Genomic DNA, 52,621 nt, shown 5'->3' on the forward strand with positions numbered 1-52,621 from the left:
TCCCGGCTGATCGGCCGATCCCGCGACATCGGATGGGGCGGCGCATAGTCCCATTCCGGGACAATTCCCGCTGGCATTCATCTTGCACCGCGAGACACGCCGGTTGATCCCGGTCCCGATCGCGTTCCAGATCGGGTTGTAGGCTCGCCGGGCTTGAGGTTGTTGGGGACTCGCCCGGCGGGTTTACGGCCACTCGCTCATCGATTGGAAACGGGGACGGAAACTGGTCGGAGTGGCGTGATTCGAACACGCGACCCCCTGATCCCAAATCAGGTGCGCTACCAGGCTGCGCTACACTCCGACGCTCGCGGCGTATAGGGTTCCGTGGCCCGGAAGGCAACCCAAAAACGGCAGCATCGCACGCAGAAATCGTCCCTCAGCGTTTCAGCCTCGCCACCTTGCCGGCGATTGCCGCACCCTGGATGCGGGCGTTGGCGAAGCAGCCGCGAATACTCGGCCGCATGCCGGTGAACCAGAGGCCCGGCAGTTTCGGGTCGCTCGCCGCGCCGTTGAACAGCGGCACGCCCTTGGCATCGAGCACGCCGAGCTTACCCACCATCGTCTCCAGCCCCGTGCGGTAGCCGGTGGCGGCAATGACGATGTCGGGCGCGATCGTCTGGCCGTTTTCGAGGACGACGCTGTCATGCCCGAATTCCTTGACCTGCGGCACGACGATGATGCGGCCGGCCTTCATCGCCTCGACCGCGCCATCGTCGGCGGCGATCGCCGTATAGTCCGAGCCGAGGCGGCTGGCGCCGCCCGACGGGGCAGGGGGCAGGCCGAATTTCCTGAGGTCGCCGAAGACCAGCCGCTGCGTCGTCGCCATCACCGCGTCCGCCGCCCGGGCCGGCAGGCTCGCCATGAAGGGCGAGAAGCGATGCACGGCAATCTTGCCGATGCGCTTGGGTAAGAGCGACGGCCCGTTGCGCGCCGAGAGCCACATCTGCCCGGTCTCGACGCCGGAAAGGTGGTTGAGCGCGTCGAAGCCGGAATTGCCGGCGCCGACCACCAGCACCTTCTTTCCGGCATAGTCGCTCGCCCGGCCGAAATGCGCCGAATGGACGATCCGGCCCGCGAAATCCTTCATGCCCTTCCAGGTAGGGATGAACGGCTGGCGGTCGCGCCCGGTGGCGATCACCACGTGACGGGCGGCCCGAGGTCCCGTGCTGGTCTTCACCAGCCAGTGGCTTCCGCGGAACTCGATCTCCTCGACGGCGACGTCGAAAGCGATCGGCAGCCGGTGCGTCTGGGCAAAGTCGTTGAAGAGGCGGATCACCGCGCTGCGGTGCGGAAAGGCAGGGGTGCCTTTCGGAAAGGAAACGCCGGGCAGCGTCGACAGGTCGCGATGCGTGTTGAGATGCAGGTTCTCATGGCGGTGGTGCCACGGCTCGGCCAGCCGTCCCTCGCGCTCGAGGATCTCGGTGGCGACCCCGGCCTCGATAAGCGCGTACGCTACCGCCAACCCCGCTGCGCCGGCGCCGATCACGATCGCGCCGTCGAGGATCGCCGGCTCGCCGGTCCAATCCGGCGAGAGTTCCGCTTCCATGCCCATTCTTGTCTTTATCGTTGTCATGGCCCCGAAATGCCACGGTCATGTATCCGACATATGCCGCTGGCATGGCAATGGGAATAGGCTGCGGTTGCAGAGAGCCCCGGCATTGTGTCGCGGACAGGCAGGACCGCCTGCCGGCCCGCAGCCGCTTGCGGGCGGCGCCGTTGCACAGTATTGACGGGTTGGCGCGCGACCTCAGGCTCCAACCCGGGTTTGGACGGGCGCCGCGAACAGGGTGCCCGGTCTTCGGGCAGCAACGAGGTGTTCATGTCCGCGCGAATTTTCAGCCCAGCCAAAACCGCGATGCAGTCCGGCAAGGCCAAGACCGGCCACTGGGTGCTGGAGTTCGATCCTGCCCAGCGCAAGAAGATCGATCCGCTGATGGGCTACACCACATCGGGTGACATGCTGAGCCAGGTGCGGCTCACCTTCGACACGAAGGAGGAGGCGGTCGCCTATGCCGAGAAGCAGGGCATTGCCTTCCGCGTCGAGGAGCCGAAAGAGACGAAGCGGCGGCAGATTTCCTATTCGGACAATTTCCGCTATGACCGCAGGACGCCCTGGACGCACTGACCTTCAGGTCGAGCGTCCCTCGGCATGAGTGGCATCAGCCGGCTTCGGCCGGCCAGCGGTCCCGTAGCTCAGCTGGATAGAGCACCGGCCTTCTAAGCCGATGGTCGCAGGTTCGAATCCTGCCGGGATCGCCATTCATTCCATTGTCCGGCCCGGCGGCGACGCGCCGCAGAATCAAGCCCGCACCGATGACAGGTAGCCAAAACGGGCTCGGCCTGGGACAGGATTGGCTGCGGGCGACAAAGTCGCTTTGCTTACCGCGAGCCTGCATTATTGAGCCTCTTTGCAGCCAGGTACATCAATGCAGCAGCAGCACGGTTCCGGTTCCAACCGGCGGTTTCGGCTTGATCAAGCAGATCATCAAGATGCGCAGCCAAGGCATCCTGGCAATCGTTGTCGTAGCGGGCAGCGTTGACTTCATGTGCGGGTGACCGGATCAGTGGTTCCTTTGTCATCAATGGTACTCATCGAAGGTCGGCCGAATATGAGAAGATGGGGCGCCCGAACTGACCTGTGTCGAGCGCACCACTTTAGGCGTCAAACGTGAGTTGGCCTAGCTTTCCTCATGTCGGGAGGAATTGCTCCATCCTCAATGAGGATGTCCTTCTTGCGCGCAAAGGCGACGAAAACACCTCTCGCCGTTTCGGCCTCGATGTCTCCGATCAATGCGGCTTTGCAGGCGCGGATGGCGGCCTTTTGTTCGGGGCTGTTGCCGCACCAATCGATTGCAAATTGGTAGGCGTCGACAACCGTATTCAGTTGGCGCGGGAAGCCCAATCCGACCCAAACGCGGACGGGCTTTTCAAAGGGCTTGGAAAGCATCGCGAACTCCCTGCTCCGCGATGACTTTAGGCAGCCAATCCACCGCCATGGCCGTTCTTCCCGGTCATCCAAGGTGGCGGGGCGGTCACGTCCTCGAGGATTCTGGCCGATTTCGCAAAACCGCAAAAAGCACCCCGCGCCGCCATCAGCGGGTAGTCGCTGTCGAACGCTCTTTGGCAGGCCCGAAGGGCTGTTTCATAAATCGGACCGCGTTTGTGTTTCGGCCACTCGTAGAGAAATTCCAGGGCGTCCTCGATGCACGCGATTTCCTGGATGAGGCTGTTCCCGCTCTTCACGAAAACAGGGCTGTCGAAAATCCGATCGTTCATTGTTTCCTCCAAGCGAACGAACAATTGAGTTTCAGGACAGGCGGAGACCGACAGCGGTTCGCGCCCAGTGGCGATATGGGTTTGTCGATTTTGACAGTCAAGGTTCCGCGCGTGAGTTGGCGGGTCATTCCCTCGAATTTTGATCTGGATAAAACGCTTCGGGCGAGCCTTACAAAACGAAGCCCGCCAAGCCCGGTCGAGATGGTCGAAGCGACGGTGACCGAGGCGCGATCCCGAAGCTCGGCAACCGACGCACTGCAGAATCAAGCCCGCCCCGGCGATGGGTAGCCAGGACGGGCTCGGCTTGGGTCTGGAACCCTGTAGTCACGAGACTACACGGGAGAAACAGGTCGGCAGCGACAAATGTTCCGAAGTTTTTCTCGGGTTGCGGCATATAGGCCGACCGGACAACGGGGCGAACTGGTGCCGGTTTTTCTAACTGGGACTAAGGAGCACTCTAGGCCAGCAGGCCGGCGGCCTTCGCCGCCCTGCGCAGGGTCTTGCGGGCTTCGACTGGACTTCTCAAGCCGTCGAGCGCGTCGCGACAAGTGCGGCTTGCCGACCGCCAGGCGCGGTCACGCGCCCGTCTTGGCCAGCGCTGGTCGAGGCATTCGACCGCCTCGAAGCAGCTCAAGATCTTGTGTTGTCCGCTTGGCTCGAAATCGATCACGACCGGTTCGGAAAACCAGACGTCGTTCATCACATCCTCCGTTGGTATGGTGGTCTTTTGATCGCGGCGCCGGCAGGCGCCGCTTGGATGCGAGTCCAGGGTGATTGGCGGACCCGCGCGTTAACCGCCCACCGCCGATAATGTTCCGAAGAATTTTCGCGATCGGCGATGGTCCGCGCGGGATCGGTTCGCAGGCCGGATTCATTCCGCCGGGACTGCGTCGGGCGCGGCTCAAAACATATGACCAAAGTCACTGGCTGCGCCGCCGCCCGCGGCGATAATCAGGTCCGACACGCCGTTGAAACGCGGGAAGACCTCTCATGCTGATCGCCGTGCTTGCATCCACCATGACCGTCGCCACGTTGATGGCGACCGCTTTCGGGCTCTACGAGGAGGCTGAGCGCAGCCGTCTGCACACCGAAGCGGATCGCAGGCAACCGTTTCGGCCGGCGCGCCGGATCCAAGTCGATTCGCACGGCCGATAGGTGCCGGCGCCGCCGGGCATGTTCATTCCGCTCTACCTGGTCATGTGCTTCCTGCGCGCCGCAATCCTGCTCTCTCCAGCGGTCTTCGCGGTGCTGGTGCTTTTGTGGCTCTTCTACCGGTAGGCAGGGCGTCGAGCGCGCCTTGGGTCTACTCAACCAGCACATGCGCTTCGCGCGCGGCGCTTATGAAGGCTTCTCGGGCATTGTCGGCCGGAATGTCGCCGCTCATTGCCCGGCGGCAGGCGCGCAGCGCCGCGCCATGTTGCGCGCTGCCGGCATCCCGCCACTGGCCGGTCAGCAATTCGATGGCCTGCTGCGCGTTGGAAATGTGTCGGATCGAGCCTGCCACGCCGACGGCGACTTCGACTGGCCTGGAAAACCATCCCTGGATCATCGCGACCCCCTGATGCTTGTGCGCCCTGATGCGTTGTGAGCAGATGAGAAACGCGTAACTGCCCGGCAGGTTTCATCCCGATATTTCAACAGGATGTGAGCAAACGCGCCGGCAGCGGACATGGTCTTGGTCTATCTGCCGAGCGGCTTGCGCGACAGTTCGACGAGTTCCGCCTCGTCGGTGATGCCGGCCATGTAGTTGGCGATGATGCGCGAGGCGCGCGCCTCCTTCTGCTCTTCGGTTTCTCCGTTGACGCGCCCGCTCTCGAAGACGCGCCCAAACAGGGCCGTCTCGGCGGGTGTGAATGTGTTTCGCGAAATGTTGGACATGGGCTTCTTCCTTCAGCTCATGTCCCCCTTCTTCCCCGACCAATATTAGCACGGGTTCGGAAACGAGGGTGAGTCTTCACGCAGACGGCGACGATGCGCGTCGTTCCCGACGCGGGCTTTTCATCTCATGGTCTGGCCCGGAGGCATTGCCCGGATACTGGACCAGCTTCGCTATATCCTTGCTGAAACAACGAAGCGCTGATACTCATTAGCGGCGCGGAATTATTCCGAGTCTGCGCCAACTTGCGTCGTACAACAATGCGGCGCATGCTGTCGGAGACCAATATCTCGACGTGGTGGCAACCGGGTTACGACGGGATTTGGTCGAACAAAGAAGCAGGGCAGGCTCCGATTCCATGTCGAAGCGGGCCCACCAAATGCTCTGGAATTCTGAAGCCATTGCCCCCATGGCCTCGGAAGAGCATGAACATGGGGAAATCGATGGTGACGAAGAAACTTACCTCCAACGCAGAAAGCGCGGCAGCCTTTCTTGCGGTGATGGGCAACGAGAAGCGTTTGCTCATCATGAACTACCTGGCCGAGGGCGAACTGTCGGTCGGCACGCTCGCCGACAAGGTCGAACTCAGCCAGTCCGCACTCTCTCAGCATCTGGCCAAACTGCGCAGGTTTGGCTTGGTCGACACCCGCCGCGACCGCCAGATGGTCTACTACTCCTGCAAGTCGTCCGCAGCGCGTGAGCTCCTCGCTCTGCTTGACGGCCTGCTGACGATGGACAAGCCGCTCGCCGGTCCGGCCCGGCAGGCTCTTGTCGAAAGGATGCGGCGGCCGCAGGCCGCCTGATCGACTGCGACGAGGCGAGGCCGGGGGGCCTTCGCCTTGCGCGGCCCCGCTCTGCCGGGGCGGCGAACAGGTGAGCCGACCGTGCGTACGGCGCGGGGCATCTGTTTGCGCTCTCTTGTCAATTGGTCGAAGTCTTACCGATTCTTAATATAGCGGTCACAAGTCTGCCAGGAACACGCCCGAAACACGGGTAAGTGTCCAACGGAGCCGCGCGATGGCCGCCATCACCACCTATACGTCCATTCAGAAGTTCTTGCATTGGGCTCTCTTTGCCCTGGTCGTTCTGCTCTATGGTCTAACCTTTGGCGAAGAGTTCTATCCGCGTGGCGATCCGGCGGTCGACGCCATTTGGCGATTGCACATTTCCTTCGGCCTCCTGCTCGCTGCGTTTGTCTTGTGGCGGGTGCTGCTGCGCGGCGTGAAGGGGGCGCCTGAGCTTCCGGCCGAAATGTCGCCGCTCGAGCAGACCGCCGCGAAAGTCGGACATTTCGCCCTCTACGCGTTGCTCGTCGCGCTTCCCGTCCTCGGCATCCTGTTGACCTGGTTCAGGGGCGACTCGTTGAGCTTCTTCGGCCTGTTCACTGTGCCGGCTCCGTTTGCTGCGGACAGAGCGACCGCGCGCACCATCCGCGAACTTCACGAGCTCTGCGCGAACGGCATACTGATCGTGGCCGGCATACACGCCCTGGCCGCGCTCTATCATCACTTCATTCGCCGGGACACGATCCTGACCAGGATGCTTCCGGGGAGCCAGTAGTCGGCCGGTGCCGTTCTCACGGGTATTGGCCGTGGTCCACGCCGGTTCGGCTCGGTGCCTCGTTGGCGTCCCCATCACTTTTGATTGAAGCGACGCTGCGCCGGCGAGGCCCTGGATGCGCAAGGCGATGAAAACACGCGTCTTTTCGCCGGAGCTGATGGCTCTTGCCAGCTGGAAGATTACGGATTTGTAAATCGCCTGCCGGACCTCCGTTGGCTAAGCTTTCCCGCGATCCACACCCCCGGATCATCACGAGCCAGACTTCCACTTTGGCGCGGTTAAGAGGTCCGCCGCTCCCGGCGGGCCTCTTTCGCTGGTCGCCGATGTGGACTCCCGATTCCTGGTCACCTATCGTGCGGACGAGTTCATATCGTCGCGCAATGGTCGATGCCGGGCTCCCGATCCACGAAGCGGCGGGCAGCGGGGGCATCGTTTGATTTCCGGGGCTGAGGATGCTCGATCCAGAAAAGGCCAGGGCCGCTTCGCGCCTGCTGGTGAGCCATTGGGACAACGGCACCCGTCTCGATGCGATACCCGAGGCGTTGCGGCCACGGACGCGCGCCGAACGTTATGCCGTCCAGTCGCATGTGATGGATCGCTCGGCGGCGCCGCTTTTCGGCTGGAAGATCGCAGCGACCAGCCTGGCAGGGCAACGGCACATCAACGTCGACGGTCCGATGGCCGGGCGCCTGCTGGCCGAGAAGGCGGTCGAGGTCGGCGGCGCTGTTTCGCTGGCGACGAGCAGGATGCGCGTGGCAGAAATCGAATTCGCCTTTCGCTTCGGCCGCGAGATCAGGCCGCGCGCCGAGCCCTATGAGATCACCGAGGTGATGGATGCCGTGGCGACCGTGCATCCGGCGATCGAGATACCGGATTCGCGCTACGACGATTTCTGCGCGGTCGGGGCGCCGCAGCTCATAGCCGACAATGCCTGCGCCAATCTGTTTGTCATCGGCGAGGCCGTGGAGGACGATTGGCGCAATGTGGATCTCGCCAAGCACCCCGTGGCCGCCTTCGTTGCCGGAAAGTCGCGGCATGATGGAACGGGGGCCGCCGTGCTGGGCGATCCCCACATCGCGCTTCAATGGATCGTCAACGAATTGTCCGGCCTGGGCATCGCGCTCCAGCCGGGACAGGTGGTGATAACCGGCACCTGCGTCACGCCGATAAGCGTCGAGCCCGGCGATGAAGTCGCCGGGGATCTGGGCAGGTTTGGTCGCGTCTCGGTCAGGTTTGTCTAGGCTGGACGCTTCAGCGCCCGCTGCGCTGCCTTGTGATGACGCTGCGCACGGCAAGCACCAGCACGGTGATGATGATCAGGATCACCGACAATGCCGCGATCGCCGGGTCGATGTTGTCGCGCAGGCCCATCCACATCAGGCGGGGCAGCGTGATCGCGTTGACCGAGGTGATGAACAGCGTCACGCCGATCTCTTCCCAGGAAAGCACGAAGGAGAGGAGCGCCGCGGTGACGATGCCGAACTTGATGTTGGGCATGATGACGCGCGTCGCGCGCTCCCACACGCTTGCGCCAAGGCCGCGCGCGGCGAGGTCGATGCGGCGGTCGAGCTGGCTCAGCGAGACGAGGATCAGCACGGTGGCGAAAGGCACCGTCATCACCGAATGCGCCATGGCCACACCCAGCCAGGTGTCGTAGCCGAAGAAGGACGAGATGCCGGAGATCGAGGTGAGCAGGAAATAGAGCGTCACCGCCGAGACCACCGGCGGCACCACCATCGGCAACAGCACGAAGCCGACGAGTGCGGCCGTGAAGCGCGGCTGGAACATCCACACGCCCAGGCTGAAGGTGAGCGCCAGCACCGTGGAAAGCGCGCTGCTCACCACGCCGATCCGGATCGACAGCAGGATGGACTCCAGCCAGCGCGGGTCCTCGATCAGCGAGCGGTAGTGGCGCAGCGACAATTCCCCCGTCGGCATCGTCAGCATACGGCTCGGCGTCAGCGACACCGGGACGACCGCAAGCAGCGGCAAAAGCAGGAACAGCGCCACAAGCACGGCCAGAGCGAGCGAGACGGGACCGGGGCGGTATGTGGGCATCGCGCTACACCAATTGCTTCGGTTTGACGTAGCGGAAAAGCAGCGCCATCAGGGCGCCGACGAACACCACCAGCACGACGCTGATCGCAGCACCCAGCCCCCAGTCAGGGCTCTGGAAGATGCGCAGGTAGATCAGCTCGGCGATCATCACGCTGCGGCCGCCGCCGAGGATCGCCGGCGTGACAAAGAAGCCGAGCGAGAAGACGAAGGTGATCATCGCCGAGCCGATGATGCCGGAGCGCGTCATCGGCACGAACACCGTCCAGAAGGTGCGCATGCGGCTGGAGCCCAGGCCGCGCGCCGCGAGCAGCACGCGCTCGTCGAGGCTGCGCATGGCGGAGGCCAGCGGGAACACCGCGAAGGGGATGAGGAAATGCGACATGCCGACGATGACGCCGAACTCGTTGCGCACCAGCGTCAGCGGCTCGGAGATGAAGCCGATCGATTGCAGCCAGGTGTTGATCAGGCCGCGGTTGGACAAGAGCGCCACCCAGCCGAAGGCGCGCGTCAGCACCGAGATCCAGAACGGCACCAGGATGCAGAACTCGGCGAGCACGCGCTGCACCGGGCTGCCGCGTACCCAGACGACAGTAATGGCGTAGGCGGCGGTGACCGAGACGACCGTGACGATCGCCGCGATGCGCAGCGTGCGGATGAACACCGATTGCACCAGGTCGTCGGTGAGCAGGGCGTGATACTGGCCGAGGCCGGGTGTGGGGAGGGTGAAACTCCACTTCACCACGCCGAGGAAGGGCCAGGCATAGGCAAGGACAAGGAACAGGAGCAGCGGCGCCATCAACAGCGCCGCGCCCATCCTGTCGGAGAGGGTGCCTCTCATCAGTGCGAAAATCCCCGCCCGCTCAGGCGGAGATGATCTTGGTGTATTCGTCGAGCGCGGCGCCGTAGTTCTTGGCGTACCAGTCCATGTCGAGCGCGATCTGCTTCTTCATGTTTTCCGGATCGACCGGGTTGATGCGCTTCTTGTCGGCCGGGATCAGCGCATCCGCCGCCGGGTTTGCCGGGCCCTGGCCGAGCTTGTCGAACATCACCAGTTCCTTCTGCGGGTCCTGGGTGCTGGCGATGAACTTCATCGCCGCTTCCTTGCCGCCGGGATTGTTCTTCAGCACCGCCAGCGCGCCGGGCGAAATCAGGCCCTGGTCCCAGATGAACTTGATCTGGCCGCCGGAGTCCTGCTCGATCAGCGAGGCGCGCGTCGACCAGACGATCGCCATCGAAGCTTCTCCGTTGAGCAGCACGCTCTGGCTTTCGGCGCCGCCGCCCCAGTAGGAGACGACGTTTTCCTTGAAGGCGGCGATCTTGTCATGCGCGCGCTTGAGGTCGAGCGGATAGAGCGAGGCCGGCGCGACACCGTCGGCGAGAAGTGCTGCCTCCCAACTCGACACGCCCCATTTGTAGAGCGAACGCTTGCCCGGGAATTTCTTGACGTCGAAGAAATCGGCCATGCCGGTCGGCGCGTTGGAGCCGAATTTCTGCGAGTCGTAGGCGATCACATAGGAGAAGAAATAGGTCGAGGCGGCGTATTCCCAACCAAAACCCTCGCGCATCTTCTTCTTGTCGACGATCGTATAGTCGATCGGCTCGAGCATGCCCTGGCCGCCCAGCGTGATGGCCGAGAACGGATCGACGTCGACCAGGTCCCAGGTCGGAGCGCCGCTCTTGAACTGCGCGGCGATCGCGCCTTCAGTCGGGCCTGAGCCATCCATCTTGACCGGAATGCCGGTGTCCTTGGTGAAGGCCTGGCCGTAGGCCGCGTCGTAAGCCGTGATGGCGTCGCCGCCCCAGTTCACCAGCACCAGCCCCTTCGTCTCGGCGAAAGCGCCGGTCGAGCGCAGCAGCATCGGCGTGCCGGCAAGCACCAGGCCCGCAAGCTGCGCGAACTGGCGGCGCGAGATCTCGCCGCGCTTGGTCCTCTCGGAAAGAGACTCGATCGCCTGTTTCCGCGTGTTGTTCATATCGTCGTTCATGTCAGTTCCCCTTGTTTTCGTTGATCTGATCCGGAAGCCGGTGCGGCGATTTCAGGCCGCTTCGGTGCTCATTGTCCTCCGTCCGGAAGGAGGAAACCTTTTTCCGCCGGCCAGGTCAGCCAGACGGAATTGCCTTTGCTGAGAGCCGCCGCCGCGACCTCGTTCGGCACCGAGACTGTGACCTTCGCGCCCTGGCGCGTGGTGAGGTCGAGCTTGGTCGCGGCACCGAGATAGGTCGAGGCGACAGCCGTCGCGGCAATGCCGTTTTCGCCGGTCGTGGCCTCTCGTGCGATCGACATATGCTCGGGGCGGATGGCGAGGATAGCGTCGCCCTTGATCGCTTCGGCCTTGCAGCGCATGTTGACCGCCCGATCCTCGCAGACACCGATGGCGCCGTTGTCGGCGGGCTTGACGCCTTTCACCGGCAGCATGTTGATCTCGCCCAGGAACTCGGCGACGAAGCGGTTGGCCGGCCGGTCGTAGACCTCGTCCGGCCTGCCGACCTGCAAGAGCTTGCCGTGGTTGAAGATGGCGACGCGCGACGACAGTGCCAGCGCCTCGCTCTGGTCGTGGGTGACGAAGACGAAGGTGGTGCCGGTCTCCTGGTGCAGCCGCTTCATCTCGGCTTGCATCTGGCCGCGCAGGCTCTTGTCCAGCGCCGAGAACGGTTCGTCGAGGAGCAGCACGCCCGGTTCGAACACCAGCGCCCGGGCCAGCGCCACGCGCTGCTGCTGGCCGCCCGAGAGCTGCGCCGGCAGTTTCTTCTCGTGGCCCTTGAGGCCGACGCGCTCGATCATCTCGCCGACGCGCTGCTTGATTTCTGAAGCCGTTTTCTTGCGCACCTTGAGCGGGAAGGCGATGTTCTGTTCGACGCTCATATGCGGGAACAGCGCGTAGCCCTGGAACACCATGCCGGCGGCGCGCTGCTCGGCCGGGCGATCGGTGATGTCGGCGCCGTCGCTGAAAAGACGGCCCTCGCTCGGCTGCACGAAGCCGGCCAGGATCATCAGGAAGGTGGTCTTGCCGGAGCCGGACGGCCCGAGCAGCGTCAGGAACTCGCCGCGGCCGATATCGAGCGTCAGATTGTCCAGCGCCCGGAACGAGCCGAAGCTCTTGCCGATCCCGTTCGCCTTGATCTCTGCGGCCCGGCCGGGTTGCTGCATTCCTGCCTCTTCCTCAGTCTCGGATGAAATCGTAGGCACGGCGCGCGTTCACCGCAACCGAATAGTTTTCGCCTGATCGGCAAATTTGATTCACGGGTGGCGAGGGTTGGTGGGTGGCCGGAGCGTTTTCGGGCGTTCGGCGTGCTCACGAACGTTCGCGATTGCCAAAGCATTCGTGCCCTCGTCATTCCAAGGCGGAGCAAGGAGCGAAGCGACGCGCGCAGACCCTGGAATCCATGCCGTTACATACGAACGTTGCAACGGTCCAGAATTCTCGCCCGCCGCACCCTTGGGCCAAGGTCACGGCATGGATCCTCGGGTCAAGCCCGAGGATGACGACCGGAGAGGGCGACGGCCCTCAATCCGCCTAAAGCCTGTTCTCCGAGAGCTTCGCCCTCAGCCACTCGCCGAAGGCATTGAGCACCGGATGGCCGGCCTTGGCATGCTCGAAGACCAGATAATAGGAGCGCGGCGAAGGCACCGTCGCCTCGAACGGCTTGACCAGCCGGCCTTCGCTCAGCGCCCGGCGGCCGGTCAACTCGTCGCCCATGGCGATGCCCTGGCCGGCGATCGCCGCCGAGAAGACCAGGTTCATGTCGGAAAAGAAGATGCCCCCTTCTGTGTCGGGATTTTCCACCTTGGACAGCGCCAGCCAGCGCGCCCAGTCCTCGGTGTCGGAGAGATGCAGCAGATTGGCGCGCAGCACGTCGGCGGGCTTGGAAAAGCCGCCGACCTTGTTGAGCAGGGTCGGGCTGCAGAGCGGCGTGAAGGAAACCTCGCACAGCAGCTCCACCGCGCGGTTCGGCCAGTTGCCGACGCCGAAGGCGATGAAGGCGTCAGCCTCCGGATTGCTGACGTCGTCGAGGCGCCGCGGCGTCAGCACGGACAGCGCCACATCCGGATACATCCGCTGGAACTCGCCGATATGCGTGCACAGGAACATCGAGGCGAAGCCCGGCGGACAGGAGATGGCGAAGGACCCGCCGACGCCGGCGCCGCTGTTCTGCGTTCCCGCGTCGCCAAGCACGGTCAGCGCCTTCCTCACATCGGCCGCGTAGCGCTGGCCGCGCGGCGTCAGCGCCACCCCCTTGCCGATGCGCTGCAGGAGGTCGAAGCCGAGGTCGCGCTCGAGCAGGCGAAGCTGGTGCGAGACCGCACTGCGGGTGAGGTGGAGCTCGTCTGCGGCGCGCCACACGCTGCCGTGACGAGCGAAGCTGTCGAGGGCGCGCAGCGCCTGCGTGGAAGGTATGCGCAAGAGGCCTCAGGTGAACCGAATTTGCACGAGCCGGGAAAACATATCACTTTTTGATGAGCCGCTTCACTGCTTTCTTTGCGGCATGGAGAAACCGGTGACGACCTCCGCGCAGGAAACCGCGCTCGCCTGCATCGACGGCATCCAGCCGCTGTTGTCGACCTGGACGCGCACCATCTTCGACTTCGGCGAGACCGCCTGGCGCGAGTACCAGTCGGCCGCCTGGTATGTCGACCGGCTGAAGCGCGAGGGCTTTTCGGTCGAGGAAGGCTCGGGCGGCATGCCGACCGCCTTCTGCGCGCATTGGACGAATGGCGACGGCCCGACCATCGGCATGTATGGCGAGTATGACGCCGTGCCCGGCAACTGCCAGGATGCCGCGACGGTCAAGCGCCCGCGACCGGGCCTGGGTGTTGAGGCCGGCGGCCACACCGATCCGCATTCGGGCCTCGGCATCGGCAGTCTCGGCGGCCTGCTCGCTGCCAAGGCCGCGATGCAGCAGCACGGTATAAAGGGCACTTTGCGCTTCACCGGCGAGCCGGCCGAGAAGGTGAGGGGCTCCAAGCCTATCCACGCGGCCAAGGGCTATTATGACGGCCTCGCCGGCATGATCTCCTTCCATCCCTTCTACATGCTGCCGCTCTGCAACACGGCGCGCTGGGACACGCATTGCGGCGCGGCCTATGCGATGATCTACCGCTTTGTCTGCGACGAACCCGAGGATTGGGTTCGCGCAAGCGATGCGGCACCCATCCCGCAGGCGCATTCGGCGGTCCGCGCGCCCGGCGCCAATGACGCACTGATGATGATGTACATGGCCTGCAAGGCGCTGCGCGATTCCATGCTGCCGCACCAGGGCGGCTGGTCGATCAGCGAGGCGATCCTCACCGCGGGACAGGCGACCGCCGACAACCTGCCGGCGGGGCTCGCCGAGATCCAGTACATGATCCGCGTGCCGACCATTGCCATGGCCGAGCAGGTGACCGCCGTGCTCGACCGCAACGCTGAAGCCGCCGCCAGGATGAGCGGCTGCCGCTACGAGCGCCACTGGGTGTCGAAGTCGCGGCCAGGCCTCGCCAACCACGCCATGGCCGACATCACCTATGCGGCGCTTTCGACGGTCGGTGCGCCGCAGTGGGGCGAAGAGGCGAAAGCCATCGCGCGCGAGATCCAGGTGAATGCCGGCGGCGAGGCGACCGAGAATCCTTTTATCGACGAGCTGGAGCGGTTGATCTCACCGCAGGAGGCCGAGGCGATCCTGCGCCGCGATCTGCCGCCTTCCCAAACCAATTCGACATCCGACGATTACACCGACATCAGCTGGCACGCGCCGACATCGCGCTTCTACGTCGCCCGCCCGGCGCTGCGCGCGGCGGATGGCCACGCCTATCCCTCCTGGGTCATGAATGCGCTGGGCGGTATTTCGGCGACCATCGACCCGATGGTGACCTGCGCGGCGAAGGCGGTTGCGCTCACCACGCTGCGCCTGCTCGAGGACAAGACCGCGCGCGATGCCGCGATGGACGAGTTCGTCGCCCGCACCGGCGGCGGCGTTGGCGGCTTGAACTGGATCGCGCCGCTCTGTGACTATGACCCGCCGATCCATTTCCGCTGGCCGGAATATGTCACCACTGCGCGCGGGCGCGACTGGTGGATACCGGCCGCCTCCAGCGCATGACACGCAACAATGCCAATCGAGGAGAACCCCATGACCGTCCATGACCGCATCGTCGCCGAGCCTTTCTCGCTGCAGCGCCGCAATCCCAATGGCGGCACCAAGCCGCTGACCGCCTGGGGGTTCGCCAACGAGACCGATCCGCTGACCGACGTGCTGCTCGGCTCGCCCAATTTCCTTAGGCACCTGTCGACCAGCTCGCTGTCGAGAAAGCATTTGCGCGAGGCGCCCTGCAACATCCAGATCGCGCAGGCGCAGCACAAGGACCTCGTCGCCGCCTACGAGCATTTCGGCGTCAACATCCACTGGCACGAACCGACTCCGGAACTGCCGATGCAGGTCTATTCGCGCGACTCCAGCGTCATGACGCCCTACGGCGCCTTCATCACCGCCATGGCCAACTGGTGGCGGCGCGGCGAGAACTACGCCGCCATCCGCACCTATGAGAAGCTCGGCATCCCGATCTACGACATGGTGACGGCCGGCACCTTCGAGGGCGGCGACTTCAACGTCATCGAGGAGGGCGTGGTGCTGATCGGCTGCGGCGGCGCCCGCACCCAGGAAGAGGGTGCGCGTCAGGTGCAGGCCTGGTTCGACAAGGAAGGCTGGGAGACCCGCATCGCCTTCATCGACGAGTATTATGTCCACATCGACCTCATGGTGGTGCCGATCGCCGAAAAGCTCACCGCGGTGTGCCTCGCCTGCACCGAGCCCGGCATCGTCGACTGGCTGAAGGGCAAGGGCCACGAGATCATCGACGTGCCCTTCCAGGATACGATGGCGCTCGGCTGCAACTTCATGTCGCTCGGCAAGGACAGGGTGATCGCGCCGACGTCGAGCAAGAGCCTGATCGGTCAGCTCAAGGCGCGCGGCTTCGAGGTCGCGGCGGTCGACATGAGCGAGATCTCCAAGACCGGCGGCGGCATCCACTGCATGGCGCAGGCGCTGAAGCGCGTGAAGGCGTAAGGGCGCGCGACCGCAAAAAGGTCACGCAACCGGCAAAGCCGCGATCCTTCGCCCCTTCTGCCCTGCCGGACAGAGGGGCTTGGGGCTGAACTGTCCGGCTTCATCTAGCTCAGACGATCGCCGTTCCACGCGGGCCTCGTTGCCGGCGAAAACTTGCGCGGCGTCTAACATAAGAGCACACTAAAATTCAGGGAGGGGCTCACAAACAAGATCGGGAGGAAATCATGAATGCCATGAGTTTCACCACCCTTGAACGCGGCAAGACGACCGTCGATGCCGCGGCACTCGAAACACTTTCGGCGCAAATACGCGGCACGGTGCTGCGGGAAGGTGATGCCGCTTATGACGGGGTCCGCGGCATCTGGAATGCCATGATCGACCGGCGGCCCGCGCTGATCGTGTGCTGCGTCGGCGCTTCCGACGTCGTCACCGCGGTGAATTTCGCCAGGGAGAATAAGCTTCTCGTCTCAGTGCGCGGCGGCGGCCACAACATTGCCGGCAGTGCTGTCTGCGACGGCGGCCTGATGATCGACCTGTCGCTGATGAAATCGGTGCGGGTCGATGTCGGCGCGAAGCGGGCATGGGTCGGACCCGGCGCCACGCTTGCCGATGTCGACCGGGAAACGCAGGCTTTCGGACTGGCGCTGCCGACCGGCATCAACTCGACCACCGGCATTGCCGGCCTGACGCTGGGCGGCGGCTTCGGCTGGATCACCCGCAAATTCGGGCTGACCATCGACAATCTGGTTTCCGCCGACGTCGTCACCGCCGACGGCAAGCTGCTGCGCGCCAGCCAGAGCGAGAACCCCGACCTGTTCTGGGCTCTGCGCGGCGGCGGCGGCAATTTCGGCGTCGTCACCGCTTTCGAGTTCCAGCTCCACCGGTTCGGACCGCAAGTGCTGTCTGGGCTTGTCGTCCATCCCTTCGCCGAGGCCGGGAAGGTGCTGAAGGAATATCGCGAAGCGCTGGAAACCGCCCCAGACGAGCTGACGTGCTGGGTGGTCATGCGGCAGGCGCCGCCGCTGCCCTTCCTGCCGGCAGAATGGCACGGCAAGGAGGTGCTGGTGCTGGCCATGTGCTATTGCGGCGACATCCAGGCCGGCGAAGAGGCGACGCGGAAGCTTCGCGCCATCGGCACGCCGATCGCCGACGTCGTCGGTCTCAATCCGTTCACCGGCTGGCAGCAGGCCTTCGACCCGCTGCTTGCGCCCGGCGCCCGCAACTATTGGAAGAGCCACGACTTCACCGAGCTTTCCGACGGCGCGATCGAGGCCACCACGGCGGCGATTGCCAGGCTTCCGGGTCCCGAATGCGAAGTATTCTTCGGCCATGTCGGCGGCGTGGCGGGCCGCGTCAAGACGGATGCCACGGCGTTTCCGCAGCGCAGCTCGCATTTCGTCATGAACGTCCACGCCCGATGGCGCGAACCGGCCATGGACAAGGCCTGCATCGACTGGGCTCGCAGCATCTATGACGCCACAAGGCCCTATGCCGTGGGCACGGCCTATGTGAACTTCATGCCGGAGGACGAGACCGACCGGGTCGAAGCAGCCTATGGCGACAACTATCGCCGGCTGCTGGAGATCAAGCAGCGCTACGACCCGCAGAACCTGTTCCGCATGAACCAGAACCTGCGTCCGAAGCACGGTCTGCGTGCCGCCTGAAGCCAGGCGTCTGCCTGCGACAGCCGGTCGGCGTTCGTCAACTACCGGCGATGCGGAAGGGGCACCGCGCCAGAACTGCCAATCTCCCCCCAAGTGGGGGAGATGTCCGGCAGGACAGAGGGGGGGCGCCGTAGAGCGGAAACAGCGTTGGTAGATAGGATCAGCGCATCACCTTGCGTGGCGCCGTCAGCGCATCCAGGCGATCCTGCAGATGCCCGTTGAGCACGATCATCTCCTTCAGCGCCTTCACAGGATCGCCTTTGTGCGCAGCGATGAAGCGCTCGGCGATCACCTGAAGCGCCGCTTCCTGGCGACTGTCTAGCCTGACGATGTGATCCATGGCGAGGCTCCCTTTGGCTCACATTAGCATGTGAACAAAAAGTGAACAAAAATGTCAAGAGTGAATTGACTCGGCGAGGAATGGGTTCCTATTTTTGTAGGGATGGGGCGGTCGCTCGAGATATGGGAGAGCCGCGTTGGGCAAACGGAAGGGCCGCTATGACAGATTGTTCCAGTCGGACGCGGAGGCGATCATTCGCGATGCGCTGGCGCTACGCCAGACCGTGCTGGCGGCGCAGCTCAACCTCAAGACCAATGGCGAAATGTATTGGCGGATCAATGGGTTGGTGGAGCGGCTGCATGAGGTGATGGGCGCGGTCGCGGGCAGGGAGCCCGATTTCCGCGCCGCCTGGCTCGGCCTGCTGCCGCTGCCCGAGGATTGCTCAGACCGGACATGAGAGATGGCCGGACCCATGGACAGCGTCGGCCGGGCGGCCAAGGCCAACATGCTGCTCATCGTCGAATGCCGCCACTGCTACCATGTCGGCCGCTTCAAGGCGAACGACGTGGCCAAGGTGGCCGGCTGGAACAAGCCGCTCGAAGCCGTCCGCTTCCGCTGCAAGCGCTGCGGCCGCAAGGACACGGAGGTCAAGACCCAGTTCATCGACCAGGACCACCCGCCCAAGGGCTATATCTGGGTGCTGCAGAAGGCGAGGGGTTAAAACAACGATCCCTGCGCCGGCGGCTCAGCCGGAAACTTGATCTGAGTCGCCGGCTTCTCGACGATCACCAGCGCGTCGTCCGGGGCGGGGCGCTGCAGCTTCTTCGCTTCCGACCATGGCGCGGTGAGCCACAGCTCGGTCTCCTCCTCTGTAGTCAGGATGACCGGCATCGCCTTCTCGTGGATCGGCACGATCAGCGCGTTGGGCCTGGTCGTCAGGAAGCCGTAAAGCTCGTGGTCGCCCGGGCCTTCCTTCACCTTGCGCACGCCTTGCCAGGGCGTCCACAGACCGGCGAAGAAGAACAGCGGCCGCTCTTCGCTGAGAGCAAACCAGAAGTTCTTCTGCACGCCGGTTTCCGGATCCTTGTCACCGGGCTTGGGCGAGGGCTCGGCAAAGCTCGTCACAGGCACCAGGCAGCGGTTCTCGACGCCGAGATAGGGAAGCCAGTGGGCATATTGCGGGTTGCGGATGTTGGTCGTGCCGGAGTCGGCGTTGCCGCGCATGCGCTCGGGCGGCGTCGGCATGCCCCAGCGCAGCCTGGCGAGCTCGCGGCTGCCGTCGGCGGCATTGCGCACCACCGGCGCCGACTGGTTTGGGTAAATATCGACCGAAGGCTCGAGGTTGCCTGAAATGTCGCGCAGCGCGCGGGTCCACTGGCGGATCGCCTCCTGGCTGGTGGTGATATTGTAGAGATTGCACATCGGCAGCACTTCCTGTCCGCCGATTGTTCCCGCATTTTCGCGCCAAGCGCAAACCACCCGTCACGGAGGGGGGCCAATGTCAGCGCCCGCGGCCGCCGCGCCGCCTTGTCTCGATCGGCTCTTCGGTCGGCGGCTCGCCCGGCAGCCCCAGCCGATGGCGCTCCTCCTCGGCGAAGGCCTCGGCTTCCGCATGGATATCGAACAGGCGATGGGTCAGCTCGTCGCCTTCGACGACGCGCACCAGCCATTGGCCGTTGATGAATTTCACGCTGACACTTTCCGGTTCGCCTGCCACCATGAATGGCCCCAGCGCTTTGGCCCAAGAAATTGATCCCCGAACGGCAATACGATCTAGCGTGCGTTAAGTTGCTGCAAGGTTGTTCTCCTTGGCCTTTAGTAGGAGATTTGGTGCTCGATGCTCGCAAATTTCCGATTTTATAAAGAAATGTCGAGCAAACGCCGATCGGGTTGGTCAAAAGCCCCGCCTCAAAATTTGATCGGGTGCGCTCTTGGCGAAATTCGACTTCGATATGCCGTTCGGTCCGCGCAACGACAAGGCAGCGTGTCTCGATCGCGCCCACGCGGCTTGCAGGGCCGGACATGTCTGGCGCGCGATGGGGGCTGGTTCGAAACGGATGTTTTGACGCGGCCAAAGGCTCGCCGGCGGCCCGGCAGCCTGGGGGGGTGTATGGGTTCGGCGGCCGGGCCTGACCGGAGTTTGCGAGCCTGCCGGCTGCATCGAACATGCTCTTGTGCTCATGCAAGGGCAAGAACGACCTAGGCCCTAGGACCAAAGCAGTGGGAGCGCCGCAAACGGCCGAGCGGGCGGCCTTTCCCCCTTCTTCCGGCCTCGCCCGTCTCGAACTTGCGGCGCTCAGGCAGGCGCGTACCGCAGCAGCGTCACGCCCTGTGAAAGCCTCTCCCTGCCAAGCGGCGTCAGCGTCAGCGACGATCCATGCTGGAAATACGGCTTGCCGCCGCCGAGCACGACCGGATGCATGTAGAGCCGGTACTCGTCGATCAGGCCCGCGCGGGCGAGATGCGCGGCCAATCCGGCACCGCCGACGCTGATCTGGCCCTCCGTCTCCGCCTTGAGCGATCTTGCCGTCGCGACGGCGTCGCCATTGGCCAGGCGGGCATTGGCGCCGACCTCGCCGAGCGTCGTCGAAAACACGATCTTCGGCGTCTCACGCCAGGCGCGGGCAAAATCGCGCTCGACCTCGGTGGCGGCGGTTTCCCGCTCCGGACTGTCCCAGAAGCGCATCGTCTCGTACAGGCGTCGCCCGCAGAGCGCGATGGCGGTCCGCCGCATGTCCTCGTTGAAATGCCGGTGCAATTCTTCCCCGGGCACCGGCAGGTCGATATTGCCGCCCGGCCCGGCGATGTAGCCGTCAAGCGACATCAGCATCGAATAGACGATCCTCGCCATCGGCGCCTCCATTCTGGCGACGCCAAGGATGCATATCCGATTGCATTTTGCAATCGGTTTATGAAAATGAAGGCCGGCCGCTGATCAGAAGCCGAGGAACTGCTTGCCGACGAAATAGCCCAGCGCCACGACCACCAGCGGGAAAAGTGCCGGCGCGATTCTGCCGAGTGGCGAGGGTCTTAGCTCCTTCGCCGGAGCGTTGGGTTTGGCATTGCCGATGTTCTTGGTCATGGGTCCATGCCGGGTTCGTTGCCGGGGTGACCAATAATATTAGAAATCGCTGATTAATTTTCTCACAATCTGATCGGTGCAATTTGCAGCTATCGCCGGTGGTCGCTATTCCGCCTGCCGGGTTCGTTCGGCGAGCGCGAAGGCCTGCAGGTTTCTCGATTTGCCGAACCCTGTGATGCATGAGCCCGGCATATAGCCGGGCTAGCGCGTCTCTTTTGTGATGCAGGTCGAAATCGCGGCTAGTGTCTCTACAGAATCTTCGTCGCGAAGACATCCAGCCGTGAATTCTCGCGATAGGAAAGCCGCACCGCCAGAGCGGCCGCAAGCCCGGTAACGGCACCGCCGACGACGTCGCCGGCATAGTGGATGCCGATATGGAGCCGCGACCAGCAGATCAGCAGCGCCGCGGCGAACAAGACAAGCGTGCGGCGCTGCAGCGCTTGCATGGCGAAGGCGGCAACGATGGCCATGCTGGCGGTCGCGTGGTCAGACGGGAACGACCAGTCGGCGCTGGGCGCGATGAGCAGATGCGTGACACCGGCGTCGTAGGGCCTGATCCGGTGGACGAAAAGCAGGATGGCCTGGTTGATCGCGAGCCCGAGCAAGAAGGACAGCCCCGCCGACAGGCAGGCATGGCGCACATGGTAACGGTCTGCCTTCGACCACCACTGCACCGCCACCGCGAGCACCATCAGCGGCACGCCGATTTGTGAGATGGCGATCATTGTCGTATCAAGGAGCGGGCTGATGCCGGCAGCCGAGTTGATCCAGTGCGTGAGAGATGCGTCCATTCTTGTCTGGTTTCCCTTGTCTGCCGTGAGGTCGATCGTTGAAGCCCGCCGAAGAGCATCGCATTCATCAGCTCTTTGAGGTCAGCGTATGGCTGAAAGGTGCCCACGCGCTGATCGAGTGCGTCGGCGGCATCCTGCTTTACCTCGTCACCACCGATACCATCGCGTCCTGGGTCAATATGTTCACCCAGGAAGAGCTGATCGAAGATCCGAACGATTTCATAGCCAGCCATTTGTCGCGGATGGCCGGTGAGTTCTCCGTCGCCAGCAAGCAGTTCTATGCCTTCTATCTGCTGAGCCACGGGCTGATTAAGCTTTTGCTGGTAATCGGCCTGCTGCGCGGCAAGCTATGGGCCTATCCGGCTTCGCTCGCGGCGCTCGGCGCCTTCATGGTCTACCAGGTCTACCGCTACTCCTACACACATTCGCCCGGCCTGCTCGTGCTGACCGTCTTCGACGCGATCGTCTTATGGCTGATCTGGCAGGAGTGGCGCATCGTTCGAGAACACAAGCCCGCCTGACTGGCACGGTGTGTTTGCTGCGACAGTGGGGAATCTTCTGACGCTGACGGGACAGCGCCCCCTCCCGACAGGGCAGAGGGGACGCGAAGGATCGCTACGGAGATATCGAGAGCGGCCGGAGTCGCGCCGAGCGGTAGGCCGGCCGTTCCTTTCTCAATCAGGCAGGCACCAGGACGGCGATGCGATGCACGCCGACCTCCTTGCTCGTATTCGTCGCCTCGTCGGTCTTGCCCTTGGAGCAGGTATACATGTCACCCACCTTGAGCTTGAACTCCTTGTCCGCCTTCTTGATGGTGAATGCGCCTGACGTGATCGTGCACACCATGTCGTTGTCCATCACGGTTTGCGGCGCATGCGCTCCGGGCTGAAACACGACATCGACGATTGCGATGCTCTTGTAGGCGGGAATGTCGGAGTTGCCGGTGCCGACTTCCACAAGCCTGACGCCGGGCGCGATCTCCTTGCCTTCCTTCGGACCGTATTTCTTGGTTTTCGCAAACGTTGTCGTCGTGAACAGGGGCGCCACCGCGGCGGCCGTCACGCCGAGAGCAATTGCGGACCTGCGATTGATCGTTTTCATCGCATCCTCCCTAAACCTGTCATGCTCGGATGAGCATGGCCGCAATATATTAGCACAACCTGATTTTACTGTGCAGGACAAGTGTCTGCCGATAGCCGGGCTACTTAGGCGCGCCTCACTCCTGCTTTTGCCGGAACTTCGAATGGCAGCTCGAACAGTCCTGCAGGATGAGGTGCAAGAGGTGTTCGGCCGGCATCGTGGCCGGATTGGCCTCTGCCGCATTTGGGCGCTTGCCGAGCAGGCTGCCGCCATCCATCGGCAGTCCCGCTCCCATGCGCATGTCGTCGCCGATCGCGGCAGGCGCGTTCCCGGCTTTGGCGGCGAGCGCTCCGGCGAGGGCGCCGATATGGCGGGCAAGCGCTTCGAATTCCGGCCGGGCCTGGTCGATCTCCGGCTTGGCGCTGGACGGCGCGCCCAGCGTGCCCGCGGGGAACTCGGCGATCAGGGCAGGGCCAGTGCGGGCGCTGAGCGCGTTCGCAGCCGCCTTGAAGGCAGCGGGCTCATAGGCACGCTTGCCGTCGAACATTTCGGCGATCGCCTTCGCCGCGGCCGCCATTTCCTTCATCGAGGCCTGGCGCGCTGCCACCACAGGATCGCCTGCGGCTGCCGTTTGCGATGGAGTTGCGGTGAGCACGCCGGCGAGCGCCAGCATCATCGCCGCGTACCCGATGCCGGACTTCATGCCTGCACGTCGACGATACCCATCATGCCGAGCTGCTCATGCTCGAGGATGTGGCAGTGATACATGCGCGGCCCCGGCCGCTCCTGGCGCAAAAGCAGCCGCACCGTCTCGCCGCGCGCTACGTTGACCGTGTCCTTCCACGCCAGATAGGGCGGTTTCGAGACCTTGCCGTCGCGCTCGTGCTCGATCACCTGGAACTGCGTGCCGTGGACATGGAACGGGTGGTCCATGTCGGCCTGGTTGACGATCTCCCAGAGCTCGGTCTCGCCGGCCCGGGCGACGATGTCGACGCGCCCCATGTCGAAGGCCTTGCCGTTGATCAGGAAGCCCATCTCCATGCCGGTGGCGTTCATCGCCATGGTCTCGGTGAAGACGAGGCGGCGGCTGACCGCGGGCCGCCCAAGCGGCGCGATCGGCCTCAGTCGCTCGGGCAGCGGCGGCATCGCTTCTCCCGGCGTTTGCGACACATCGACGGTGAGCAGCGTCAGCCCGGCGTCCGCCGGCCGGCCGGCACCCATCCAGCCGCGGTCATAGTCGAGCGTGGTGAGCATTGCGGCGCCCGGCCTGTCGAAGGCGACGACCAGCTCGATGCGCTCGGCCGGGCTGAGCATGATCTCCTCGGCCGCGACCGGCTTCTCCAGCAGGCCGCCGTCCGTCCCGATGATCGTCATCGCCACGCCATCGAAGGCAAGCCTGAGGAAGCGCGCATTGGTGGCGTTGTAGAGCCGCAGGCGCCGCTTCGAGCCCATTGCCACGGCGAGCCGCGGGTTCTTCTGGCCGTTGACCAGCACATGGTCGCCGACGCGGCCGTTCATCTGGTCGATCATGGTGTTGTCGGGCATCGAGCCGTCGGCAGCAAGGCGAAGGTCGGTGAACATCAGCACCGTGTCGCCATAGGCGGCCGGCACCGGATCGGCCTTGGCCTTGACGACGAAGGCGCCGGCAAGGCCGCGATAGACCTGCTCGGCCGTCTTGCCGTGCGGATGCGGATGATACCAGTAGGAGCCGGCGCTGCCTTCCGGCAGCTCGAAGGCGTAGGCGCGCTCCGCGCCCGCCGCCACCGGGTCCATCGGATTGCCGTCCTGGTCGGCCGGCACCGGCATGCCGTGCCAGTGGATGGTGCTTTGCTCGCCCTCGATCCGGTTGGCGAAAGCGATCTCGACGCGGTCGCCCTCATGCGCCTCGATCATAGGCCCCGGGCTCATGCCGTTATAGGCGAGGATCGGCGTGTCCTGGTCGGCGGCAAAGCGCGCTGTCGCGGGCGCCGCTGTCAGCCTTGCCTTGAACAGGCCAGGCTGGCCGGCCTCGTTGGCGAGCATCGGCAATTCGCGCAGCGCCTCGCCCTCGGGCAGCGCGGCAGGGCCATTCGACATGGCGCCCATGTCATGGCCCGCATGGCCGCCCATTCCCGGCATGGAGTCCATGTCCGACATGCCGTCCATCTTCATCTGCGCTAGCGCGCGAGAGCCCGACAGAATCGTTGCCAGGCCTGCCGCCAGAAAACCGCGTCGATGCATCTTTTTCTCCTGATCGCAATTGGGAAGGCGCGCCGCCGGAAGACTTCGCGACCGAACCTAAGGGTTCCAGTAGCTGGAAGGTCAAGCCCGATCGGACCAGGCTCGTGGATTCGGGGCGAGCCTCACGATCCGGCGCGATTTCGCTAGCCGTGACGATCTCTGTCGCCGCAACACGCGGACTGTCGTCCCGCGCGGGCCTCCTGAATCGGCGGGCACGGAACGTCTCCATAGGAGCAGAACACGCAGCAATCTCCCGTCTTCGGTCGAAGCAACGTCCCGCACTCCCGGCATTCGTAGAAGAAGAGGCAAGCGTCGGCCGGCATCGTCTCGAGAGCCTGATGTCCGCAAAGGGGACAGGTGAGGGTGGAAGTGAGCAGTGTCATCAGCTCCGCTTTGCCAATCCGGTCAGGTCCTTAGATACTTGGCGGGCGCCGCGATCGCGAGCACGAGCGCAACAAACGCCAGGATCCAGATGACGGCCATGCCGCCCATCGTCCATATGCCGCCCATCATGGCAATCATCCTCCATCGCGAAAGCCTGACTTCGCCGGCGCATGTCGGCGACTGCAAGGTAACCTAGCTCATCGCGTCAGGACGACCAGGATGCAGGTGCAGGCCGAAGCCCCTGTCTGCTCCTACATACCTCCGCCACAGCCGTCCGAAAGGTCCCACACGTCAACGATCTGCTCCCCGGTGAAGCGGTGCTCGTGGATCAGGTATTTCGCCAGTCCGCCATATACCTTCCAGCGCCAGCAGGGACAGCAGCAGGGACCTTTCTCCTCGGAATTGGCCATCGCGTAGTCATAGGCCTTCTGCTCGTCTCCGGTGAGCTTGAGATCGTAATACGGCATCATCTGCTGCGCGGTCGCCACCGCAATGTCATACGGATCGCCGGGGATCATCGGGATGGCGCGGTACTTGGCGAGCCCTTGCACCTGCTCGCCATAGCGCTTCAGTTGCATCGGACTGCAGCATGAGCCCTTGATGCGAGCCGTCGCCGGCATGGTCGCGATCGAATCCGTGAATTTTGCCGAGCAGGTGCTGTTGCCGCTCTCGCTGAGCTCTTTGAAGCGCCTTGCCAGTTCCGAATCCTCGGCGGCGCCGGCCGCCTCCGGCAGCTCGAAAAGTCCTGCGGCCGCGGCGACGCCGAATACGCTTAGAACAATCGTGCGCCGGTTTGGGATGTCGGTCATTTGGCGGCCCTCGCTTGATTGACGAATGTCTTCAGTGTCGCAAGATCGGTCGCGCCGGGATAAATCTGGTCGCCGGCGACGAAGCCCGGCGTCCCCGTGATCCGCAGCGCCTGGGCCAGCTCCGTGTTGCGGTCGATCAATGCCTGGATGTCCGGCTGCCGCATGTCAGCCTTCATGCGTTCGACGTCCAGCCCGGCCTCGGCGGCGGTCTTGAGCACGACCGCCTCGGTCACTCTTGTCTTTGTCGCATAGAGCGCCTTGTGAAACGCAGCGTATTTGCCCTGCTTGTCGGCGGCGAGCGCGGCCTTGGCCGCGAACACGGAATCGGGGCCGAGGATGGGAAATTCCTTGTAGACGATTTTGAGCTGCGGATCGTCGGCTACGGCCTGTTCCATGATCGGCGCCATCATTCGGCAATAGGGGCAATTATAGTCGAAGAACTCGACCAGGGTGACATTGCCTTGCGCATTGCCGCCGACGGGGCTCTGTTTGTCGTGGAAGATGTCGGCCGCTCGCGCCTTGAGCGCCTTCCTGGCCTCGGCCGCCTCCGCTTGACGCTGGCGCTCGTCGAGGCTCTGCAGCGCCTGCATGAGAACCTCCGGGTGCGCCAGAATGTAGTCGTGTATCCGTTGGTCGAGCTGGTCCTGGGACATTTCGCCGGCTGCAAATGCCGGTCCCCGCGCGCCCAGAAGGACTGGATTGAGCAGGAACCATCCCGCCAGGCCGGCGAGCAGGATGGTGCGAAAGATACTTCCGAAGAATCGGCTCGTGTACGTCCTGGTGAACATGTGTTTCCCTTTCCTTTTCGAAAGCGGCTGCCTCACAGCAGGTTCTTCAGTTTCGCCAGCCAGCCTTCGTGCTGCTCATGGTGCTGGCGCTCGACATTGTTGGTAAGCGCGTTGACGAAGGTGACGAGGTTGATGGGCTGGAAGTTCAGGCCGTGGAAGTTCGCCCGCCAGCGACCCTCCTTGTCGATCACATGGGTGACGATGCCGTGCATCTGGTAGCCGTCGTCGGTGAGGGTGAACTTGTGGCCGAAGGCTTCCGCCATTTTGCGGGTCGTATCCTCCGGCTGGTCCGGGGCGGTGGTCAGGAACAGCCAGTTGGCCGGGTCCAGTCCGTGCGTCGGCCCGTATGCCTTGAGCGCATCGGGCGTGTCTTTCCGCGGGTCGGTGGTTATGCTGACGAAGACGACCCGATCCTTCATCGGTGTCGAGTTCACCATCTTCTGGACCTCGGCGACCGTTTCGGCATGCAGCGGGCAAACGTCCGGGCATGAGGTGTAGATGAAATGGAGCACGACGACCTTGCCGGCGAGATCGGCCGGCCGCACCACGCGCCCGTCGGCGGCGCGCAGCGTGAAGTCGGGCAGCGGCTTGTCGATCTGCTGGAAATACTTTTCGTCGCTCCGCAGCATCGCATCAACCTCATCCAGCGAATGCGCCCTTGCGCCATGCGCGAAGCCGACGGCCAGCGCCGTCAGAGCGAACAGGCCGCACAGCAGACGCATCCACTGGTCCCGAACCAACGAAACACACCGCGCCGCCGGCTGGCTTTGCACCGGGGAAAGCATCAACCACTGCCTTTCATGTCGGCGGATAGCGCTTTCGGATTGTCGGCGCCTTCCCTCGCGGAATCGTCCCCGGCCTGGGTCAACTCTCTCTTTGTCATGTCATTTCCTTCTCATTTGGCGGCGATGCGGCCGCGGATGAAGTCGACCATGTCGGGGGCATCCCATTCGGCCGGTCCGATCAGCCGGCCGATCTCCTTGCCTTGCCGGTCGATCAGCAGCGTCATCGGCAGGCCGACGGCGCCAAGCGTGAACATCGCCTGGGCAGAGGTGTCGATGTTGAGGGCTAGGTGCGTGACGCCGGTCTCGGCGAAGAATTTCTTCACGGCGTCGGGGCCTTTGCGGTCCATCGACAGGGCGACGACCTCGAAGTCCGGCCCGCCGAGCTCGGCCTGCAGGCGGTCGAGCGTCGGCATTTCCTGGCGGCAGGGCGCGCACCAGGTCGCCCAGATGTTGAGCAGCACCACCTTGCCGGAATAGGCGGCCAGTGTCTTCGGCTGGCCGGCAGCGTCCGCGAAGCCGATCTCCGGTCTGCGGCGGGTGTGTCGGGAACGGCGAAGTTCTGCGGCGCCTCTGCCGCCGCTGTGGGCAGCAAGGCCGCAAGCAGCATTGCCGAAAGGGCCACGGCCAGTTTGCCTGCGGTCATGGACGCTCACTCCTTCGCATAGACGGTCGGCGCCTTGCCGTCCTTGGTGAAGGCATAGACGGTCCAGGTTTCCGTCTTTTCGCCGCCCATGCCAGGGGCACCCGCCGGCATGCCGGCCAGTGTGATGCCCGTGATGGCAGGCCGTTCGGTCAAGAGCTTCTTGACGATATCGACAGGCACCAGGCCGTCGACGACATAGCCGTCGACCATGATCGTGTGGCAGCCTTCGAGGTCGGCGGGCACGCCGGCATCGCTGCTGATCTGGGAGAGATTGTTGACCGGCTTGATGTCGACCTTGAAGCCGTTCTGTTCGAGATACGCGGCATAGGCCTCGCAGCAACTGCATTGCGGGTTCTTGTACATCACCGCCTCGATCGTCGCGGCGAGTGCCGGCAGCGGCGTTGCGATTGCAAGGCCGAGGGCGGTCAGTGCGTAGGTCAGTTTCATTTTGCAGTTCTCCTTGGTTGATGGGTTGGATCGGATCAGGTCACCCGGAACACGGTCATCAAACCGGCCATCTGGTGGTCGGCGACATGGCAGTGCAGCATCCAGTCGCCGGGATTGTCGGCGACGAAGGCGCATTCGATCACGTCCCTGGGGGCTAGAAGCACCGTGTCTTGCCATTGCCGGTGCGGCACCGGCGAGCCGTTGCGCGAAAGTACGGAGAGGCTAAAGCCATGAACGTGCATGGGGTGCCACCAGGCGGTTTCGTTGCGCATGGTGAGATGGCAAGAGGCGCCCCGCTCAAGCGTGAACTGCGGCGCCATGCCGGCATGACCGTCGCCGGTCATCGACATGCCGTTGATCGCCCAGGCAGCGCCGCCGTTCATGCCGGGCATCCCCATGCCCGTCATGCCGCCGACTCCGGCAAGCTTGCCGCCGCCCATCATGCCGCCCTGCAGCACGATCTCCTGGCGCACGGCGTTCGCCAGGTCGGGCTCGGGCAGCGAATTGCGCGGCAGGGCCTGTGGCGCGTCAAGCGGATGCGCCCGCAGCGGAGGCGCCTTGTCGTAGGCGAGCGTGGTTAGCCGGTAGGCGAGGCCGTCGTAAAAGTCGTCGATCACGTCATGCCGGCTGCCGGGATCGCCCTGCATGTCGAGCGCGATGTCGATGCGCATGGCGGGCGCCAGCACCAGGCGGCCATCTTCAGGCTCGTGCGCGTCGCAGGGCTGGCCGTCGATCGCCAGGACGATCGGCCGGTGGCCTTCGAAGCGGAGCGCCATCATGCGGGCAAGCGAGGCATTGGCGAGCCGCAGCCTGAGGCGCTCGCCGGCCCGCACGGTTTGGCCGCCTTGCGCCTGCCCGTTGACGGTCACCAGATTGCCGACCCGCCCGGACATCGAGGCATCCATCATGCTGCCGAAGCCTCCGGCGATCCGGCCGTCTTTGGTGAGCCGCCAGTCCTGCAGCAACCACAAGAGATCGCGGTCGACTGCGACCGGCTCGGCCTCCTCGATGATCAGCGGGCCGGCCAACCCGCGGCCGATCTGCACCAGGCTGTCGGCATGCGGGTGATACCAGAAGGTGCCGGCATCCGGCGGCGTGAACTCGTAGACGAAGCTTTCGCCAGGTCTGATGGGCGGCTGCGTCAGGCCCGGCACGCCATCCATGGCGTTCGGCAAGCGGATTCCGTGCCAGTGGACGGTGGTGCCCTCATCCAGCCCGTTCTCGACGGTAATGCGAACCGGCTGACCTTGCCTGAGCCGCAACGCCGGGCCGGGGACAGTGCCATTGTAAGTCCAGACGGCGGTAGGCGGGCCGTCGGCGCCACTGAACCGGGTTTCGCCCGGCGCGACCTTGATTTGGCGTTCGTCGATGGCGGAGGCGACGGCTGTGCGCATCGACGCGGATATGGCGGCGCCCGCCACTGCGGCGAGAAATCCGCGGCGCGACGCGGTGTAACGGAAATCGTAATTCACCCTTCAAACCCTTTGCGACCTCGATCGATGGCGAGCGGCTCGACATCGACCCGGATTGCCATGCGCGCCCACGGCGCAACGGTGCGCGCGCAGGCGGTCAGGCGCCGGGCATCAGCCGTGTTGCGGCTGAAACGGCGTCAGGCGCTGGGTCTGGGAGGGTATGGATCGGGCAGAGAACTTCGCCCGTGCAGGAACGGGGTGGGCAAGGCCGATGGATGCTGCACCAAGGCGACCGGCGTCACCCCGAAATCCTGCGGCAGCACAGCGAGCGCTGGCGCGATGCAGACCGGCGGGCACTGCATCGGGCTGCCTTTGTCGCCCTTGTCCTTGAGGCAGGCGTTGCAATCGCCCTTCATGTCTGACTCGGCCATTTTGCCCATGCCCGTATCGGCGGGCATGGCCATGGCGCCCGTCATGCGGACCGACATGGTGCTGGCCTGTACGGCGGACAAACTGAACCCGGCGGTCAGGAAGACCGCGAACAGCATGACCAGAAGATGTTTTGGCGAAAGCCGAGCCATCATTGCGTCAGGCTGATCGCAAAGCGCGGCTTTTGCAAGCCCCCAAGCCGGTGATTGCCCACTGCTGCGACATCAAGACCGTCTCGCCATTGTCAGGCGGCAATTTGCCCTCGGCGAATGGATCACCAACAACGGCTTCATCCACCCGATGCACATCCATGGCGGCCCGTTCGAGGTCGTCGCGCGCGACGGCGAGACGATTTCCCCATCGGCCCGCTTCCTTGCGGACACGGTCAATGTCGGACCTGGCCAGCGCTATGATGTCGTCTGGAAGGGCACAGCGTCCCGGCAAATGGCTCATCCACTGCCACATCCCGCATCACACCACGAACACCAATGTCGAGGAGAAGGGCGGCGGCGGACTGATGGTGGTCATCGATGTCACATGATCGCGGCAGGACACTCGGCATTCCCCAATTGAGCAACGCGCCTTGAGTTCGGAACCCTTGCCGCTCTCGCAGGGTTTATAGGCGAGGCGAACTGCCATGGAAGACAAACCGCCTGCCGAAAACCCGGGAAGGACCCTAGCCATCGTGCTGGCGCTCTGTCTCATCCTCATCGCCTTGTTCTTCATCGGCTTCAGATATTCGGAGCGCGATCAGGGAGTCCTGATTGTGCCCGGAACGGCGCAGGGCAGCAAGTGATCGGCCCGAGGCCCTTGCCCGACAGGCCGAAGCTTCGAGCCAGCTCCCATGCCCTTTGCGGCACGGCGCGTCTTCCGCTTGCGGAAGGGACTGTAACACTTTGATTTTGCGCCTGATCCTTTGCGAAGTTCTTGATCTGGAATCATACGCTTGGAAGAAACGGGTTTTCTGAAACGTTTATTGAACAGGCAACGCTCAACGCCTGGCGCTGACATCGGCGTCTATGAGCAAGGAACCCCTCCGGCAGCCGCGCGCACCGTGCCCGACGCCCAGGGAGACAGAACATGCCCGCCAACGCCTATATCAACCGGATCGCGACAGCGGTTCCGGAGCACGAAGTCCATCAGTTCTTTCTGCGCTATGCCGCCTCCATGCTCGCCGCCGATCGCAGGAGGATATTCGAACGCATGGCCGGCCTCGCCGGCATCGAGCGTCGCTTCTCCTGCTTCGCGCCCGCCCTCGACCCCGAAGGGCCGTCGGTCGACCTTGCCGGAACCTTCAGGCGCGGCGCGTTCCCCGGAACGGCCGCCAGAATGGCGATGTTCGGCGAGGCCGCGCCCGTCCTGGCGCAAAACGGCGTCGACGGGCTTCACCTCGGCGACGAGGCGTCGCGCATCACCCATCTCATCGTCACCTCTTGCACCGGTTTCTCGGCGCCCGGCATCGACCTCGACCTGGTTCGGCGTTGCGGCCTGCCGGACGGCATCGAACGCACGATGATCGGCTTCATGGGCTGCTATGCGGCGGTCAACGGCCTCAAGCTTGCCCGCCACATCGTCCGCTCGGATCCGCGGGCGAGGGTGCTGCTGGTCAACATCGAGGTTTGCACCCTGCACATCAGGGAGACCAGCGAACTGGAAAAACTCTTGTCCTTCTGCCTCTGGGGTGATGGGTGCGCGGCAAGCCTCGTCACCGCCGAGCCGCCCGGCATCGAGCTCGACTCCTTCTGTTGCACCGTCGCTGACGAGCGACGGGAATTGATGACCTGGGATATCCGCGACCACGGCTTCGACATGTTTCTTTCCGGCCAGGTGCCGGCGGCGGTCCAGCAGGCGCTGCGCAACAACCAGGACGCCCTCCTCGGCGGACGGGCGCCGGAGGCGATCGACCTCTGGGTCGTGCATCCCGGCGGCCGCACCATTCTCGACGCCGTCGAGAGGGCGCTCGACCTCGAGCCCGCGGCGCTTGAAGCCTCGCGCGAGGTGCTGCGCCGATACGGCAACATGTCGTCGCCGACCGTCATGTTCGTGATGGAAAAGATGCTGAAGAAGCCCGGCGGGCTGCTCGGTTGCGGCATGTCGTTCGGACCGGGGCTGACGGCCGAGACCATGCTGTTCAGGACCGTCGCATGAGCGCGCTCGCCCAGCGCAGCCTCGTCCCGGAAATCCTGGACGGGCTCCCGGCCGACGATGCGCGGGCGCTTGCCTCGCGCCGCGACCTGCGGCGCATCAATGCGCTGATGTTCCAGGCGCCGATCATGGCCTCGCTCATGAGGAAATTTCTGCCGAAGCCGCCCGGCAGCATTCTGGAGATCGGCGCCGGCGACGGCACCTTCATGCTGAAAGTGGCCCGGCGCATGGCAAGCGACTGGCGCGAGGTGGACCTGACGATGCTCGATCGCGCCGCTCTTGTCACGCCAAGGCTCGCGGCGGATTTCGCCGGGCTCGGATGGACGCTTGAAACCATCACCGCCGACGTCTTCGATTGGGCAGAGGAGGCTCAGGGCAGGCGCTTCGATGCGATCGCGGTCAACCTTTTCCTGCATCATTTCGATGACGCCGGGCTGCTCCGCCTGTTTTCGCTTTTGCAGTGCATGGCTCCGCTTATCCTGGCGACGGAACCGCTGCGCGCGGGCCTGGCGCTGGCTGCGACCGGTCTTCTCGCCGTGATCGGCGCCAACGGCGTCACCAGGCATGACGCCGCCCAGAGCGTGCGCGCCGGCTTCCGCGACAGCGAGCTTTCCCACCTCTGGAGCGCCGCCGGCGGCAGCCCGCTGGAGGAGCGGCGCGCCGGGCCATTCTCTCATGTCTTCGCCGGCGCGGCGCCGGCCGCGGATGCGTCATGAGGCGGCCATCCACCCACGATGCCATCGTCATCGGCGCCGGCCCGGCGGGCGCGTCGACGGCGCTGGCGCTCGCGCGGCGCGGCTGGGTCGTCGCGATCGTGGAGAAGAGCGCGTTTCCGCGCCGCAAGGTGTGCGGCGAATACATCTCAGCAAGCAATCTGGCGCTTATCGACCGGCTGGGGATCGGCGATTCCTGGCGCGCCGAGGCCGGTCCCGAAATCCGCCGGGTCGGTCTCTTCTGCGGCGACAGCTCAATCGAAGCGCCGATGCCGGGCGTGCGATCCGAGCCTGCCGCAAGAGACGGCTTCGGCCGCGCGCTCGGCCGCGACATATTGGATAGCTTGCTGCTCGATGCGGCCCGCTCGGCCGGGGCAGAAGTCTTCCAACCCTGCCGCGCCGTCGCCATCGAACGCGATGGCAGCCGCCAGGTGGTGCGGATTGAAAATGAGAAGTCCCGCGACGAGGCGATGTTGCTGGCGCCGGTGATCGTTGCCGCGCACGGTTCGTGGGAGCCGGGGCCGCTGCCCAGCCAGCTTGAGAAGCAAAGCCGGCCCTCGGACCTGCTCGGCTTCAAGGCGCATTTCACCGGGTCGTCGCTGCCGCCGGACCTGATGCCGCTGCTGACGTTTCCTGGCGGCTATGGCGGCATGGTCATGGCTGACCATGGCCGCATGTCGATCTCGTGCTGCATAAGGCGCGACATGCTCGTCCGGCTGCGCGGCAGCCTTGCCCGCGAGCGCGGCGGCCATGTCTCGGCGGCCGAAGCCGTCGAGCATCATATCATGGCGACATGCAGGGGCGCGCGGGCGGCCCTGCAGCAGGCCTGCCTCGACGGTCCATGGCTTGCCGCCGGCCCGATCCGGCCAGGCATTCGCGCCGGCTACGAAAAGGACATCTTCCGAGTTGGCAATGCCGCCGGCGAGTCGCATCCGATCATCGCCGAGGGCATATCGATGGCGCTTCAGTCCGGCTGGCTCCTGGCGCTTGAACTCGGCGCCGCGACGGGCGGGCAGGGGCAACGCGAGGCGGCTGGCGGGCGCTATGGGGCGGCCTGGCGGGGACTGTTCTCGACGCGGGTCCTTGCCGCTGAAGCCATCGCCAGCATCGCCCTTGGCCCGGGTGGCGCCGCGCTTATGGAAACGGTTGTCCGCAATTTTCCGCCGGCGCTGACCTTGGGCGCGCGGCTCAGCGGCAAGACGAAGCCGGTCCCCGGTTTGGCCGATGCGCGCCTGGCGCGAAGCCGAACTGCCTAAAACCTGTCTCCCGAAAGTGGGAACCGGTTTCGGGACGAAGACATGCGCAAAATCAAAAACCTAAAGCGCACGGAGCGAAAGATCACGGCACGCCTTAGGCCACAGCCACGATGACATGCGCCTGAATCTTGGCGGCAACCTCGCCGCTGCCGTGCCTGTCCGCGATCGCCGAGGCGGCGTAGTCGGTCGCGGCTTGCAGTTTTCCTGCGTCCCTGGCCTCGATTTCGTTGCGAAGCAGCGTTCCCTGACAATAGGCGACGGCCGGAACGCGCGGCGAGGAAGCGCGGCTTTGCTCGGCTCGCGTTTCGATCGCCACGTCGGAGAAACCGGCGCGCTCCAAATCGCTGCGGATCAGGTCCTTGTCGTGGTAGCCGTGCGGCGTGCGCGCCAGGAAGCGCGGCGGATCGTTCGGGAAAGTCCTTGCCAGCGCATTCGTCACGTCATCAGCGAATATATTCTCCTCGATGCGATCCCATACGCTGAACAGGAACCGTCCTCCGGGCTTCAGCACGCGCCTCGCCTCGCGGTAGGCGGCCGGGCGGTCGGGAAAGAACATCGCGCCGAACTGGCAGCAAACGAGATCGAAGGCCGCGTCCCCGAACGGCAGCGCCAGGGCATCCGCCTGGCGCCATTGGATGCGGCTGTCGGGTCCTTGCCGCGAAGCGGCGTAGTCGAGCATCGGCTGGTTGAGGTCGGTAACGACATAGCTTGCGGCGGAAGACAGCTTTGGCGCCAAAGCGCGGGTGACGACGCCGGTGCCCGCGGCGGTCTCCAGGACGGCGCCGGGCGAGAACGCCGCCGCTCGCCGCGCAAGATCAGTGGCGTAGGGCGCGAAAATCAACGGCACCATATGGCGGTCGTAGTTTTCCGGAATCGAGCCGGCGAATACCTTGTCCGTTTCCAGCATCGCGATCACCCGCCGTTCGTTCGATGGTTCGCAAGACTAGCACATAAATGTTTGTTTTGGCTCGGTTTCGGCCGAGATCCGTGCAACAGCATATGGGGTTATGTCGGCCGTTGCTGTCGCGCGTTGAAGCGCCCGCACACCGGCCGAGCTTGTGGAACATTCCGGACGCATCCGAGTTCGATTGATATCCGGCTTTTTGCCGCCAGCCGGTGATTAGTTGTGATGTGGCCCGAGGCGGCGCTCGCCACGCCTGCGGGAGGCATTACGATGACGCACGACACGATCACCCACAATCCGCACAGCACCGCAAGCATTGCCGGCCATCCTGTCCATGCAATGCTGATACCGTTCCCGATCGCCTTCTTCGTCGCGACCTTTGTGTGCGACCTTGTCTTCTGGCGAACCGGCAATCCGGGCTGGGTCACCGCTTCGCTCTGGCTGCTGGGGGCCGGTCTGGTCATGGCTGCGCTGGCCGCTCTCGCCGGCCTGACCGATGTGTTGGGCGATACCCGGATCCGCAACCTTCGGGACGCGTGGCTTCACGCCGGCGGCAACCTCATTGTCGTCCTGATCGAGCTCTACAACTGGTACTCGCGCTATGCCCAGGGAGAGGCGGCGGTGGTGCCGGTCGGCCTGGTCCTGTCGCTGATCGTGGTCCTCATCCTTCTGTTCACCGGCTGGAAGGGCTGGGGCATGGTCTACCGGCATCATGTCGGCGTCGCCGACGGATCCGACGAAACGCGCTGAACACCGCGAGCATAGTCAGGGCCTGGCCACGAGCCGGTGAGTATCCGCCAGGCGACAGTACAAGTGTTTCGTCATCGCCTCCGCCCCGGCGCCGGTAACTTTTTTGGGGAAAATCCGTCCCGGCAATATCATTCGACCGCCTTGCCTGCTGGCCCACTATATCTTTGGCCGGCTTGTTCCAGCGCCTCGCCGCGCGGTCGCATTTTAACCCTAATCGCTCCCTACGCGGCCAAAGTTGCCGCGGTTCCAGTCATCACGGTTTCTTGACAGGGGCTGGAAAAACGGGCAGCAAAGCGGGTGAGGGAGAGCATTTTACCGTGGCGGAGACCGTGGAAGGCTCTTTTTTCGTATGGACCGTCGCCACAATGGCGATTGGTGGAGGGATTGGTTAACCATCTTTGTCCATCTTTTGAATCAATCGGCAACAGACGCGTGAAGGTGCAGGGGGCACCAGGCGAACTGTGATCGTGACGGGTGCCAGGTCCGCAAACCGGCATGCCGATTGAGAGTGGTCGTATGGCGTTTTTGCGTTTGAAGAACCGGGGTGACGCTCCTGAAGAGGGGGTAACTTCGAAGAAATCTGGTGGTCATCGTTGGGTTGTGGTGCCCGCTGTCGGCGCCGCGCTCGCCCTTTGGTCGGTGGCGACCATGGCCGGGCTCTATTCGGTCAGCACCTCGCTCACCGCCGCCTCCAACGGATTGCCGCAGAGCCTGGTCGCGCCGCGCAACATCGCGCTCGCCGACCAGCGCCGCCGGCTTGCCAACGCCTGGGCGCCGCGCCTTGCTGCGACCGGCGGCTACAAGACCGGATCGCTCACCGGCGGCTGCGATGCCGGCTGTGTCGGTCTTGCCACCAGCTTCGCGCCCTCGGCTGTAACCCATGACGGCAAGGCGGCGCGCCTGAAGCCGGCGACACCGGATAGCGTCGCTTTTGAAAAGATCAAGGTTGCGCGTGAGGAGGTCGTTCTGGAGGCTTCCGCCGCGGATGTCGCCGACCGCTTCGACAGCGTCGTCAAGCGCGCCGGGCTGTCGCCGCAGAAACTCGCCGATGCCTTCCATCGTGCGGAGAACGCGCCTTTCCTCCTTGCGAGCTTGCCGGCGGCGAGCCGCTTCGGCGGCGCCGCCAAGACCGATCCGAGCGGTCCGGCCGAGGCACGCTTCGGCTCAAGCCAGGTCGACGTCAAGCGTGCGTCCGAACTTGCGCTGGCGCTCGCCAATGTCATGCCCGAAGAGACGGTCGACGTGCCGACCGCTGTCGCGCTCGCCAACAGCGAGGCGCCCGATCTTTCGGCAGGTGCTCCCGACGACGGACAAGCCGAGGTGCAGGTCGCCTCGCTGCCGCCGCAGGATGGTTTGCCCGACAGCATCGTCGTCCCGGGCTTGAGGCCGCGCACCACGCTCGAGCGCGCGACTGAGGCACCCGACCAGAATGCCGAGCGCAAGCCCGAGCCTGCCAAGCCGCAGGCAAGCCAGGCGGCCAGGCCCCAGCCAGCCAGGCCGGAACCTGCCAAGCCGCAGCCGGCCGCCGTCGATACCGCGGAAGGCCAGCAGTCGCCGCGCTCGCTGAGAAGTTCCGACCAGACGCTCCCGGGCGTGCAGGGATCGAAGCCGATCAATGCCGCGCCGGCCAGGCGCGGCAAGGCGCAGCCTTCCGAGATGCTCGCCTACGCCAAGCCGGACACGCCTGAGCGCGGCGGCCTCGGCAGGGCTTTCGGGAGCTTGTTCAATTCGCCTTCGACGGGCAATGGCGTCGCCGTCTACGACATCTCGGCGGCGACGGTCTACATGCCCGACGGCTCGAAGCTCGAGGCGCATTCGGGGTACGGCTCGATGGTCGACCAGCCGCGCTTCGTCAACCGCAAGAATGTTGGCCCGACACCGCCCGACACCTACAATCTGTCGATGCGTGAATCGCGCTTCCACGGCGTCGAGGCGATCCGGCTGACGCCGACCAGCGGCAGCAACAAATATAACCGCAACGGCCTGCTCGCCCACACCTACATGCTGCGCGGCGGCCGCGCCGAATCCAACGGCTGCGTCGTCTTCAAGGACTACCAGCGCTTCCTGTCCGCCTATAAGAAAGGCAAGATCAAGCGCCTCGTCGTTGTGCCGCGCTTGACCAGATCGCCCACCCAGGTCGCCCAGGAAGGGCGCCAGGGCTGATCCAAGTCCATTGTGCCGGCAGCAGCTTTGCTGCCGGTAACCTGCCTTCGATCCCTGACGTTTACGACCCTTGCCGCCATCGGCGCGCAGGATGCGCGACGCGCACGCTCGATGCCCCTGCCACGTTGCTTGCAGGCGAGGCAGCGGCCGATTCCATTGCGTTGCGGACGAGGTAACGGAAAGCTCTCCCTCCCAGAAAGCATATATGGCGCACCCCGGACTTGCGGCAAGACCCCGGCCATGGCGTATGAACGCTGCCCTCGACCTGAACCTAGGAAAAGGGAAGCTTCCAGATGCGGATTTTGTTGTCGACTTACGGCTCGCGTGGCGATGTCGAACCGGTGGTGGCGCTTGGCGCGCGGCTGCAGGCACTCGGCGCCGAGGTGCGGGTGAGCGTCCCCGGCGATGAGGAGTTCGCCGCGCTCTGCGGTCGCGCCGGCGTGCCGCTGGTGCCGGCCTTCTCGCCGGTGCGTGAATGGGTGAAGGAGATGATCCGGCGCCGGACATCGTCGCCGCCCGAAGGCGTGGCCGCGCTCATTTCCGGCCAAGCGGCCGAGATCGTCGCCAGGCAATACGATGTGCTGGCCGCGGCTGCCGAAGGCTGCGATGCCGTGGTGGCGTGCGGACTGTTTCCGTCCTGCGCGGCCGCGCGGCTGGTCGCGGAGCAACACGGCATGCGCTACATCCTTGGCACCTTCTGCCCCATCTGGCTGCCATCGCAACATCAGCGGCCGCACGAATATCCGGGACATCCGCTTCCAGCCGGGGTGAGCGACAACCGGCTGCTGTGGCAGACGGATATCGCGACCAAGAATGCGCTGTTCGGCGAGGCGATCAACAGCCACCGCGCATCGCTCGGCTTGCCCGCGGTGGAGAATGTTCGCGACCATGTTTTCGGCGATCCTGTCCTGCTTGCCTGCGACCCGGTGCTGGGGCCGTGGCTGCCTTCGGACCTGACCGACGCCTTGCAGACCGGCGCCTGGATATTGGCCGACGAGCGGCCGCTCGCCGCCCGGCTGGAAGCGTTCCTCCAGGCCGGCCCCCCGCCGGTCTATGTCGGCTTCGGCTCCATTGCGGTCGCGAGCGAGGCCGGCCGCACGGCTATCGAGGCGATCCGCGCCTTGGGCCGGCGCACCGTCATCGCGCATGGCTGGGCCGAGCTCGGCCCGATCGACGATGGCGACGACTGCTTTGCTGTCGGCGATGTAAACCAGCAAGCGCTGTTCCGGCGTGTGTGCACCGTCATGCATCACGGCGGCGCCGGCACGATACTTGCCGCCGCGCGGGCAGGGGCGCCGCAGGTGGTGGTGCCGCAGATCGGGGATCAGCCCTATTGGGCGCGGCGCGTGGCCGAGCTCGGCATCGGTGCCGCGCATGACGGAGCGATGCCGAGCTCGCAGTCATTGTCGGCGGCGCTTGCGACGGCGCCGGCTCCCGAATCCCGCGTCCGGGCTGGCGCGGTCGCTCAGTTGATCCGCGCCGACGGCGCCGATGTGGCCGCCAGGCTGCTGGTCGAGGCGTTGAGCCGCCGGTGACTTTCACTGCGTCAGTTCCGCCAGCGCCCTTTTCAGGGGCGCCGGCGAGACCTGGATCGGGCCCGAGAAGGGCGAATCCATGTCCACGATCAGATAGATTGCCGCCGCCACCAGCGCGCCCGAGACGACGAACGTGCCGACGATGGTGGCATTGCGCGGCGCGCGGAAGCCGAAGCTGGCGAAGATCAGCATCAGCCATGCCACGAGCAGGGCGATCAGCGGCGAGGGGATGACGCCTTCGGATTGTTCGACCAGCACCCAGCGCTGCTCGATCACCTTCTGCAACTGCTGGGTGGCGCTTTGCAGCACCGCCGCATGCCTGGCCTCGGGCGGGGCCAGGGCCGCCAACTGGTCGCCGACCTGGTTGAGCAGCAGTTCCGAGAGCTGATTGGCGACCGCCGGCGACTTCTGGCTGGCCGAGGTGGCCTCGACGACGCGCTGCAGATAGGCCGCGAGCGAGGCGCGGGCACTGTCCGTCTCCGGCCCATACTGCCTGAGCGATCGGTCGAGGATGATCAATTGCGTCGCGAAATTGTGGACGTTGTGGTCGATGGTTTCGAATGTGTTCTTCGCTGAGTTGACCATCAGGCCGAGCACCAGGGACGACATCACCACGAAGAGGTTCGCGGCAAGCCTGACCACGGCGCTGGTGTCGTCCTGGCGGTGGTGGCTGGGAAATTGCTCATAGACCATCAGGCTGACCAGCGCGGCACCAGTCAGACAAGCAAAGATTGCTGCGCCTACAAGCACTTCGCCCATGGCCGGTATTGTAGCCGAGGCATGGCGATTGCCAATCGGTTGCGGCGGTTGAATCAACATGGGAGCATAAGGGCGTATGTTATTGTTCTGGAAGGAGACTTCGGGCTGGCGGGGTCTCTGGCGCTGTCCACCGCAGCTTCGTCATATCAGGGCGGAGCAACGCGAAGCGGAGCGCAGACTCTGGGATGGCGAAGACGCCGGCGTTTGCAACCGATCGTCGAAAACCGCTTCCAATACCAACCGAAGGCGCTATCTATGGCGCGGGGCGGCTCCACCCTCACAATCATTCACGAGGACACCATGACAATTCGCGCTGTCGTCTGGGGCGAGAACATCCATGAGCGGACCAACGAAGTGGTCGCCGGCATCTATCCGGAAGGGATGCATACGACCATCGCCAACGCGCTGAACGCCGACAAGGCGATCTCCGCCTCGACCGCGACGCTGGAGCAGCCCGAGCACGGCCTGCCGGAATCCCGCCTCGCCGAGACCGACGTGCTCGTCTGGTGGGGCCACAAGGACCACGGCGCGGTCGCCGACGAGGTGGTCGAGCGCGTCGCCCGCCGGGTCTGGGAAGGCATGGGGCTGATCATCCTTCATTCCGGCCATTTCTCGAAGATCTTCAAGCGGCTGATGGGCACGCCCTGCACGCTGAAATGGCGCGAGGCCGGCGAGCGCGAGCGGCTCTGGGTGACCAGCCCCAGCCATCCGATCGCCGAAGGCATCGGCGACTATTTCGAGCTCGAGAACGAGGAGATGTATGGCGAGCAGTTCGCCGTGCCGGAACCGCTGGAGACGGTGTTCATTTCCTGGTTCCAGGGTGGCGAGGTGTTCCGCTCGGGGCTGACCTACCGGCGCGGCGCCGGCAATGTCTTTTACTTCCGCCCCGGGCACGAAACCTATCCGACCTATCACGACGCCACCGTGCACAAGGTGCTGCGCAACGCGGTCAAGTGGGCGCATAACCCGCGGGGGTCGAAGCCGGCGATCCTCAACGCGCCGAACGTGCCCGTCGAGAAGGCGCTGGAGCCGATCGTCGAGCGCGGCGGCAAGCTGCACGCGGCCGGCGAGGCCGGCTTCCGCTAAAGCATTCGGGAATTGCGCGAAGACAACGCTTGGGCCAGATTGCGCCATATCACTTGAATCGAACCAATCCGCTTGGAGAAGCATAATGCGGCTTTTGATACTCGGTACCGGCTGGATGGCGCAGGAGCACGCCCGCCGCTTCAGCGCCATCGAGGGCGTCGACATCGTCGGCGCCGTAGATGTCGATCCGGCGCGCGTCGGCGAATATGCCGATGCCTACAAGATCCCGAAGCGCTTCACCTCGCTGGAGGCGGCGCTCGACTGGGGCGATTTCGATGCGGTCGCCAATGTCACGCCGGACCGCATCCATCATCCGACCACGATGGCGCTGATTGCCGCCGGCAAGCCGGTGCTATGCGAGAAGCCGCTGGCCGAGAATTTCGGCAAGGCGAACGAAATGGCCGATGCCGCGGAGGCCGCTGGCGTCGTCAACATGGTCAACCTGACCTATCGCAATGTCGCGCCGCTGCAGAAGGCACGCCAGATGGTGCAGGCCGGCGAGATCGGCACGGTACGCCATGTCGAGGCGTCCTATCTGCAGAGCTGGCTGGTGTCGAAATTCTGGGGCGACTGGCGCACCGACCCGAAATGGCTGTGGCGGCTGTCGCGCGGCCACGGCTCCAACGGCGTGCTCGGCGATGTCGGCATCCACATCCTCGATTTCGCGAGCTATGGCGCGGCCCTCGACATCGATCATGTCTTCTGCCGGCTGCGCGCTTTCGACAAGGCGCCGGAAAATCGCATCGGCGACTACGGCCTCGACGCCAATGACAGCTTCGCCATGACGCTGGACTTCGCCAACGGCGCCTTCGGCGTCGTGCATGCCAGCCGCTGGGCGACCGGCCATCTCAACGAGCTTCGCCTGCGCATCTATGGCGACAAGGGCGGCATCGAGGTGGTGCACAATCTCGAAGGCTCGCTGCTGAAGGCCTGCGTTGGCGAGAATGTCGAAAATGCGAAGTGGGAAGTGTTGGATGCCGGCACCGTGCTGACCAACTACCAGCGCTTCGTCGAGGCCGTCGGCAGCGGCGTCCAGACCGAGCCGAACTTCCGCCACGCCGCGGGCCTGCAGAAGGTGCTGGATCTGGCGGTGGTGTCGGACGAGAAGCGCGCCGAGTTGAGGGCCAACGCCGACACGCAGTGAGGACCAGTTCGACCTCCACAAAATTCTTTCAATCATTTCTTGAAGTGCCGACCGCGTCGCCCGTGGTTTAATTCGGCCACCAGATCGGGAGGCTTTATTGACCGACTATATCGGACTGCCGAAGGCCGAAGTGCACATCCATGTCGAGGGCTGCTTCGAAGCCGACGACGTGATCAGGAATTGCGAGGAGGCCGGCATTCCGTTGCGTGCCCCGCGCGACAGGCTCTTCGAGGCGCACGATCTGAAGAGCTTCCTCGAAATGCTCGACTGGCTGTGCGGCACGTTCCGCACGCGTGAGCAACTGGCGGTCACCGCCTATAAGTTTGCGCGGCGAATGGCCAAGAGCGGCGTGCGCTATGCCGACGTCATCGTCAACCCGACGCACTGGCCGCACTGGCACAGGAATATTCCCGGGATGATCGACGCGTTCGATGCGGGTTTTGCGGCCGCCGAGCAGGATGGATATCCGCCGGTCGGGCTTTGCGTCAGCCTCTTGCGTACCCAGTCCGCGGAGGAAGCGATCGAGCTGGTGGAGCTGCTGGGCAGGACCAGGCACCCGCGCGTCGTTGCGCTTTCGATCGACGGCAACGAAGCGGCCGCCGGCCGCACCGGCCCGCGCTTCGCCGAGGCATTCCGCCGCGCCGCGGCGGCCGGATTGCGGCGGACCGTCCATGCCGGCGAGTCGAGCGGTCCCGAGGGCGTCCGCGATGCCATCGAACTGCTGGGCGCCGACCGCATCGACCACGGGGTGCGGGTGATCGAGGAGCCTGCCCTGGTTGACCTGCTTGCGCAGAGACGGATTCCGCTCGGCATCTGCCCGATCTCCAACATCGCGCTCGGCGTCTATCCGTCGCTTGCCGAACATCCGATCGATGCGCTCCGCAGGGCCGGTGTCCCCGTCTCGATCAACACCGACGATCCGGCGCTGCTCGACACGACGCTCGAAGCCTCTTACGCCGCCTGCGCCGACACCTTCGGCTGGGATGGCGAAACGATCCGTCAGCTGGCCGCGACATCGGTGCATGCGAGCTACGCCGATTCCGCGGTGAAGGCGCGAATTCTGGCGGACCTGGCGACCTGGCGGGCCTGACGTCCTTCGCCGGGGCGACGAACCGTCCTAAGGTGCGCGATCCTGGGGAAGCATGAGCTGAAAGGAGCCAGCATGGTCACGCGTCGCGCCGAATGTTCGTGCGGTCAGCTGTCGGCCACTTGTGCCGGCGAGCCGGTGCGCATCTCGGTGTGTCATTGCCTGGATTGCAAGCGGCGCACCGGCAGCGCCTTCAGCTACAATGTCCGGTTTGCCGAAGCTGACGTGGCGATAGAGGGGCGCGCCTTGCAGTTCACGCGCATCGGCGAGCAGGGCGGCCGCGTCACCTACAGCTTCTGCCCGGACTGCGGTACCACCGTCCACTATCGCATCGACACCCAGCCCGGCCTTACCGCCATCCCGGTGGGGGCGTTCGCGGACCCGTCGTTTCCGCCGCCCTTCCAATCCTTCTACCACGACAGCCGGCGCTGCGAATGGGTCGAGATAACCGCCGAGCCTCTGACGAAATTCGGCTGACTTTTGGCCGGGGTCACGCCTTGCGATAAATCTTCACCGCCGCCGCCACCAGCGCCGCGTTTCCTGCGGCGACGCTGCCGTCCGGCAATTCCTTCCCGTCCTCCAGTCCGACGCGGGTGGACAATTTCCGCGCCGCGGCCCGCTCGACGAAGGGCCACACGGTGGCGTTCTCGCCATGCAGCAGGATGGAACGCCGGATGCCTTCGCGCTGCAGCACCTTCTCGATGCCGTCGGCAACCGAAAAAGCCTCGTCCAGCGTCTGCTCGGAAATCTCGATCAGCACCCGCAGCACCCGCCCGCCATGGTCGAGGCCGGCGAGCCTGAGCGCGTCGCCGATCGATGCAAGCCCGGCCTCGATGCCGACGCCGCGGCCGCGCAGGGCCTCCATCACTTCGGGCGCCGCCGCCTCGCTGAGATTGACCGAGGCGTAGTCGGGCAGTTCATGCCAGCCGGCAATCGCCGCGAGCGTGCGCCTGTCGTCCTGCTCGATCCAGGCGCCGGTGGAGACGCCGATAAGCGTGCCGGGGCAGGCGCGGCGCAGCGCCGCCACCGTCCGGTCCATCGCTTCCGGGGCAAGGCTTTCCTGCCTGCCTGCGCCGCGCGCATGGACATGCAGTTCGGCCGCGCCCGCCACGAGCGAAGCCGCGCCGTCGCGCGCCATGGCGTCCGGGTCGAGCGGCAGGGCAGGGTGGAAATCGGCGGGACGCGCGCCGTTGATGCAGGCCTGGACGATCATGGCGGCAAATCCAGCTTCAGCCGGCGTTCATTCTAATTGCGAAGTCTTGAAAACGGAACGGGCAGTCATTGTCGACCGAGGCTGGGCCTGCGGCGTGCTGCACAGGGTGCAATGCAGCGGAACGCTTGAACGAGATGTAAGCATGATGTATACATGTTGTCTATGAGTAAGCGACGCGAAACCGGGGCTTCTGTCTTGGGCGGTCATGTCGACGCGGCACAGGACATCGTCTACCGCTGGCTGAAGCAGCACGTGCTCACTTTGCCCAGCCAGGAAGGGACGTTCCTGACCGAGGCGGAGGTCTGCCGCGGCACGGGAACGTCGCGGACACCGGTGCGCGAAGCGCTTTTGCGGCTCGAAGCCGACGGGTTGCTGCGGATCGTGCCCAAGAAAGGCGCCTATGTGCCCCCCATCACCGAGGCCGACATCGAAGCGGTCATGCAGGCGCGTGGCCTGGTCGAGGAGTGGTGCTCCCGCCGCGCCGCGAGTTTCGGCGAGATGCTTGCAGCCGAGCTGGACCGGTTAATCGCCGAGCAGGTGGATCTGCTGCAGGACCCGGTTGCCTTCATCGAATGCGATCGGGAATTTCATCGCACCATCGTGCGCGCGGCCGGCAACCCGGTGCTCGCCGATTTCTATGAGAGCTTGCGAGACCGCCAGTTGCGCATGGGTGTGCATGTAATGACCATTTCCGGCGGGCGAGGCGAGAGCGTTCTTGCCGAGCACGCCGCGATTGTTGAGGGAATACGCCGCGGCGATCCCGAACAGGCGGCCGCGGCAGTCGCCGAGCATCTGGCATGCACGTTCGTCGCGTTGCGGCTGCCGGTTGCGGCCGGATGGGCCGCCCGAGCGCAGGTGGCGACCTCAGGACTTATCAACAGGGACAATGGCAGGCAGCGAGTGACTTGATCTGATGACTTGACGGACGGCTTCGAAAGGGCGGGCGTGACCATCGAGCAGGAAACGGTTTTCGACGTGCGTGCGTTCCGGCAGGCGCTGGCGCAGTTCCCGACAGGCGTCTGCGTCGTAACCTGCCTGGCCGATGGCGTACGGCTCGGCATGACCATGAGCTCGTTCAACTCGTTGTCGCTCGAGCCGCCGCTCGTCCTCTTCAGCATCGATCGCAAGGCAGTCAGCCTGCCGCTTTGGGAGAAGGCCGACGGTTACGCGGTCAATGTTCTCTCCGAGAACCAGAGGGACATTTCCAACCGCTTCGCGCGGCCGCTCTCCAACAAATGGGTGGGTGTGCGCTTCGGACAGGCCGGCTCGGGCGCCCCGTTGCTGCCCGGCGCCGCGGCGTTGTTCGATTGCGAGCCATGGGCCAGGCACGAAGCCGGCGACCATGTCCTCTTCATTGCGAGGGTCAGGCAGTTCCGGTCTTTCGGTGACCGCCGGCCCCTGGTTTTCAGCAAGGGACATTACGCGGCGCTACAGCCGGGCGAGACCGTGGCGCCGCTCTGGCCACTCGACATCCATTATTGACTTCTTGGCACGAAGGGAGGGCAAGATGATCAAGACCGGCGCACAGCATATCGAGACGTTGAGGGACGGCAGGCAGGTCCATATCAACGGGCAGGCGGCCGGCGATGTCACCGTCCATCCGGCCTTCCGCCGAACCATTCGGTCGGTTGGCGCGCTCTATGATTTCCAGGCACGGCCCGACAACCGGGAACTGATGACATTTGAGGTTCCCGAGGGCGGCGGCCGCCGCGCCAACCGCATCTGGCAGCTGCCGCGCAGCCTTGCTGAGCTTGTCGAGCGGCGCAGCGCGCTGGAAGCCTGGACGGAGCTTCACTACGGCTTTCTCGGCCGCGCCCCCGACCACGTTGCTTCATGCATTTCCGGCATGTTCATGGGCATCGAAGTGTTCGAAGCCTACGACAAGGCCCGCGCAGGCGCGCTTTCCGAATATTACCGCTTCGCCAGGGACAACGAACTCTACCTTACTTATGCCATCCTCAATCCGCAGGCGGATCGTTCGAAGCCGGCGAGCGAACAACAGGATCGCTTCCTCACTGGCGGCGTCGTCGACCAGGATGCAGGCGGCCTGACCATCCGCGGCGCCAAGATGCTGGCGACGGGCGGCATCATGGCGAACGAGGTGCTGGTCACCTGCATCCAGCCATTGCGTGAAGGCGACGAACCCTATGCGGTCTCCTTCGCGGTGCCGATGAATGCCGGCGGTCTGAAGATCCTGTCGCGAAAGTCCTACGAGGAAAGCGCTGTCAGCGTCTTCGACAACCCGCTTGCCAGCCGCTTCGACGAGAACGACGCCGTGCTTTACTTCGACGATGTGAAGGTTCCCTGGGACCGCGTCTTCATCAGCCAGGACATCGCCATGTGCCAGCGGCAGTTCCACGCCACTCCGGCACACGTCTTCCAGAACTATCAGGCGCAGATCCGTTTGATGGTGAAGATGCGTTTTCTCACCGGCATCGCCCGCCGCATCGCCGAGACGAACGGCGTCATCGGCTTTCCGCAGGTGCGCGAAGCACTGGGCCAGCTCGCGGCGCAGAACGCCATGGTCGACGCGCTGGTGCACGCCATGGAGGTGAAAGGCCGGATGCGTGGCGCATATTTCGTGCCGGATGCCCATACGCTCTATTCCGCCCAGGTGCTGACGCAGCAGCTCTACTGCGAGGTGATCACGGCTTTGCGCGAACTGGCGGGTGGCGGGCTGATCATGGTGCCGTCCTCGGCCCAGGATTTCGCCGATCCGCATCTGCGCGGTCTCATCGACAAGACACAGCAGTCGCCGGTCACCTCATCGGAGGGGCGGGTAAAGTTCTTCAAGCTGGCCTGGGATGCGGTCGGCTCGGAATTCGCCTCGCGCCACACCCAGTACGAGATGTTCTATGCCGGCGCCAGCTTCGTCACCAAGGGGCACAGCTTCCGCACGTTCGACTGGGACCGCTGCACGCAGCTCGTCGACCACATGCTGGACAGCTACTCCCTGGATGATGGAGCCGGTCGCGGCGCCTTGGATGCTGCTTGAGGTTCGTCGTGCCTATCCACAAGGAGCACAAGGAATTTCATGCTGTCGCAATGGCGGGCGAGGATTGGCATAGGCCGCCTGGCTATCCGCCCGGCATCGAACAGAAGATTCTTGCCGGCTACCTCGACGAAGCAGGCAAGACGGGCAGCCGGACGCGGTTGCTCCGGTTCCTGCCGGGCGCCTTCACCTCGGTGCCGTTTGTGCACGAATACTGGGAAGAGGTTTATCTGCTTTCCGGCGATCTCATCGTCGGCGCGGCGTCACCCAAAGAGCCGGCGCAGAGTTTTGCTCCCAACACTTACGCCTGCCGGCCACCGGGTGTCTATCATGGCCCCTTTCGATCGCAGACGGGATGCCTTTTGCTGGAGGTTCATTACTACGAGGTGTGATGCCGATCGTCATTTTCGTAGGGGGCGTGAGGTAGCGCCGCTGAAAGCTCCTCACCCCAAATGTTCCGCCCTCAGCTTCTCCTTCATCCGCTTGATCGCCGGCTCGCCGCCGGCCGCCAGCTCGTCGGCAATCCGGGCGAGGTCATCATCGGCCTTGCGATATTTGCTGCCCCAGGCGCCGAGCGTCGCCAACACCGGCAGCAGGTCGATGCCGGCCTCCGTCAGCCGGTAGATCGCCTTCAGCCCATGGGTCGGGTCGTCACTGCGGGTGAGGATGCCTTCATCCTGCAGCGTCTGCAGCCGCTCGGCGAGCGTCCGCGACGAGATGCCTTCGGCCGATTGGAGGAATTCGCGAAAATGCTTTTTCCCGGCGAAGGCCAGGTCGCGGATGATGAGCAGCGTCCAGCGGTCGCCGATGAGTTCGAGCGAGAGGCTGATCGGACAGCCGGACCTATCCCTGGTCGACATGGCTACGGTTCCATTTTTAAATCACTTTACAATTGACACCATTTGTCCTGCAGGTCAATACTTCCAAAAGTAAACCACCACCCGGAAGGAGGACCGTGCGATGAAAAAGCTCATCCTGCAGATGCAGATGTCGGTCGACGGCTTCGTCGGCGCCGCTGAAGACCATCGCTGGCAGCTTTGGGGGTGGGGCGACGACAGTGGCTGGGATGGCGAGCTCAAGCAGGACTTCAACGCTGTGTTCGAAACCGTCGACACCATCCTGCTCAGCCGCAAGATGGCCGAGGAGGGCTATCTCAACCACTGGAGCAATGCGGCACGGAAATTCCCGAAGGATCGTTTCTATGCCTTTGCCCAGCGTATCGTCGAAGCGCGCAAGGCGGTGCTGAGCGACAGGCTCAAGGCCTCGCGCTGGGAGCGCACGAGTGTTGCCAGCGGGGACTTGCCGCGCGAGGTCAACGCTCTGAAGGCGGGCGAGGGCAGCAACATCGCCGTCTTCGGCGGCGCCGGCTTTGCCTCGGCGCTGATCGCAGCCGGCCTGGTCGACGAGTTCCAGCTTTTCATCAACCCGACGGTGCTGGGCAGCGGCCGCCGCATCTTCGACCAGGGCGGCTTCGCCAGGCTGAAGTTGCTTGGATCGAAAGCCTATGCCTGTGGCATGGTGGTCAGCCGCTACGCGCCGGCAGGGTGAAGGACCTGAATCAATCCGGCAGCGCGCCGTCTCAACCGCTTGTTCGCTTGCGCCTTTCCTGGAGCAAAGGGGAACTGGTCCGCCTTACCGGCCTTGACCAGACCCCAGCGCATTGATTTCCAGGCACCCCGCCTCATCGTTGGCCGCGGCCGCGAGCCGCAGCGCTTCATGCGACGTCAGGCCAATAAGCACGCGACCGCCGAATTCGGCGGGCTCCTCATTGGCCGTATCAAACACCGTCCAGCGGTCGGTCGGGTCCTGTAAAGCGACGAATCTCATCCGAGACTCCATCCATGAAGAGCCTCTAATATGGAAGGCGTTTCATGGCCGTCCTATGATCTAGCTCACATATGCCCGAGTACGTCGATTCGATGCCGACGGCAAATCTGCAGCGTGCGCTCGGGCAACACTGGAGGCCTCCGTCACTGCCCCGCCTGGTCGGCGTCGGTCAGCGTGCCGAGGAAGGCGACGATGTCGTCGATCTCGGCGTCGGTCAGCGCCGGCTTGTCGCCAGGCTTCCTGCCATTGAAGGGCGGGTCGGTGTTGAGGTTCCCCCAGTAAGCTTTTGGCAGGTCGTCGAATTTGTCGACCGTGCCGTCGGCGTTCTTCGGGTACCAGCGGCCGGGATCGGTGTCTCGGCTGGCGTAGAAGGCCACCGCCTCGCGCAGCGTGTGGAAGCGGCCATTGTGGAAGAAGCTCTTGCGCAGCGCGACGTTGCGCAGCGTCGGTGTCTTGAACAGGCCGCAATATTCTGAACGGCCCTTGAAGTCGGTGCGCAGCGGCCCGCATAGGCCGAGGTCGAAATAGTTGGGGTCGGCATTGGCGGGGATCGCCGGGTTGCGCGGCACTGCGATGGCGATCAGCCCGTAGTCGGTGAATTGCGGCGGCTCGCCATTGTTGCTGGGTTGGCTGAGGTGGCAGCTCGCGCAATTGCCCTTGGCCTCGTCCTCGAACAGGGCGCGGCCGCGCAGTTCCTGCGCGGTCAGTTGCGCCTTGCCGGCGAGGAAGGCGTCATAGCGGCTGGAATAGGGGTAGAAATCGGCGCTGCTCTGCTCGAAGGTGCCGAGAGCCTCTATCGCCGCATCGAAGGCGTCCTGCGGATGGTCGAACACATCGGCGCCGAATGCCGCCTTGAAGGCGTCGGCGTAAGGCGCCTTGCGCAGCGCCGCGACCACGGCCTCTTCATCCTTGTTGGCCATCTCGAAGGGCGACAGCAGCGGGATCCTCGCCTGGTCCTTGCCGTGGTCGGCACGTCCGTCCCAGGTCAGCCCGCCGGTCGGGCCATTGTCGACGCTTTCGTCGCCCTCGTCCTCGGAGTCGTAAAAATGCTCGGTAAAGGCGGGCGCCGCCTGCAGGTAGCGCAGCGACGGCACTGAGCGCAGGCCCGGCTGGTCGAGGTTCGGTCCGCCCATCTCCACCGGCGAGGCGGAGGCGGGACCGAAGGCATGATTGGGGTCGTGGCAGGACGAGCAGGCCTGCTTGCCTGAAGCCGACAGCGACGGGTCGAAGAACATCTGTCGCCCGAGCGCCGTCAGCGCCGCGGCGCGGGCGAAGGCTTCCGCGCGCGATAGCGGACCCGGAGAAACGCTGCCCGCCGGCAGGCCGTCCGCCGGCCAGAGGACGGCGATGCCGGCGAAGGTTGCGAAGGCCGCGGATGTCCAGCGTGTCATGGCGGTCCGGTTGCGTTTGGCAATTGGGTAGGGGAGCATTGCTACGGATTGATGGCTTGAAAGGATCGGTCTTCCTGCCACAAAAGGTGCCATGTCCGACAATTACCTGCACCTGGTTTCATCCGACCCGCTCTGGCAGCCCGATGAGACGGCGGCTGAGGCGGCAGTCGGGATCGCGCGCGGATTGTTCCCCCAAGCTGAACATATCGGAGTCGCATACAAGGAAGGGGTGACATTCTTCGACGCAGGCGCGAATACGGAAAGCGTCCATTGCGCCTTCTGCGGAGGCGACCTTGAGGATTGGTGGGGCGATGCCATGGGCCAGGCAGCCGCTTCGGATTTTAGCAATCTAACGATCGTGACGCCTTGTTGCGGCAAGTCCACATCGCTCAACGATCTCAGCTACGGATGGCCCGCTGCGTTCGGCACGTGCGCTCTTACGGTCGTCAATCCTGGCGCGACGTCGCTTGGTGCCGACCAATTGCGGAGAATCGAGCTGGCGATCGGCTCGCCGCTCAAGGCGATTTGGCAACATCTCTGAGCCTGCCGGTGCCGAGGACTTCGGCGGGCCTTTTGTTCCCCAGTCCACAAGAATTGCCTCGTCTAGGCCGTCAGGGCGCTTGATTGTTCAAAGAGCGTGCAGAGCTCGGATGCCGGCATCGGGCGTCCGAACAGCCATCCCTGCACGTCCGTGCAACCGTTCTCCCTGACGAGACGATACTGGTCCTCGGTTTCGACCCCTTCGGCGGTCGTGGTCATGCCGAGCGTGGTGCCGAGCTCGGCCACGGCCTTGACGATCGCCCGGCTCTCGCCGCTTTCGCACATCAGGCTGACGAAGCTTCGATCGATCTTGATGCGGTCGAACGGAAAGGACCGCAGATAGCTCAAGGAGGAGTATCCGGTTCCGAAATCGTCCATGGCGATGCTGACGCCGAGATCGCGCAGGCTGTGCAGGGTCTGGATCGTGTGTTCACTGTGCGCCAGCAGCACCGACTCGGTGATCTCGAGCTCCAGCCGCGACGGCAGGAGGC

At 64.5% G+C, this 52,621-nt stretch carries 64 protein-coding genes, 2 tRNA genes and 1 pseudogene (1 of these 67 cut by a window edge); 30 read left to right on the forward strand and 37 right to left on the reverse strand.

The window, feature by feature from the left end; genetic code table 11:
- Nucleotides 1-224: 224 nt before the first annotated feature.
- Nucleotides 225-301 (reverse strand) — tRNA-Pro (locus EN853_RS22070).
- A gap of 75 nt (nt 302-376) precedes the next feature.
- Nucleotides 377-1,546 (reverse strand): NAD(P)/FAD-dependent oxidoreductase, encoded by a 1,170-nt coding sequence (locus EN853_RS22075; protein WP_127861477.1) that lies wholly within the window; start codon nt 1,544-1,546, stop codon nt 377-379.
- A gap of 273 nt (nt 1,547-1,819) precedes the next feature.
- Here EN853_RS22075 and EN853_RS22080 point away from each other — a divergent pair, with 273 nt between their 5' ends.
- Complete coding sequence (locus tag EN853_RS22080; protein WP_126084876.1) at nt 1,820-2,125, forward strand: ETC complex I subunit; 306 nt, start codon at nt 1,820-1,822, stop codon at nt 2,123-2,125.
- A gap of 57 nt (nt 2,126-2,182) precedes the next feature.
- Nucleotides 2,183-2,259 (forward strand) — tRNA-Arg (locus EN853_RS22085).
- Nucleotides 2,260-2,379: 120 nt separating this feature from the next.
- On the opposite strand, the gene EN853_RS22090 is transcribed toward EN853_RS22085, so the two are convergent.
- The 4 genes from EN853_RS22090 to EN853_RS22105 all read right to left on the reverse strand — a co-directional run bounded on the left by EN853_RS22090 (nt 2,380) and on the right by EN853_RS22105 (nt 3,976).
- Entirely contained in the window at nt 2,380-2,580 is a 201-nt protein-coding gene (locus tag EN853_RS22090; RefSeq protein ID WP_127861476.1) for a hypothetical protein, read from the reverse strand.
- A gap of 82 nt (nt 2,581-2,662) precedes the next feature.
- Nucleotides 2,663-2,947, reverse strand: a complete 285-nt coding sequence (locus EN853_RS22095) for a DUF982 domain-containing protein (RefSeq protein WP_127861475.1) — start codon at nt 2,945-2,947, stop codon at nt 2,663-2,665.
- A 26-nt stretch (nt 2,948-2,973) separates the two neighbouring features.
- Nucleotides 2,974-3,276 carry a DUF982 domain-containing protein gene (locus EN853_RS22100; protein WP_127861474.1) on the reverse strand — a complete coding sequence of 101 codons (303 nt, stop codon included), beginning with the start codon at nt 3,274-3,276 and terminating at the stop codon, nt 2,974-2,976.
- Nucleotides 3,277-3,733: 457 nt separating this feature from the next.
- Nucleotides 3,734-3,976 carry a DUF982 domain-containing protein gene (locus EN853_RS22105; protein ID WP_127861473.1) on the reverse strand — a complete coding sequence of 81 codons (243 nt, stop codon included), beginning with the start codon at nt 3,974-3,976 and terminating at the stop codon, nt 3,734-3,736.
- Between the two features lie 290 nt (nt 3,977-4,266).
- On the opposite strand from EN853_RS22105, the gene EN853_RS34080 reads away from it, so the two are divergent.
- Nucleotides 4,267-4,431 carry a hypothetical protein gene (locus EN853_RS34080; protein ID WP_167524553.1) on the forward strand — a complete coding sequence of 55 codons (165 nt, stop codon included), beginning with the start codon at nt 4,267-4,269 and terminating at the stop codon, nt 4,429-4,431.
- A gap of 148 nt (nt 4,432-4,579) precedes the next feature.
- On the opposite strand, the gene EN853_RS22110 is transcribed toward EN853_RS34080, so the two are convergent.
- Both EN853_RS22110 and EN853_RS22115 read right to left on the reverse strand, forming a co-directional pair.
- Complete coding sequence (locus EN853_RS22110; protein WP_127861472.1) at nt 4,580-4,825, reverse strand: DUF982 domain-containing protein; 246 nt, start codon at nt 4,823-4,825, stop codon at nt 4,580-4,582.
- Between the two features lie 131 nt (nt 4,826-4,956).
- Nucleotides 4,957-5,154: a hypothetical protein gene (locus EN853_RS22115; protein ID WP_127861471.1), complete on the reverse strand. Its 198-nt coding sequence runs from the start codon at nt 5,152-5,154 to the stop codon at nt 4,957-4,959.
- A 441-nt stretch (nt 5,155-5,595) separates the two neighbouring features.
- Here EN853_RS22115 and EN853_RS22120 point away from each other — a divergent pair, with 441 nt between their 5' ends.
- The 3 genes from EN853_RS22120 (at nt 5,596) to EN853_RS22130 (ending at nt 7,953) form a co-directional block, all read left to right on the forward strand.
- Nucleotides 5,596-5,955: a metalloregulator ArsR/SmtB family transcription factor gene (locus EN853_RS22120; RefSeq protein WP_127861541.1), complete on the forward strand. Its 360-nt coding sequence runs from the start codon at nt 5,596-5,598 to the stop codon at nt 5,953-5,955.
- 214 nt (nt 5,956-6,169) lie between these two features.
- Nucleotides 6,170-6,712 (forward strand): cytochrome b, encoded by a 543-nt coding sequence (locus EN853_RS22125; protein WP_127861470.1) that lies wholly within the window; start codon nt 6,170-6,172, stop codon nt 6,710-6,712.
- Between the two features lie 452 nt (nt 6,713-7,164).
- Complete coding sequence (locus EN853_RS22130) at nt 7,165-7,953, forward strand: fumarylacetoacetate hydrolase family protein (protein ID WP_127861469.1); 789 nt, start codon at nt 7,165-7,167, stop codon at nt 7,951-7,953.
- Nucleotides 7,954-7,963: 10 nt separating this feature from the next.
- On the opposite strand, the gene EN853_RS22135 is transcribed toward EN853_RS22130, so the two are convergent.
- The 5 genes from EN853_RS22135 to EN853_RS22155 all read right to left on the reverse strand — a co-directional run bounded on the left by EN853_RS22135 (nt 7,964) and on the right by EN853_RS22155 (nt 13,173).
- Nucleotides 7,964-8,770 carry an ABC transporter permease gene (locus EN853_RS22135; protein WP_127861468.1) on the reverse strand — a complete coding sequence of 269 codons (807 nt, stop codon included), beginning with the start codon at nt 8,768-8,770 and terminating at the stop codon, nt 7,964-7,966.
- Nucleotides 8,771-8,774: 4 nt separating this feature from the next.
- Complete coding sequence (locus EN853_RS22140) at nt 8,775-9,608, reverse strand: ABC transporter permease (protein ID WP_127861467.1); 834 nt, start codon at nt 9,606-9,608, stop codon at nt 8,775-8,777.
- A gap of 22 nt (nt 9,609-9,630) precedes the next feature.
- Nucleotides 9,631-10,743, reverse strand: a complete 1,113-nt coding sequence (locus EN853_RS22145) for an ABC transporter substrate-binding protein (protein WP_127861540.1) — start codon at nt 10,741-10,743, stop codon at nt 9,631-9,633.
- An 80-nt stretch (nt 10,744-10,823) separates the two neighbouring features.
- Nucleotides 10,824-11,918, reverse strand: a complete 1,095-nt coding sequence (locus EN853_RS22150) for an ABC transporter ATP-binding protein (protein ID WP_127861466.1) — start codon at nt 11,916-11,918, stop codon at nt 10,824-10,826.
- Nucleotides 11,919-12,285: 367 nt separating this feature from the next.
- Nucleotides 12,286-13,173: a LysR substrate-binding domain-containing protein gene (locus tag EN853_RS22155; RefSeq protein WP_127861465.1), complete on the reverse strand. Its 888-nt coding sequence runs from the start codon at nt 13,171-13,173 to the stop codon at nt 12,286-12,288.
- Between the two features lie 82 nt (nt 13,174-13,255).
- On the opposite strand from EN853_RS22155, the gene EN853_RS22160 reads away from it, so the two are divergent.
- The 3 genes from EN853_RS22160 (at nt 13,256) to EN853_RS22170 (ending at nt 17,475) form a co-directional block, all read left to right on the forward strand.
- Nucleotides 13,256-14,848: an amidohydrolase gene (locus EN853_RS22160; RefSeq protein WP_167524560.1), complete on the forward strand. Its 1,593-nt coding sequence runs from the start codon at nt 13,256-13,258 to the stop codon at nt 14,846-14,848.
- Between the two features lie 30 nt (nt 14,849-14,878).
- Nucleotides 14,879-15,811, forward strand: a complete 933-nt coding sequence (locus EN853_RS22165) for a dimethylarginine dimethylaminohydrolase family protein (protein WP_127861463.1) — start codon at nt 14,879-14,881, stop codon at nt 15,809-15,811.
- A gap of 224 nt (nt 15,812-16,035) precedes the next feature.
- Complete coding sequence (locus EN853_RS22170; RefSeq protein ID WP_127861462.1) at nt 16,036-17,475, forward strand: FAD-binding oxidoreductase; 1,440 nt, start codon at nt 16,036-16,038, stop codon at nt 17,473-17,475.
- A 160-nt stretch (nt 17,476-17,635) separates the two neighbouring features.
- On the opposite strand, the gene EN853_RS22175 is transcribed toward EN853_RS22170, so the two are convergent.
- Nucleotides 17,636-17,815, reverse strand: coding sequence for a hypothetical protein (locus tag EN853_RS22175; protein ID WP_127861461.1), 180 nt, complete (start codon nt 17,813-17,815; stop codon nt 17,636-17,638).
- 136 nt (nt 17,816-17,951) lie between these two features.
- Here EN853_RS22175 and EN853_RS34085 point away from each other — a divergent pair, with 136 nt between their 5' ends.
- Complete coding sequence (locus EN853_RS34085; RefSeq protein ID WP_167524561.1) at nt 17,952-18,212, forward strand: hypothetical protein; 261 nt, start codon at nt 17,952-17,954, stop codon at nt 18,210-18,212.
- Between the two features lie 3 nt (nt 18,213-18,215).
- Nucleotides 18,216-18,476, forward strand: a complete 261-nt coding sequence (locus EN853_RS22180) for a hypothetical protein (protein WP_127861460.1) — start codon at nt 18,216-18,218, stop codon at nt 18,474-18,476.
- Here EN853_RS22180 and EN853_RS22185 read toward each other — a convergent pair.
- From EN853_RS22185 to EN853_RS22200, 5 genes are all read right to left on the reverse strand, one after another.
- Nucleotides 18,473-19,177 carry an SOS response-associated peptidase gene (locus tag EN853_RS22185; protein WP_127861459.1) on the reverse strand — a complete coding sequence of 235 codons (705 nt, stop codon included), beginning with the start codon at nt 19,175-19,177 and terminating at the stop codon, nt 18,473-18,475. The two genes, EN853_RS22180 and EN853_RS22185, sit on opposite strands and share 4 nt — an antisense overlap.
- Nucleotides 19,178-19,256: 79 nt before the next feature.
- Nucleotides 19,257-19,475, reverse strand: a complete 219-nt coding sequence (locus EN853_RS22190; protein WP_127861458.1) for a hypothetical protein — start codon at nt 19,473-19,475, stop codon at nt 19,257-19,259.
- Nucleotides 19,476-20,051: 576 nt separating this feature from the next.
- On the reverse strand, nt 20,052-20,606 hold the full coding sequence (locus tag EN853_RS22195; RefSeq protein ID WP_127861457.1) for a dihydrofolate reductase family protein: 555 nt from the start codon (nt 20,604-20,606) through the stop codon (nt 20,052-20,054).
- Between the two features lie 84 nt (nt 20,607-20,690).
- Nucleotides 20,691-20,837 carry a hypothetical protein gene (locus EN853_RS34090; protein WP_167524562.1) on the reverse strand — a complete coding sequence of 49 codons (147 nt, stop codon included), beginning with the start codon at nt 20,835-20,837 and terminating at the stop codon, nt 20,691-20,693.
- A 248-nt stretch (nt 20,838-21,085) separates the two neighbouring features.
- Nucleotides 21,086-21,628, reverse strand: coding sequence for a phosphatase PAP2 family protein (locus EN853_RS22200; protein WP_127861456.1), 543 nt, complete (start codon nt 21,626-21,628; stop codon nt 21,086-21,088).
- 38 nt (nt 21,629-21,666) lie between these two features.
- On the opposite strand from EN853_RS22200, the gene EN853_RS22205 reads away from it, so the two are divergent.
- Nucleotides 21,667-22,149: a DUF2127 domain-containing protein gene (locus EN853_RS22205; protein ID WP_127861455.1), complete on the forward strand. Its 483-nt coding sequence runs from the start codon at nt 21,667-21,669 to the stop codon at nt 22,147-22,149.
- A 157-nt stretch (nt 22,150-22,306) separates the two neighbouring features.
- On the opposite strand, the gene EN853_RS22210 is transcribed toward EN853_RS22205, so the two are convergent.
- The 11 genes from EN853_RS22210 to EN853_RS22260 form a co-directional block, all read right to left on the reverse strand.
- Nucleotides 22,307-22,729, reverse strand: coding sequence for a hypothetical protein (locus EN853_RS22210; protein ID WP_127861454.1), 423 nt, complete (start codon nt 22,727-22,729; stop codon nt 22,307-22,309).
- A 115-nt stretch (nt 22,730-22,844) separates the two neighbouring features.
- On the reverse strand, nt 22,845-23,411 hold the full coding sequence (locus EN853_RS22215) for a cytochrome c (RefSeq protein ID WP_127861453.1): 567 nt from the start codon (nt 23,409-23,411) through the stop codon (nt 22,845-22,847).
- The gene (locus EN853_RS22220; protein WP_128357052.1) at nt 23,408-24,928 is read right to left on the reverse strand and encodes a multicopper oxidase family protein; all 1,521 of its coding nucleotides are present in this window, start codon (nt 24,926-24,928) and stop codon (nt 23,408-23,410) included. The genes EN853_RS22215 and EN853_RS22220 overlap by 4 nt, the downstream gene beginning before the upstream one ends.
- A 143-nt stretch (nt 24,929-25,071) precedes the next feature.
- A complete protein-coding gene (locus tag EN853_RS34695) occupies nt 25,072-25,311 on the reverse strand; it encodes a GDCCVxC domain-containing (seleno)protein (protein ID WP_127861451.1) in 240 nt (79 codons plus the stop codon).
- Nucleotides 25,312-25,563: 252 nt separating this feature from the next.
- Nucleotides 25,564-26,121 (reverse strand): hypothetical protein, encoded by a 558-nt coding sequence (locus EN853_RS22230; RefSeq protein ID WP_127861450.1) that lies wholly within the window; start codon nt 26,119-26,121, stop codon nt 25,564-25,566.
- Nucleotides 26,118-26,909: a DsbA family protein gene (locus EN853_RS22235; protein ID WP_127861449.1), complete on the reverse strand. Its 792-nt coding sequence runs from the start codon at nt 26,907-26,909 to the stop codon at nt 26,118-26,120. Before EN853_RS22235 ends, EN853_RS22230 begins: the two co-directional genes overlap by 4 nt.
- 32 nt (nt 26,910-26,941) lie before the next feature.
- A complete protein-coding gene (locus EN853_RS22240; RefSeq protein ID WP_127861448.1) occupies nt 26,942-27,631 on the reverse strand; it encodes an SCO family protein in 690 nt (229 codons plus the stop codon).
- Nucleotides 27,632-27,804: 173 nt separating this feature from the next.
- Nucleotides 27,805-28,347 (reverse strand): TlpA disulfide reductase family protein, encoded by a 543-nt coding sequence (locus EN853_RS22245; protein WP_245517143.1) that lies wholly within the window; start codon nt 28,345-28,347, stop codon nt 27,805-27,807.
- The gene (locus EN853_RS22250) at nt 28,344-28,784 is read right to left on the reverse strand and encodes a DUF411 domain-containing protein (RefSeq protein ID WP_127861447.1); all 441 of its coding nucleotides are present in this window, start codon (nt 28,782-28,784) and stop codon (nt 28,344-28,346) included. The genes EN853_RS22245 and EN853_RS22250 overlap by 4 nt, the downstream gene beginning before the upstream one ends.
- A 35-nt stretch (nt 28,785-28,819) precedes the next feature.
- Nucleotides 28,820-30,256 carry a multicopper oxidase family protein gene (locus tag EN853_RS22255; protein ID WP_245517144.1) on the reverse strand — a complete coding sequence of 479 codons (1,437 nt, stop codon included), beginning with the start codon at nt 30,254-30,256 and terminating at the stop codon, nt 28,820-28,822.
- Between the two features lie 137 nt (nt 30,257-30,393).
- On the reverse strand, nt 30,394-30,777 hold the full coding sequence (locus EN853_RS22260; protein WP_127861446.1) for a hypothetical protein: 384 nt from the start codon (nt 30,775-30,777) through the stop codon (nt 30,394-30,396).
- Between the two features lie 118 nt (nt 30,778-30,895).
- On the opposite strand from EN853_RS22260, the pseudogene EN853_RS22265 reads away from it, so the two are divergent.
- The 5 genes and pseudogenes from EN853_RS22265 to EN853_RS22280 form a co-directional block, all read left to right on the forward strand.
- A pseudogene (locus EN853_RS22265) lies at nt 30,896-31,166 on the forward strand (multicopper oxidase domain-containing protein); the annotation flags it as partial.
- A 96-nt stretch (nt 31,167-31,262) separates the two neighbouring features.
- Nucleotides 31,263-31,421, forward strand: a complete 159-nt coding sequence (locus EN853_RS34095) for a hypothetical protein (protein WP_167524563.1) — start codon at nt 31,263-31,265, stop codon at nt 31,419-31,421.
- Between the two features lie 284 nt (nt 31,422-31,705).
- Entirely contained in the window at nt 31,706-32,773 is a 1,068-nt protein-coding gene (locus EN853_RS22270; protein ID WP_127861445.1) for a type III polyketide synthase, read from the forward strand.
- The gene (locus tag EN853_RS22275; RefSeq protein ID WP_127861444.1) at nt 32,770-33,486 is read left to right on the forward strand and encodes a methyltransferase domain-containing protein; all 717 of its coding nucleotides are present in this window, start codon (nt 32,770-32,772) and stop codon (nt 33,484-33,486) included. Before EN853_RS22270 ends, EN853_RS22275 begins: the two co-directional genes overlap by 4 nt.
- Nucleotides 33,483-34,739, forward strand: a complete 1,257-nt coding sequence (locus EN853_RS22280) for an FAD-dependent oxidoreductase (protein ID WP_127861443.1) — start codon at nt 33,483-33,485, stop codon at nt 34,737-34,739. The genes EN853_RS22275 and EN853_RS22280 overlap by 4 nt, the downstream gene beginning before the upstream one ends.
- A 94-nt stretch (nt 34,740-34,833) precedes the next feature.
- Here the strand turns inward: EN853_RS22280 and EN853_RS22285 are convergent, their stop codons facing one another.
- Nucleotides 34,834-35,646 (reverse strand): methyltransferase domain-containing protein, encoded by an 813-nt coding sequence (locus tag EN853_RS22285; protein ID WP_127861442.1) that lies wholly within the window; start codon nt 35,644-35,646, stop codon nt 34,834-34,836.
- A 267-nt stretch (nt 35,647-35,913) separates the two neighbouring features.
- Between EN853_RS22285 and EN853_RS22290 the strand changes: the two genes are divergently transcribed.
- The 3 genes from EN853_RS22290 (at nt 35,914) to EN853_RS22300 (ending at nt 40,091) form a co-directional block, all read left to right on the forward strand.
- Nucleotides 35,914-36,393, forward strand: coding sequence for a DUF2231 domain-containing protein (locus EN853_RS22290; RefSeq protein ID WP_167524564.1), 480 nt, complete (start codon nt 35,914-35,916; stop codon nt 36,391-36,393).
- Between the two features lie 603 nt (nt 36,394-36,996).
- Complete coding sequence (locus EN853_RS22295; protein WP_245517146.1) at nt 36,997-38,556, forward strand: tlde1 domain-containing protein; 1,560 nt, start codon at nt 36,997-36,999, stop codon at nt 38,554-38,556.
- A 293-nt stretch (nt 38,557-38,849) separates the two neighbouring features.
- Complete coding sequence (locus EN853_RS22300) at nt 38,850-40,091, forward strand: glycosyltransferase (RefSeq protein WP_127861440.1); 1,242 nt, start codon at nt 38,850-38,852, stop codon at nt 40,089-40,091.
- Between the two features lie 3 nt (nt 40,092-40,094).
- On the opposite strand, the gene EN853_RS22305 is transcribed toward EN853_RS22300, so the two are convergent.
- Nucleotides 40,095-40,850, reverse strand: a complete 756-nt coding sequence (locus tag EN853_RS22305; protein ID WP_127861439.1) for a DUF4239 domain-containing protein — start codon at nt 40,848-40,850, stop codon at nt 40,095-40,097.
- 300 nt (nt 40,851-41,150) lie between these two features.
- Here EN853_RS22305 and EN853_RS22310 point away from each other — a divergent pair, with 300 nt between their 5' ends.
- The 4 genes from EN853_RS22310 (at nt 41,151) to EN853_RS22325 (ending at nt 44,644) form a co-directional block, all read left to right on the forward strand.
- Nucleotides 41,151-41,936: a ThuA domain-containing protein gene (locus tag EN853_RS22310; RefSeq protein ID WP_127861438.1), complete on the forward strand. Its 786-nt coding sequence runs from the start codon at nt 41,151-41,153 to the stop codon at nt 41,934-41,936.
- Nucleotides 41,937-42,021: 85 nt separating this feature from the next.
- Nucleotides 42,022-43,080 (forward strand): Gfo/Idh/MocA family oxidoreductase, encoded by a 1,059-nt coding sequence (locus tag EN853_RS22315; RefSeq protein WP_127861437.1) that lies wholly within the window; start codon nt 42,022-42,024, stop codon nt 43,078-43,080.
- Nucleotides 43,081-43,177: 97 nt separating this feature from the next.
- Entirely contained in the window at nt 43,178-44,170 is a 993-nt protein-coding gene (add, locus tag EN853_RS22320) for an adenosine deaminase (protein ID WP_127861436.1), read from the forward strand.
- A gap of 72 nt (nt 44,171-44,242) precedes the next feature.
- Entirely contained in the window at nt 44,243-44,644 is a 402-nt protein-coding gene (locus EN853_RS22325; protein ID WP_127861435.1) for a GFA family protein, read from the forward strand.
- 13 nt (nt 44,645-44,657) lie between these two features.
- Here the strand turns inward: EN853_RS22325 and EN853_RS22330 are convergent, their stop codons facing one another.
- A complete protein-coding gene (locus tag EN853_RS22330) occupies nt 44,658-45,380 on the reverse strand; it encodes a 3-keto-5-aminohexanoate cleavage protein (RefSeq protein WP_127861434.1) in 723 nt (240 codons plus the stop codon).
- A gap of 195 nt (nt 45,381-45,575) precedes the next feature.
- Here EN853_RS22330 and EN853_RS22335 point away from each other — a divergent pair, with 195 nt between their 5' ends.
- From EN853_RS22335 to EN853_RS22350, 4 genes are read left to right on the forward strand one after another with little or no spacing between them, the layout of a single operon-like run.
- Nucleotides 45,576-46,289, forward strand: coding sequence for a GntR family transcriptional regulator (locus EN853_RS22335; protein ID WP_245517147.1), 714 nt, complete (start codon nt 45,576-45,578; stop codon nt 46,287-46,289).
- Nucleotides 46,290-46,298: 9 nt separating this feature from the next.
- Nucleotides 46,299-46,862 (forward strand): flavin reductase family protein, encoded by a 564-nt coding sequence (locus EN853_RS22340; RefSeq protein WP_210234803.1) that lies wholly within the window; start codon nt 46,299-46,301, stop codon nt 46,860-46,862.
- Between the two features lie 25 nt (nt 46,863-46,887).
- A complete protein-coding gene (locus EN853_RS22345) occupies nt 46,888-48,375 on the forward strand; it encodes a 4-hydroxyphenylacetate 3-hydroxylase N-terminal domain-containing protein (RefSeq protein WP_127861432.1) in 1,488 nt (495 codons plus the stop codon).
- Nucleotides 48,372-48,764 carry a cupin gene (locus EN853_RS22350; RefSeq protein WP_245517148.1) on the forward strand — a complete coding sequence of 131 codons (393 nt, stop codon included), beginning with the start codon at nt 48,372-48,374 and terminating at the stop codon, nt 48,762-48,764. Before EN853_RS22345 ends, EN853_RS22350 begins: the two co-directional genes overlap by 4 nt.
- A gap of 51 nt (nt 48,765-48,815) precedes the next feature.
- Here EN853_RS22350 and EN853_RS22355 read toward each other — a convergent pair whose 3' ends face one another.
- The gene (locus tag EN853_RS22355) at nt 48,816-49,232 is read right to left on the reverse strand and encodes a helix-turn-helix domain-containing protein (RefSeq protein WP_127861431.1); all 417 of its coding nucleotides are present in this window, start codon (nt 49,230-49,232) and stop codon (nt 48,816-48,818) included.
- A gap of 100 nt (nt 49,233-49,332) precedes the next feature.
- Here EN853_RS22355 and EN853_RS22360 point away from each other — a divergent pair, with 100 nt between their 5' ends.
- Nucleotides 49,333-49,920: a dihydrofolate reductase family protein gene (locus EN853_RS22360; RefSeq protein ID WP_127861430.1), complete on the forward strand. Its 588-nt coding sequence runs from the start codon at nt 49,333-49,335 to the stop codon at nt 49,918-49,920.
- Nucleotides 49,921-50,004: 84 nt separating this feature from the next.
- On the opposite strand, the gene EN853_RS22365 is transcribed toward EN853_RS22360, so the two are convergent.
- Both EN853_RS22365 and EN853_RS22370 read right to left on the reverse strand, forming a co-directional pair.
- Nucleotides 50,005-50,199: a hypothetical protein gene (locus EN853_RS22365; protein WP_127861429.1), complete on the reverse strand. Its 195-nt coding sequence runs from the start codon at nt 50,197-50,199 to the stop codon at nt 50,005-50,007.
- A 143-nt stretch (nt 50,200-50,342) separates the two neighbouring features.
- Entirely contained in the window at nt 50,343-51,590 is a 1,248-nt protein-coding gene (locus tag EN853_RS22370; protein WP_127861428.1) for a cytochrome-c peroxidase, read from the reverse strand.
- 91 nt (nt 51,591-51,681) lie between these two features.
- Here EN853_RS22370 and EN853_RS22375 point away from each other — a divergent pair, with 91 nt between their 5' ends.
- Nucleotides 51,682-52,131 carry a hypothetical protein gene (locus EN853_RS22375; protein WP_127861427.1) on the forward strand — a complete coding sequence of 150 codons (450 nt, stop codon included), beginning with the start codon at nt 51,682-51,684 and terminating at the stop codon, nt 52,129-52,131.
- 62 nt (nt 52,132-52,193) lie between these two features.
- Here EN853_RS22375 and EN853_RS22380 read toward each other — a convergent pair whose 3' ends face one another.
- Nucleotides 52,194-52,621, reverse strand: the final stretch of a protein-coding gene (locus EN853_RS22380; protein WP_245517149.1) for an EAL domain-containing protein. 2,008 nt of this gene lie beyond the right edge of the window; 428 of the gene's 2,436 nt are visible here — the last part of the coding sequence; the start codon falls outside the window, past its right edge — the gene reads right to left on this strand; its stop codon occupies nt 52,194-52,196.

It is taken from the genome of Mesorhizobium sp. M1C.F.Ca.ET.210.01.1.1 (assembly GCF_004791585.1).
Taxonomy (GTDB): Bacteria; Pseudomonadota; Alphaproteobacteria; order Rhizobiales; family Rhizobiaceae; genus Mesorhizobium.

What these genes read in the sequence shown, in the direction of transcription:
- EN853_RS22075 (WP_127861477.1), bottom strand. Translation starts at nt 1,546, where the DNA reads ATGGAAGCGGAACTCTCGCCGGATTGGACCGGCGAGCCGGCGATCCTC.
- EN853_RS22080 (WP_126084876.1), top strand. Translation starts at nt 1,820, where the DNA reads ATGTCCGCGCGAATTTTCAGCCCAGCCAAAACCGCGATGCAGTCCGGC.
- EN853_RS22090 (WP_127861476.1), bottom strand. Translation starts at nt 2,580, where the DNA reads ATGACAAAGGAACCACTGATCCGGTCACCCGCACATGAAGTCAACGCT.
- EN853_RS22095 (WP_127861475.1), bottom strand. Translation starts at nt 2,947, where the DNA reads ATGCTTTCCAAGCCCTTTGAAAAGCCCGTCCGCGTTTGGGTCGGATTG.
- EN853_RS22100 (WP_127861474.1), bottom strand. Translation starts at nt 3,276, where the DNA reads ATGAACGATCGGATTTTCGACAGCCCTGTTTTCGTGAAGAGCGGGAAC.
- EN853_RS22105 (WP_127861473.1), bottom strand. Translation starts at nt 3,976, where the DNA reads ATGAACGACGTCTGGTTTTCCGAACCGGTCGTGATCGATTTCGAGCCA.
- EN853_RS34080 (WP_167524553.1), top strand. Translation starts at nt 4,267, where the DNA reads ATGCTGATCGCCGTGCTTGCATCCACCATGACCGTCGCCACGTTGATG.
- EN853_RS22110 (WP_127861472.1), bottom strand. Translation starts at nt 4,825, where the DNA reads ATGATCCAGGGATGGTTTTCCAGGCCAGTCGAAGTCGCCGTCGGCGTG.
- EN853_RS22115 (WP_127861471.1), bottom strand. Translation starts at nt 5,154, where the DNA reads ATGTCCAACATTTCGCGAAACACATTCACACCCGCCGAGACGGCCCTG.
- EN853_RS22120 (WP_127861541.1), top strand. Translation starts at nt 5,596, where the DNA reads ATGGTGACGAAGAAACTTACCTCCAACGCAGAAAGCGCGGCAGCCTTT.
- EN853_RS22125 (WP_127861470.1), top strand. Translation starts at nt 6,170, where the DNA reads ATGGCCGCCATCACCACCTATACGTCCATTCAGAAGTTCTTGCATTGG.
- EN853_RS22130 (WP_127861469.1), top strand. Translation starts at nt 7,165, where the DNA reads ATGCTCGATCCAGAAAAGGCCAGGGCCGCTTCGCGCCTGCTGGTGAGC.
- EN853_RS22135 (WP_127861468.1), bottom strand. Translation starts at nt 8,770, where the DNA reads ATGCCCACATACCGCCCCGGTCCCGTCTCGCTCGCTCTGGCCGTGCTT.
- EN853_RS22140 (WP_127861467.1), bottom strand. Translation starts at nt 9,608, where the DNA reads ATGAGAGGCACCCTCTCCGACAGGATGGGCGCGGCGCTGTTGATGGCG.
- EN853_RS22145 (WP_127861540.1), bottom strand. Translation starts at nt 10,743, where the DNA reads ATGAACAACACGCGGAAACAGGCGATCGAGTCTCTTTCCGAGAGGACC.
- EN853_RS22150 (WP_127861466.1), bottom strand. Translation starts at nt 11,918, where the DNA reads ATGCAGCAACCCGGCCGGGCCGCAGAGATCAAGGCGAACGGGATCGGC.
- EN853_RS22160 (WP_167524560.1), top strand. Translation starts at nt 13,256, where the DNA reads ATGGAGAAACCGGTGACGACCTCCGCGCAGGAAACCGCGCTCGCCTGC.
- EN853_RS22165 (WP_127861463.1), top strand. Translation starts at nt 14,879, where the DNA reads ATGACCGTCCATGACCGCATCGTCGCCGAGCCTTTCTCGCTGCAGCGC.
- EN853_RS22170 (WP_127861462.1), top strand. Translation starts at nt 16,036, where the DNA reads ATGAATGCCATGAGTTTCACCACCCTTGAACGCGGCAAGACGACCGTC.
- EN853_RS22175 (WP_127861461.1), bottom strand. Translation starts at nt 17,815, where the DNA reads ATGGATCACATCGTCAGGCTAGACAGTCGCCAGGAAGCGGCGCTTCAG.
- EN853_RS22180 (WP_127861460.1), top strand. Translation starts at nt 18,216, where the DNA reads ATGGCCGGACCCATGGACAGCGTCGGCCGGGCGGCCAAGGCCAACATG.
- EN853_RS22185 (WP_127861459.1), bottom strand. Translation starts at nt 19,177, where the DNA reads ATGTGCAATCTCTACAATATCACCACCAGCCAGGAGGCGATCCGCCAG.
- EN853_RS22190 (WP_127861458.1), bottom strand. Translation starts at nt 19,475, where the DNA reads ATGGTGGCAGGCGAACCGGAAAGTGTCAGCGTGAAATTCATCAACGGC.
- EN853_RS22195 (WP_127861457.1), bottom strand. Translation starts at nt 20,606, where the DNA reads ATGGCGAGGATCGTCTATTCGATGCTGATGTCGCTTGACGGCTACATC.
- EN853_RS34090 (WP_167524562.1), bottom strand. Translation starts at nt 20,837, where the DNA reads ATGACCAAGAACATCGGCAATGCCAAACCCAACGCTCCGGCGAAGGAG.
- EN853_RS22200 (WP_127861456.1), bottom strand. Translation starts at nt 21,628, where the DNA reads ATGGACGCATCTCTCACGCACTGGATCAACTCGGCTGCCGGCATCAGC.
- EN853_RS22210 (WP_127861454.1), bottom strand. Translation starts at nt 22,729, where the DNA reads ATGAAAACGATCAATCGCAGGTCCGCAATTGCTCTCGGCGTGACGGCC.
- EN853_RS22215 (WP_127861453.1), bottom strand. Translation starts at nt 23,411, where the DNA reads ATGAAGTCCGGCATCGGGTACGCGGCGATGATGCTGGCGCTCGCCGGC.
- EN853_RS22220 (WP_128357052.1), bottom strand. Translation starts at nt 24,928, where the DNA reads ATGCATCGACGCGGTTTTCTGGCGGCAGGCCTGGCAACGATTCTGTCG.
- EN853_RS34695 (WP_127861451.1), bottom strand. Translation starts at nt 25,311, where the DNA reads ATGACACTGCTCACTTCCACCCTCACCTGTCCCCTTTGCGGACATCAG.
- EN853_RS22230 (WP_127861450.1), bottom strand. Translation starts at nt 26,121, where the DNA reads ATGACCGACATCCCAAACCGGCGCACGATTGTTCTAAGCGTATTCGGC.
- EN853_RS22235 (WP_127861449.1), bottom strand. Translation starts at nt 26,909, where the DNA reads ATGTTCACCAGGACGTACACGAGCCGATTCTTCGGAAGTATCTTTCGC.
- EN853_RS22240 (WP_127861448.1), bottom strand. Translation starts at nt 27,631, where the DNA reads ATGCGTCTGCTGTGCGGCCTGTTCGCTCTGACGGCGCTGGCCGTCGGC.
- EN853_RS22250 (WP_127861447.1), bottom strand. Translation starts at nt 28,784, where the DNA reads ATGAAACTGACCTACGCACTGACCGCCCTCGGCCTTGCAATCGCAACG.
- EN853_RS22260 (WP_127861446.1), bottom strand. Translation starts at nt 30,777, where the DNA reads ATGGCTCGGCTTTCGCCAAAACATCTTCTGGTCATGCTGTTCGCGGTC.
- EN853_RS34095 (WP_167524563.1), top strand. Translation starts at nt 31,263, where the DNA reads ATGGAAGACAAACCGCCTGCCGAAAACCCGGGAAGGACCCTAGCCATC.
- EN853_RS22270 (WP_127861445.1), top strand. Translation starts at nt 31,706, where the DNA reads ATGCCCGCCAACGCCTATATCAACCGGATCGCGACAGCGGTTCCGGAG.
- EN853_RS22275 (WP_127861444.1), top strand. Translation starts at nt 32,770, where the DNA reads ATGAGCGCGCTCGCCCAGCGCAGCCTCGTCCCGGAAATCCTGGACGGG.
- EN853_RS22280 (WP_127861443.1), top strand. Translation starts at nt 33,483, where the DNA reads ATGAGGCGGCCATCCACCCACGATGCCATCGTCATCGGCGCCGGCCCG.
- EN853_RS22285 (WP_127861442.1), bottom strand. Translation starts at nt 35,646, where the DNA reads ATGCTGGAAACGGACAAGGTATTCGCCGGCTCGATTCCGGAAAACTAC.
- EN853_RS22290 (WP_167524564.1), top strand. Translation starts at nt 35,914, where the DNA reads ATGACGCACGACACGATCACCCACAATCCGCACAGCACCGCAAGCATT.
- EN853_RS22300 (WP_127861440.1), top strand. Translation starts at nt 38,850, where the DNA reads ATGCGGATTTTGTTGTCGACTTACGGCTCGCGTGGCGATGTCGAACCG.
- EN853_RS22305 (WP_127861439.1), bottom strand. Translation starts at nt 40,850, where the DNA reads ATGGGCGAAGTGCTTGTAGGCGCAGCAATCTTTGCTTGTCTGACTGGT.
- EN853_RS22310 (WP_127861438.1), top strand. Translation starts at nt 41,151, where the DNA reads ATGACAATTCGCGCTGTCGTCTGGGGCGAGAACATCCATGAGCGGACC.
- EN853_RS22315 (WP_127861437.1), top strand. Translation starts at nt 42,022, where the DNA reads ATGCGGCTTTTGATACTCGGTACCGGCTGGATGGCGCAGGAGCACGCC.
- EN853_RS22325 (WP_127861435.1), top strand. Translation starts at nt 44,243, where the DNA reads ATGGTCACGCGTCGCGCCGAATGTTCGTGCGGTCAGCTGTCGGCCACT.
- EN853_RS22330 (WP_127861434.1), bottom strand. Translation starts at nt 45,380, where the DNA reads ATGATCGTCCAGGCCTGCATCAACGGCGCGCGTCCCGCCGATTTCCAC.
- EN853_RS22345 (WP_127861432.1), top strand. Translation starts at nt 46,888, where the DNA reads ATGATCAAGACCGGCGCACAGCATATCGAGACGTTGAGGGACGGCAGG.
- EN853_RS22355 (WP_127861431.1), bottom strand. Translation starts at nt 49,232, where the DNA reads ATGTCGACCAGGGATAGGTCCGGCTGTCCGATCAGCCTCTCGCTCGAA.
- EN853_RS22360 (WP_127861430.1), top strand. Translation starts at nt 49,333, where the DNA reads ATGAAAAAGCTCATCCTGCAGATGCAGATGTCGGTCGACGGCTTCGTC.
- EN853_RS22365 (WP_127861429.1), bottom strand. Translation starts at nt 50,199, where the DNA reads ATGAGATTCGTCGCTTTACAGGACCCGACCGACCGCTGGACGGTGTTT.
- EN853_RS22370 (WP_127861428.1), bottom strand. Translation starts at nt 51,590, where the DNA reads ATGACACGCTGGACATCCGCGGCCTTCGCAACCTTCGCCGGCATCGCC.
- EN853_RS22375 (WP_127861427.1), top strand. Translation starts at nt 51,682, where the DNA reads ATGTCCGACAATTACCTGCACCTGGTTTCATCCGACCCGCTCTGGCAG.